Source organism: Mucilaginibacter sp. CAU 1740 (assembly GCF_039839285.1).
In the GTDB taxonomy this organism is placed as follows: domain Bacteria; phylum Bacteroidota; class Bacteroidia; order Sphingobacteriales; family Sphingobacteriaceae; genus Mucilaginibacter.
The window spans coordinates 918,380-972,697 of record NZ_JBDOQS010000001.1; the positions used below are offsets into that span (position 1 = coordinate 918,380).

Here is a 54,318-nt window from a genome sequence, read left to right on the forward strand (position 1 = left end):
AGTTAGGTGACTTGGCTGTACCTTTTAAGTGGATGAGTTTAAATGATGTATCGCGCAGTAAGCTTAGCTCATCGTCTTTAGCGCTAACTGTATTGCTGAAACGCTGGGTTTGCAGCTGCATAGCGCTCAGTTGGTTATCTGTAGCCTGCAGGCGTTGATAAACATTGATCAATGCAACCGTTGCGCCTATCAGCAAAGCAAGGCAGGCTGCAAAAGCATACTTATAAAAGTTTGATGATTCTTTTTTAGGCGTGGTCATTGGTACAACGTTTTCATGTTGTACGTGGGTTGGCGACGGGAAGTTGTTATCGTCGCCAAAATTAGTTAACAGGCTACCTAAAATACGGCCACGCAGGTGTTCGGAAGGCTCAATAGCGTTTTCTTCGGCATATAACTCCATCGATTGCTCAATTTCATCCAGTTCGGCCTTAACAGCCGGATGCTTTGCAGCCATCTCCTCAACCTGTAACCGTTCGGCCGGGGTAACTTCCCCCAGTACGTACAGTTCAAGTATCCCTGTTTCTATATATGCTTTTACGTCTTCCACTGTTAATTAAAATGTTTTCTTAGGTCCTGTATGGCCATTCGCAACCTTGTTTTAATGGTTCCCAGCGGTATGCCTAATTCTTCGGCGGCTTCCACGTGGGTATAACCTTTAAAATAAACAAGGTCAATGATCAGCTGTTGCTCGGGTTTAAGGGTTTGTACTAACTCTTTAACACCCATCAACTCAGGTTTGTAAACTGTATTCCTTTGCTCGTCAATGAAAGTTACGTTATTTTCAATCTCCTGGTTTTTGTTTTGGTTCTTAAAATCTTTTGATCTGATCTTATCTATCGCCAGGTTACGGGCAATATTAACCATCCAGGTAAATAAACGGCCTTTTTCGGTACTATAGCTGGAAAAGGAATGCCATATTTTTACAAAAGTTTCCTGTAAAACATCTTCGGCAATAGCGGTATCATTTATTATGCGTGATATAACCCCGAACAACGAGGCCGAGTACATATCGTACAACGCTTCTACGGCAATTTTCTCCCGATGCTGTAATGACAGCACCAGTTCTTCTTCCGACAGCGATATTTTGCGTTTTTTACTCAACTTGGTGAAGATATAAAGGAATTATCACATTTCAAACAAGTGTTTTTCCGCGTGATATGAAGAACGTACCAACGGGCCGCTCTCAACATATTTAAATCCTTTATCCAGACCAAATTGTTTGTATCGCGCAAACTGGTCGGGGTGTATCCAGTCAATAACAGGGTGGTGGTTACGGGTTGGCTGCAGGTATTGGCCCAGTGTAAGTATGTGTACACCAGCTGCTAACAGGTCGTCCATCGCTTCCAGAACATCCTCTTCGGTTTCGCCTAAACCAAGCATAATGCCCGATTTGGTGCGTAAACCGGCTTCAGATATATGTTTTAAAGCTTCTAAACTACGGTCATATTTAGCCTGGATACGTACCTCTTTAGTAAGACGACGCACAGTTTCCAGGTTGTGAGATACTACTTCGGGGCGGGTTTCTAAAACACGGGCCAGGTTATCCCAGTTGCCTTTAAAATCGGGCAGGAGGGTTTCCAGAGTAGTATCGGGGCTTTCACGACGGATGGCGTTGATGGTTTCGGCCCAGATAATGGAGCCACCATCTTTCAAATCGTCACGATCTACCGAGGTGATAACACAGTGCTTTACCTGCATCAGTTTTACCGATGAGGCTACACGGTTTGGCTCATCAACATCAACAGCCAATGGCCTGCCGGTTGCAACGGCGCAAAACGAGCACGAACGAGTACAAATGTTACCAAGTATCATGAAAGTAGCTGTGCCGGCACCCCAGCACTCGCCCATATTAGGGCAGTTACCACTTTCGCATATAGTGTGCAGCTTATGGGTATCAACCAGGCTGCGTACGTGGGCATATTCTTTTCCTGTAGGAAGTTTAACCCTAAGCCAATCAGGCTTACGCACGGGCTGGCTAACAGCAGGAACTACCGGCAAATCAATCATAATGCAAATGTAGTTAAAAACTAAATACGGTTATTATTCCATAAACGGTTGTAAATGGAATTGAAAATGAAATGACTTAAATTTAAGCTTATAAAAGCAACCATGGCCGGATGGCCATGGGCTAAAATATCTAATTCAATACTTCCAGCGTTTCATCAACAGAAATACCGCTGTGTGATTGATCAAGAACACATTCGCCATTTTTAATAAGTAATAACTGAGGCGATTCGTGATGTACCTGGAACAATTGTGCTACCTGGTTTGATAGATCGCGAAATTTGATCAGGTCTAAAAAATAAAGGGGCATATTTTCGGGAAGATCATCCCAATCCAGCTCGAAGCGCCTTTTGGCCATCATGCTGATAGAGCAACGTGTGCTATGCTTAAATATCAGGCTATATCCTTCTTGTTGTTTGATCGCCATAAGCTGATCGGCCGTCTCCAACGATATCCAGTTCATAAATCTTATTATATAGTTAAAAGTGCTATAAATTGTAATTATAACACAAAAAACGCATAATGTGTTTAAGCGGTTTTAAAAATGACAATTGCCTGTTACCTACCTGTTTTAGGGTATGAACCGTACGCCGGGCACAGTTTATTTGAGCATGATGATACGGTTGCAACCGCTACGGCAATAAGTGCTATGTAAACTAATTTTTTCATGAAAATACTAAACTTAACTGTTTAACGGCTTTTAGCTATTTAAAGTTTCGGCAAGGGCGGCCATTTTAATGGCGGTAATAGCAGCTTCATCACCTTTATTACCATGTTTGCCACCAGCACGGTCAATAGCCTGTTGCTGGTTATCTGTTGTTAATACACCAAATATAACAGGTTTTGAGTATTTTATGGATACGTTGGCAACGCCATGTGCAACAGCATCGCAAATAAAATCAAAGTGACGTGTTTCGCCCTGGATCACGCAACCTAAACAAATTACCGCGTCAAGGCTTCCTTTTTTCAATAAAAGCTCGGCACCTGATGTAAGTTCGAAACTGCCTGGTACCTGGTATGAAAAAATATTTTCGGCCAGTGCGCCATTGTCAACAAGGCTTTTGTAAGCACCCTGGTAAAGGGCATTGGTTATTTCGGCATTCCACTCAGCCACTACAATGCCAAAACGGTATGGTGCTGCAGAAGGAATTTCGGTGTTGGAAAAATCAGAAAGGTTTTTTAAGTGAGTAGCCATGGTAGTGTTATTTCGGATTTCGAATGTTAGATTTCGGATTTAATTAATTTGATGTCCGATTTCGGATTTATTTGCAATTTATAGTTAAAAATGCTCATAAAATAAAAATGTTCGATTTCTGAATTATGTAAGCGATTATTCACTCCTCATAAGTCCGAAATCGAACATCCGAAATCCGATATTAAAAATTATAGTTTTGCTTCGGCGCGAGCTATGTACTCGTCGATATTTTGAGCTTCGGCGCTTTCAGGATATTCTGTTTTGATCCTTTTGTAAGAATCAACCGCATCTTTGTTGTTTTTTTGCGCTTCGTAGGTTAAGCCTAATTTTTTAAGGTAAAGCGGAGATAAGAATTTGTTTTTAGCCTTATCAACAGCTTTGCTGAAATAACTTACCGCTTTTTCGTAATCTTTCAGTTCAACATAGGCATCACCTGTGCTGCCAAATGCTTCGGCTGCTACCATGCTATCATCACCGCGGTAATTGGTAAGGTTATCAATAGCTTTGCGGTAATCGCCTTTGTTTAAATATGCAGTACCCAAGTAAAAGTAAGCAAGGTTTGCAGCTTTAGTATTGCTATAGTCAGTAATGATCTTTTCAAAACCAGGGAAGCCGGCATCGCCTTTAATGGCTTTATCCCAATTTTTTTGTTGCCAAAAATCCTGCGCTTTATACATTTGGTTAGCGGCAGTAACCTCCCGCGGACCTAAATACAATTTAACATAAATGAAATAGATCGCAATAAGGGCAACAATAGCCCCTAAAATAAATAATAAGCTTTTTTGGTTCTCGCGCACAAAATTGCCACTCTGACCAATGGTAGTTTCCGGTGCGTTAGCCTGGGTTTTTGACATTGTTGTTCTAAAATTAAGTTTGCAAAAATACGGTTTTGGAAATAACTGGCAATAGCTTTTGTATTAAATCTTTAAAGTTGGGTGAGTGGTTGATTGAGTTGATTGGGTGAGTAGTTGTTTTTGTCGATTAGCGAGTATTAAAAATAGGTTAAAAAGCTATGTTTTATTGGAGCATAACCATTCATTCAATTAACTATTCACCTAATAAACCTAATCAACCACTCACCTAAAAAACAACCACTCACCAAAAAACATTAACTTTGCCCTTCCATGTATCTCCAACAATTATCCGTTATCAACTTTAAAAATTACGATGAAGCCGAACTGGTTTTCAGCGAGGGGGTTAACGCGTTTACGGGGAATAACGGGGCGGGGAAAACCAATTTGCTGGATGCTATCCACTACCTATCATTATGTAAAAGTTATTTTAACCCGATAGATAGCCAGCAGATCAAGCAAGGAGCGGAGTTTTTTATCATCACGGGTACGTTTAATAAGAACGATCAGCCCGAAGCGGTGGCCTGCTCGGTTAAGCGGAATCAAAAAAAACAATTTAAGCGAAATAAAAAAGACTATCAGCGTCTGGCAGATCATATTGGTTTGTTACCATTGGTAATGATCTCACCATATGATATAAGTATCATTACTGAAGGGAGTGAGGAGCGCCGTAAGTTTATTGATAATGTGATATCGCAAACTGATAATCATTATTTGGACGAGTTGATCACCTATAATAAGATCCTCACCAACCGCAACGCGCTTTTAAAACAAATTGCCGATACCGGGAAGTATGATCCGGGACTGCTTGAGATAATCAACGACCAACTTACAGCATCGGGTAACCGGATCTTCGAACGTCGCCGTAATTTTATGGAAGGCTTTGTTGAGATATTTAACAAACACTACGATTTTATAAGCGATAATGCTGAACGTGTTGAACTGGTTTACGAATCGCAATTGCTAAACAATAGCTTTGAGGAGTTGCTGGAGAAAAGCATTAACCGTGATAGGGCGCTTGAACGTACAACTGCCGGTGTACATAAAGATGATCTGCAATTTAACATCCACGGCATGCCGATGAAAAAATTCGGATCGCAGGGGCAGCAAAAATCATTTTTAATTGCGCTTAAGTTGGCCCAGTACACTTTTTTATATCAGCAAAAAGGATTTAAACCGTTGTTGCTGCTGGATGATATTTTTGATAAGCTGGATGATAACCGGGTTACCAAGCTAATGCAGATGGTATCGAACAATGATTTTGGGCAGGTATTTATAACCGATACAGGTGTTGACCGCGTTGAGCAGGTTTTTAATAAGATTGGGGTTGCTGTAAAATTATTTAAAGTAAAGGAAGGGGCAATAGATGCGTAAAACTAACGACAAAACATTGAAGGAGGCCATTGAGCAAATGCTTAATGTTTATAAAATTAAACGCCGCTTTGATGAAACCGGTGTGGTTAACCTCTGGCCCGAACTTGTAGGCAAATCTGTAGCCAATCGCACAAAAGAGTTGTTTGTGCGGGATAAAAAGTTGTTTTTACGCATCGAATCGTCAGTAATAAAACACGAACTTACACTGATGCGTACGCAGATAATAGAAAAAATTAATGAAGAGGCGAAATCGGTATTGGTTGAAGAAATTATCTTCCTCTAAGCATCCTTAAGCCTTGTTGCTTAACCCTGATATCATCAGTAAGCTTAGAGTAGCAAAGAATGAATAAGCCAGGGATAGAAAACGCCAGCTGTGCTTCAGGATGATTTCTGTAAAGCATTATTGAGCCGATAACCAACAATACCAGTACAAGTACGTAGAATATATATTTTAATAGCGGCTTCATAATGGCTTTTTCTTGATCTTGTTATAATTAATGTAATACTGTTTAGGAGATTGTGAGGTAAAGTTACAAAAATTGAAACTATAATAACAAGATTTACGTAAACATTTTTCGGGTGTAACTTTTTTATTACAAATCACACCCGAAAAAGCGCGAATTAGAACCTTTCGAAAGCCGAAAAGAAGAAATTACCTTCAATATCAGCGTTCTCATCAGAGTCTGAACCGTGAACGGCGTTCTCGCCAATTGATTTAGCATATTTTTTACGGATAGTACCTTCAGCAGCATCTGCAGGGTTGGTAGCGCCTATAAGGGTACGGAACTCGGCAATAGCATTATCTTTTTCAAGAATAGCTGCTACAATAGGGCCCGACGACATAAAATCAACCAATCCCTGGTAAAAAGGACGCTCTTTGTGTACTTCGTAAAACTGACCAGCTTTTTCGGCTGATAACGCAGTGTATTTAAGCGCTACAATTTTGAAGCCGCCTTTAGTGATCATGTCTAAAATATCACCAATATGGCCGGCTGCAACAGCATCAGGCTTAATCATGGTGAATGTTCTGTTGGTTTTCATTTGAAATTGTTATTTTTTTTGATGGTTAACAGGCAAAACGTATTTGGTGTATTAGCTTAAAACTTCAAGCTATAAAAAACGCGCCCGAAATTTGGCGCAAAAGTAGGGTTTTACATCTGTAAGATAAAGCTTTTTGAATTAAATTAGATGGTTTGTATTTAATTAATTTATTTAGCTTTGCAACTCTTTTTTAAGAATTGATGTTAGATTTAGCCGCTCTTAGCGACCTTTTAAAGCAGCCTCAAAAAATAGTGATCACCACACATCATAAACCTGATGGTGATGCTATGGGCTCGTCATTAGGTTTATATAATTATCTTATTCAGCAAGGCCATCACGCCAAAGTGATAGCCCCTACAGACTATCCCGATTTTTTAAGCTGGCTGCCCGGTAACGAAAACGTTATTGTTTATACCGAAAGCAAGGAAGAAGCGGCTGTACTGATTGCCGAAGCCAAACTTATCTTTTGCCTCGATTTTAACGCACTTAGCCGTATTAATGATATGGGTGACCTCGTTGGCGCAAGTGATGCCTATAAGGTAATGATAGACCATCACCTGGAGCCGGCCGATTTTGATGATTACCGTCACTGGGATATCAACGCCTGTGCTACCGCGCAACTGGTGTATGACTTTATAGTTAATGAGCTCAAACACCCCGAACTTGTTAATAAAGATGTGGCTACCTGCCTTTACACAGGTATCATGACCGATTCGGCTTCGTTCCGTTTACCAAATACAACATCTGCAGTACACCGTATAGTTGCCAACCTGATTGATGCAGGTGCCGTAAACTGGCGCATTCATGAGTTGGTATATAATAATGCATCTGAAAGCAGGTTACGCTTTTTAGGTCACTGTTTGGCCAATTGCCTTGAAGTATTGCCCGAATACAATACCGCCATTATTGCCGTTAGTAAGCAAGATCTGGAAAGATTTGACGTTGAAACCGGGGATACCGAAGGTGTGGTTAACTACGCACTATCAATGGCAAGCATTAAGTTGGCCGCGTTTATTGTTGAACGTACAGATAGGGTAAAACTATCACTGCGCTCAAAAGGAGAGTTCCCTGCAAACGAGATCTGCAAAAAACATTTTAATGGCGGCGGTCACCGCAATGCTGCCGGTGGCCATTCAGACGCGCCTTTGGCCGATGTTATTGAACAATTTAAACAAATATTACCCGAGTATAAAAAACTATTAATACAGTAAAAATGAACAAAAAACTGATGTTTCTGGCACTTGCTACCATTGGATTTGCAGGTTGTAATGGTGGATTTAAGCAAGGCGATGGCGGCATGCTTTACAATATCCATACCTCAAAAGGTGGTGCTAAACTTAAAGAAGGCGATTTTGTAAGCCTTAACATGATCCTTAAAACTGATAAGGACTCAATTCTTAACAACTCGTACGATAGCGGCGCGCCTATTTACAGCCCAATGCCTAAAGTGCAAACCAAAGGCGATATTGTTTCTGGTTTATCATTATTAGGTGAAGGCGATAGCGCTACCATTAAAGTATCGGTAGATTCATTACGCAAAAACGGTCAGCAAGTTCCGCCTACATTTAAAGGCAAATACCTTGTTTATATCGTTAAAATTGAAAAAGTAATTGCTAAAGGCGCGCTTAATGAAAAAGTTTTCCAGGATCGTGTTATGCAATACATTAACGGCCAGAAAGATGCACTTAAAGCTAAAGAGCCTGCTAAAATAGATGCTTACTTTGCTGCTCATAAAGATCTGAAATTCACTAAAACAGCATCTGGCTTAAACTATGTGATCACTACCCCAGGTAGCGGCCCTAATGTAGCGCCACATGATACTGCTATCATTAACTATACCTTAAGACTTACTACAGGTAAAGTGATTGAAACCAGCGAAAAAGCTGTAGCTGTAAAAGAAAAAATGTCTATCAACCCAATGAACCCTTACCAGCCTATCCCGGTTGTTATTGGCGAAGGCAGGGTAGTTAAAGGTTGGGACGAAGGTTTCCAATTGTTTAACAAAGGCACCAAAGCAGTTATGGTTATCCCATCATCTTTAGGTTATGGCGATCAGGGCAGCCAGCAAATGCAGCCTTATACTCCGCTTGTATTTGAAGTTGAATTGGTAAACATCAAACACCCGGATCCAAACGCTCCAAAACCGGCTGCACCGCAAATGCCGATGCAAATGCCTACAACTGCACCGGCAACTAAATAATTGATTTTTAATACAAAGCCTTTCCTGCTTAAACCAGGAAAGGCTTTTTTATTTATACCTCATGAAAAAGCACTTTTCTTATTTATTAGTTTCGGCCTTAGCGGCATTTGCCTCAACGGCCAACGCACAAACCGAAGGCTTGCAAAAAACCGATAAAGGCTCATTTTATAAAATATTTACAGCTAACCCCGGCGATAAGCCGAAGCTTAATGATGTGATCACTTTTAACTTTATCCAAAAAACGGATAAAGATTCGGTATTGTTTAGCAGCTATGCCGCAGGTAAGCCAGCTCAGGCACAAATTCAGGAATGGCGTGCTTTGGGCGACATGATGGATGTATTTCCGTTACTTGCTGCCAAAGATAGCGCACTGGTAAAAGTTCCTACCGATTCGGTTTTTAAAGGCCATGAAGAGGCCCGTCCCCCGTTTTTTCCAAAAGGAAGCTATCTTACTTTCATCATCAAGATGGAAAAGATCCAATCATTAAATGATGCTATTGCCGAGCGTAATGCAGGTTTAGAGAAACTGAAACAAGCAGAAGCTGTAGATAGGGATAAATATATCGCTGCCAAAGGCCTTAAACCGCTTACTACTCCATCTGGCTTAAAATATATTATCACCACCCCTTCGGCAAAAAGAAAACCGCTTGCAGGTGATACCGTATTGGTAAACTACACCGGTAAAACGCTTGATGGTAAAATGTTTGATAGCAGTATTGAGGCTAACGCTAAGGCTGGTGGTTTAGAGCAACCAGGCCGTACATATGAGCCTATCAGCGTTGTTTTAGGCGAGCACCGCGTAATACAAGGCTGGGAAGAAGGCTTGCTTTTGCTGAACGAAGGTTCGAAAGCAACGTTCATCATCCCATCATCAATAGGTTACGGCGACCGTGGAAACGGGCCATCCATTCCGGGCTATAGCACCTTGTTGTTTGATCTGGAATTGGTAAAAGTGAAACCAGGCAAGCACGTAGCACCCAAGCCAGCTGTCGGCAAAACTCCGGTTAGAAAGGCCGGTGCGAAAAAGCCTGTAGCTAAAAAGAAAAGCTAAATAGAAAAACCTCCTGCAAAAACCAGGAGGTTTTTTGTTTAATATCACCTGGCTTTAATTAAGCCGGATGATACTTTACGGCAATAAATTCGTTATTACATAGTTCAAAGGTTTATTTTTGCAGCATGGTTTTAACCGACACGCACACCCATTTATACTACGAAACCATTCCTGAAAAGCGCAAAGCATTAATGCAGCGCTGTATTGATAATCAAATTACCCGTTTGTTTTTACCTAACGTTGATGCCGCTTCTACGGCGTTGATATACGGCCTGGTTGAAGAGTATCCGCAATATTGTTACCCCATGCTGGGCCTTCACCCATGCGATGTAAAGGAAAATTGGGAGGCCGAACTAACGGCCATTATGAATGCCCATCAGCAAAATAAGATCTACGCTATTGGCGAGATAGGTATCGACCTGTATTGGGATAAAACCCATTTAAAAGAGCAGGTTGATGCTTTTGTAAAGCAGATAAACTGGGCAAAAAGCCTCGATCTGCCTATAGTGATTCATTGCCGCGATGCTTTTAATGAAGTGTACGAAGTACTGCAACAGGAAGCCGACGATAAACTGCGCGGAATTTTCCACTGCTTTGGCGGTACAGTTGAACAGGCCCAAAAAGTGATCGACCTTAATTTTTACCTGGGGATAGGAGGCGTTGTTACCTACAAAAACTCAGGCCTTGATAAAGTTGTACAGGAAATTGACTTAAAACATATCGTTTTAGAAACAGATTCTCCGTACCTTACCCCCGTTCCGTTCAGGGGTAAACCTAATGAAAGTTCGTACCTGGTGTATATTGCCCAAAAGGTAGCCGAGCTTCACCAAACAAGCATTGAAAAAGTGGCCGAGGTCACTACCGAAAATTCCAGGCTTGTGTTCGGAATTTAAAATTGTTTAATATTTAAAACAGCATATAACTTAATTAATGAGCCAAATTTTAATCATCTATACCGGAGGGACAATAGGTATGATGAGTGATCCGGTTACAAAGGTGCTCAAGCCTATTAACTTTGAGCAAATAATGGATAATGTGCCCGAGCTTGAAAAGCTTAATTGCCGTATCAAAGTACACTCGTTTGATGAGATCATCGATTCATCAAACATGAACCCGCAGATCTGGAGCGAACTTGCCGGTTTGATCCAGGCTAATTATCATGACAATGATGGCTTTGTGATTCTGCACGGATCTGATACGATGGCGTACACTGCATCAGCATTAAGTTTTATGTTAGAGAACTTAGGCAAGCCCATCATTTTCACAGGTTCGCAATTACCTATCAGCGCTATCCGTACTGATGCGAAGGAGAACCTGATGACAGCTATTGAAATAGCTAAAGCCAAAAAGAACGACCGTGCCCGTGTGCCGGAAGTTTGTATCTATTTTGATTACAAACTTTTCCGTGGTAACAGGGCTTTTAAATATAACTCATCAAAGTTTGAGGCCTTCCGCTCGCCAAACTATCCAATCCTGGCCGAGTCGGGCGTGCACCTACGCTTCAGTGCCAATGATATCAGGCACCCGGAAGAAGAGAGCGCATTGATCATCCACAATAATTTAGTGGCCGACGTTGGTGTATTGAAATTATATCCGGGCATCAGCCCTAAAGTGGTTGAGAATATTTTAAGTGCCGATGTGCGCGGCATAGTGATGGAGACATTTGGTGCAGGTAATACCACAACCGATAGCTGGTTTATCGATCTGCTTAAAAATGCTATCAACAGCGGCAAAGTGATCCTGGATATTTCGCAATGTAAAGTTGGCACAGTTGAACTTGGCCGCTACGAAACCAGTAAAGACCTTAAAGAAATAGGCGTAGCCAACGGCTATGATATGACCTTCGAATCGGCTGTTACCAAAATGATGTACCTGCTTGGCCAAAGTGATGACCCATTGCAGGTGAAAGAATGGTTGGAGACTGATTTGAGGGGAGAGATTACGGTATCGTAGTTTAGAGAGATATAACCAAACGTCATTGCGAGGAACGAGGCAATCCCCGATTAGCAGGTCCGCCCTGTATAGCTCGCGATTGCTTCGTACCTCGCAATGACGTCTTTTTTATTCCTCCGGCCTGAACATCGCCACCAAATTTTTCAATCCATCCACAGAATGCAGTGAGTCCGTCTGTTCCAGTGTAACAGCAGCGGTTTCTGATGCCCTTTTGCGCATCTGCGTTTCGTAAGCTGCAATAGCATCATGTGTATTGGAAAAATTCTCGCTTAATAAGCATTCGGCTAATTCCAATGCATCCAGCATGGCCATATTCACACCTTCACCAGCATAGGGAGGCATCAGGTGGGCGGCATCGCCAAGCATGGTTAGGTTTGGCAGGGCCTGCCAGGTTTGATCTAAGGGCATACAGTATTGTGGTCGGGGAATAAACACCGGCTCAGTGTTTTCAAAAAGCTCATCCCAAATTTCACCCCATCCGGCAAACTCCTGTTTAAACCAGGCAAACACTTGCGCTTTATTTTTAAAATCGATACGGCTATCCTGCAGCCATGTTTCGGTGGTTTTTAGTCCCGCGTAAAATACCAGGCTGCCATCGCCTTTCGAGCTTACTATCAGTGTTTTTGCATCATCCAAGGCAAATATTTTACCGCCATTTAATAGCTGATGAACTTTGGGGCTATTCTTCTCTGAGTTATAAACCGCACCTTCAATCACGCTGACGTCTACGTAAAAAGGTTTGATATCAGTTATGTACGGGCGGATTTTAGAGTTAGCGCCATCTGCGGCTATCACTATATCGGCATAAGCTGTTGTGCCATTTTTAAACTCCAGTTTAGTTACGCCATCCTGCTCGCCGAGGGATACAAATTGGCTATCCCAAACTACTGTATCCGGCTGAAGAGATTCGAGGAGGATTTTTCTTAGCGGCCCGCGATCAATTTCGGGGCGATTGTATGGGCCACCTTCTGCACCATGTTCATCTAAAATAATTGCACCGCTTTTATCGGTCACCCTAAGCCTATCTGCTCCGGGACGATAGTTGGCATTGAAGGCATCCATTAGTCCGGCCGCTTCCAGGGCCTTCAAGCCCGATTCTTCATGCAGGTCGAGTGTGGCACCTTGTACCCTTACATCTTTATTAACGTCGCGTTCGTAAACTTTTACGTTGGCACCATTCATTTGCAAAAGGCGGGCAAGGGTTAAGCCACCGGGACCGCCGCCTACAATGGCTATATTTTTGTTTTTAATTGCTTTCATCTTGTTATTGTTTTAAAAGACCTTTTATTACGATGTCGCAACATTCGGCTACAACCTCGTTGGTAATGATCTGCTTTGGCCTGTCGGCATGATCAAAGTATTCGTTTACTAATTCAAGCAGTGGTGAAAACAACAATGCCCGCTGCACATCAAAAGGCAGGTCGCGAATCACACCCGCTTTTACATTTGCTTCCGTAAACCGGTGAATGGGTGCAAAAAACTGCCCTTGCTGAATATTTTCCCGTTGATAAGCTTTGTTAAGCAGGGGAGATGATTTGCCGTACAGCATCAGCGAGAAATGCGGTTTGTTGTTTTTTAGATATTCGAAGGCGTTGAACCATAGTTTTTTAACACCCTCGGTAAATTTCATCTGCTCATCAAAATCTTTAAGGATAGCAGCTTCATAAGCGCCTAAAACCTCGGTGATGAAAAGCTTGATCAGCAGATCTTCCTTGTCCTCATACTTAATGTAGATGGTACGCGGAGATACCCCGGCTGCCTTGGCCAACTTTTGCATGCTGAGGTTTTCAAGGCCTTCGGTAGCGATGATCTCCAATGCTATGGTGCGAATAGCTTGTTCTTTCTCTAAGTTTTTAGGGCGCATAAGCTGTTGAATTAAAATTCGATACAATTGTAAGTAAATGTTTATTTACTTACAATGTTTTTTGAAATTATGACAATTGGACGAGCGCACAAAGGAGAGAAGACCTTTTGGGGTTTAAATATGTATGTTGAAGATGTTAAGCACGCGAAGACGCAGAGACACTAAGGAGAGGCTAACTAAAACTATTAAACATTATACTGCACGTCATTGCGGGGTACGAAGCAATCCCCAACTGTATAGGGCGAATTTGCTTGGCCGATCTGCCTCTCGGGGATTGCTTCGTGCCTCGCAATGATGACTTTTGTATTTTTAGACGGGGCTTTAGGTTGCCTTATCTATCCGCTAAAATATCCTTTTATTAATTATCGCCATAAAACCCTCTTTAAATTTTTCGCTTACCGGGATATGTTTATCGGCAATATAAATATGATTGTCCTGAATTTTTATCAGTTGTTTGGTATTTACAATGTAGGAGTTATGTACCCGCACAAAGGGGGCAGAAAGTTGCTCTTCAATGTCTTTTAATCTGCGATAGATCAATAATTGCTCCTGCCGGGTAACCAGGCGCACATATTCTTTCTCACCCTCAAAATATAAGATCTCATCTAACAGGATCCGGCGCAGCACCTTGCCCGATTTTACGAAGAAATAACCCTCATCCACTGCATCCGCTTTTTGTGCAATAGGTTCCGGTTTGCCAAAGTAAGCTTCAATTTTTTGCTGTGCTGCCAAAAAACGTTTCAGGGTGATGGGTTTCAGCAGGTAATCGATAGTTTGATAGGTATAGCTTTCGGCGGCGTATTCCGAGTAAGCCGTAGTAAATACAATTTTGGTTTGGGGCGGCAATAGGCCCGCCAGTTCCATGCCGGTGAGTTGGGGCATGTTGATATCCAGAAAAATGAAATCAACCTTGTTGGTTTTTAAAAAAGCAAGCGCTTCGAGGGCATTATAGCATTTGGCTTTAAGCTGCCATTGGGTACTTTGCTGTACCAGCATTTCGAGCAGGTTAACCGCGTTGGGCTCATCATCAATTATAATGCAGCTTAAATTCATGATACCGGAATTTTTAGGTACGCTGCAAAAGTATTGTTGCTTTTATCAATTTTTAGCTCAAAGTTTTCCCCGTAAAGCATGCTCAGCCTTTTGGTTAAATTAACAATGCCAAACCCTGTAGACCGGTTGCCTGTTGTTTCGGCATGGATGGCGTTATTGGTTTTAAAAAACAGGTAGCCATCCTGTTGCACCAGCGATATACCGATGAGGTTTTGCTCGCTCGTTTTATCGATGCCATGCTTAAAAATATTTTCAACAAAAGTCATGAGCAGCATGGGCGGGATGCGGAGGTCTGAATTGAAGCTCTTCTCAAAAAATACCACCACCTCATGCCTGATCCTTATTTTTTCTAAAGCTATATAATTTTCAATAAACTGTACTTCAGTGCCAATGGCTACATCGTCTTTAGGGCTTTCGTCAACAAAATAGCGCATAATATCGCTTAGGCGCTCAATTAGTCCGGCCGTTCTGGGGGCCTCACGGTATGCTTCGTAATAAATATTGTTGAGGGTGTTGAACAAAAAGTGCGGTTGCACCTGCGATTTTAGCAAATTCAGCTCGGCCTGGCTTTTTTGTACCATGATCTCTTCGGTTTGCTGCTTTAGCTTAAAATAGGCTATCGCGATGCGGAATATCAGGCTCATTACAAAGATGAGTATCCCGCCCGAAGCATATTTGATTATCGCCTCTTCTGTAATGGATTCAGGCGTTTTAGCAAAACATGTGTTATAAATCCAAAGTGTTAAATACCCTCGAACTACCCCCGTTATCGCTATAAAAATAATAACCAGTAAAATATACCAAACGTACCTGCCTTTTTGATAAAATACCGGGAACAGGAACGAGATGTTACCGTAAATGATAATAGCATAAAAAGCCGTGTTCACAATAGTGTAAACTGCCGACTGCCCCGGCCCATCCATCGGTAAATATGAAAAAAACAGCAGCAATGCCACCGACAGCCATACCAAAAGCTGAAGTTGAATAAGCGTAAGCTTGCTTTTAAAAAGTTGCATGTTTAAAATTACAAAGCTTTTGGCGGGTTGATATGGGTTTTAAATAGATGCCGGTATTTATTCAATAATTAGCCTCTAATTTTAAATAAATGGGCCTACAGGCATGTTGTTGAATAATTATGGTTGATTACTAAAAAGAAAGCAATGTTGGTTTAAACGGCTTTACGGCATGTTTAATAAAAGGCAGTTTTGAGCTATTAACAGCGAAATATCCTTATCAAACACAACCATTATGAAAACTGAACAATTAGCCGAAAAAATAGCAGCCCTTGGTTTAACCCTTTTATTACTGCTCTCGCATGCTCCTAAAGTATTTGCCCAGACAGATACCATACGCGTAAAAGATAAACGCCTTATCACCGCAAACCTTAAACCCGGTTTAAACCAATACCTGGTGTACTTTCAAAACTCGAAAGATAGCCGAAGCCTTAAATTCTGGCTTTGGCTGCGCGATATCAGGCTGGAGAATAGGAACGGCGAAAAAGTTTTCACCGTTACCCAGCATTGGTACGGAAACGACAGTACTTCATATCGCTCTATCTATTCAATAAATAAAGCAGCCGATTTTACTCCGGTTTATCATTCAGAAACCATCGGGAAAAAAACAAAAGCCTTTAACTGGTTTTCAGATAAGATACTGAGCGCCGATACCGTAACCAACAACGAGGCCAAGGATTTTAAGTACGATTTTCCCTTCGCCAATTTTAACTGGAACCTGGATATCGAAACTTTCGAGATGTTGCCCCTTGCACAAGGTAAAAGCTTCGCCATTCCGTTTTTTGAAGCAGGTATGCCTGCACCGCTTTATGTATTGTACAAAGTAACCGGCAGTGAGGTAATTACCACATTGGATGGTAACAAAGTTGATTGCTGGAAACTGTATAACGAAAGCGATTATAATGGTCGCCACTTTACCGAAACCTATTGGATCAGCAAAAAGAACCATGAATTTTTAAAAGAGGAAGATGCTTTTGGTGGAGGGTATAGATATAAAGTTAAAATGATGGGGGCGGCGGTTAATTTATTGCCGAGGTTTGTGAAGTAAAATATATCCCATAAAAAACAGCCGGGGCTATGATAGTCAAATCATAGTCCCGGCCTCATTATAGATCAGTTAATAGTTTGCTATTGATTTAGCCCGAAAGCTTCCCAGCCCGATGCTGTTGCGCGGGTACAGGTCATGGCTTGGGTTCCGTTCTCGCTCGAGATAAATTTGCCGTTGTTGCCGCGTAGGGTGATCTTACCGTCGGCAGCTACTATCCAGTCAAATTTTTCCCAGTCGCCTGGTGTGGTGCGGTTACAAGTGATAGCTTGGGTTCCGTTTTCTGATGATACGTATTTGCCCATGCTGCGCAGGTAAATTTTACCTGCCCCGGCATCAAGTACAGTGAAGTGCTCCCAATCGCCTGCTGTGGTACGGGTGCAGGTCATGGCTTGCGTGCCGTTTTCGCCGCTTACATATTTATTATTGAAACCCTTAAGTGAGATCACCGTGCCGATAGGCGGGTTACTGCTTGTTGGCGGGGTTGAAGTACCGTTAATAACCGAACTAATTGCCGATAACAGCGAGTTAGCGCCCGAAACATCCTGCGATAGTTCCCACATCATGATACCGCCGCCTTGGTTAATGGCCAGCGTGGTTTTGCTTTTAATGGTTGGGATACCGTTGTAGCCAATACCATTCCATGTATCAGAATTAGGGCTACCGCCACCTGCCAAAATATCGGCATATGAGGTATATGGCTCCCTGCCATAAAATGGAACACCTAAAATAGCCTTTGCTTTAGGCAAGCCCCTGCCTATCCAATAGTTTAATGAAGTTTGGGCTAAAGCATAAGTAGAGTGGTTTGGTCCGTCGCCATCGTAAGCCATGAGGTTAAGGAAATCAACAACGCCGAAAACGCTGTTCAATACGCTTGAGCCATCGTTTGATATCACTGCTGCGGTAAGCAATTTGCCCTGGTTATGCAGCGCTGTGCTTAGTGACGACATCAGCGTAGCATAGTTATTGGCCGATGCACCGTCATCAGGATATTCCCAGTCTATATCGATACCGTCCAGATTGTATTGGTTGGCAAAGTTTACCAGGTTGGTTACAAAGTTATTGCGCGATGTTGAGTTGGCAGCCAACGTTTCGAAGGCGCTATCGTTACCATCATTCCAGCCGCCAAATGATACCAATACTTTCACGCCGTTGGCATGGGCAGTTGAAACAAGGCTTTGCAGTTTGGATACGTTATCTACCGGACCTATACCGCCCGAGGCCGTAGGCGCAACAAAGGCATAATTTACGTGGGTTAATTTCGAGATCTGGGTGGCGCTAACGGCCCCTGCCCAGCTTGGCAGGTAGCCCACTACTTTAAAGCCGGGAACAGCATCAACATTAACAGCCTTTTGAGGCGCGTTGTCAAGCGGGCTATTTGGCTGATTTGGTGAAAAACTGTCTTTACGACAAGATGAGAATGCAAAGAACACTACTGCTATGTACCATAGCAGGCGGGAGTTTAAAGTTTTTTTCATAATAGGTTGTTTTATTGGTGGATGGATGTGGTATGCAGGGTGTTAAAAGAGCGGTGGAATTGTGCGATTCCCTCCCTTGGGAGGGGGGCGATAGGGTGTGCGGTGGCAGGGAGGGGTTTATACGCCAGGCTTCTTCGATATTCATGGCGATGAAACCCCTCCCTACACCCTCCCAGGGGAGGGAATCGCACATTCCCGTGCTTTTGAGGAAAAACTATAATGTTACTGGTTTCAACCCAAAAGCTTCCCAGCCCGATGCTGTTGCACGGGTACAGGTCATGGCTTGGGTGCCGTTCTCGCTCGAGATGAATTTGCCGTTGTTGCCGCGTAGGGTGATCTTGCCATCGGCGGTAACTATCCAGTCAAATTTTTCCCAATCGCTTGGTGTGGTGCGATTGCAGGTGATGGCTTGCGTGCCGTTTTCTGATGATACATATTTGCTCATGCTGCGCAGGTAAACTTTACCGGCACCGGCGTCAAGTACGGTGAATTTTTCCCAATCGCCGGCCGTAGTACGGGTGCAGGTCATGGCCTGGGTGCCGTTTTCGCCACTTACATACTTACCGTTGAAACCTTTAAGGGTAATTACGGTGCCAATAGGCGGGTTGGTGCCCGTAGGCGGAGTGGTTGTACCACCGGTAATTACCGAGTTGATGGCCGAAAGCAGAGAGTTAGCCCCCGAGGCATCGCCACCCAGATCCCAGATCATCATACCGCCGGCCTGGTTAAGTGCCAGCGTGGTTTTACTTTTAATGGTTGGGATGCCGTTGTAACCGTAGTTTTGAAAAGTATCAGAGTTGGGACTACCGCCTATAGCCAAAACATCTACGTAGTTTTTGGTCATATAATCATAACGGTTATCCCTTGCATAAAACGGAACGCCCAGTATGGTTTTGGCAGCAGGTAAACCACGACCAGCCCAGTAATTCAAACAATCAACAGCCGATTGATAGGTAGAGTGCTGGAAGTTGTTATCATCATAATCCATAATGTTTATCCAATCCAATATGGTAAACATGTTATTGGTTACGTACGATGCGCCAACCGAAATAGAGGCGATGGTACAAACCCTGCCGCCATTGTGCATAGCGGTTGAAAGCTGTTGCAGCAAGGTGTAAAAGTTGGTGGTTTCGGTACCTGCAGATGGAAATTCCCAGTCGATATCCACGCCGTCAATACCGTACTGATTACAGAAGTTAACCATGTTGTTAACAAATGTGGTACGATAGCCTGAGTTAGCTACAATAGAGTGGAAGGCATCGCCACCACCACCGCCGCCAACAGATATGATCACTTTTACATTGTTGTTGTGCGCGTTAGTAACCAGGCTGGTAAACTTAGATAGGTTATCCAGTGGATTTAGCCCACCGGAGTTGGTTGGCGTAAGGAAAGCGTAATTAATGTGGGTTAGTTTGCTGTACTGAACCGTATTAACATCGCCCTGCCAGCTTGGTAAATAACCTATCACTTTAAACGAGGCAATAGGTACGGCATTGTTTGGCGATACGGCTTTACTGTCGCCACTTGGGGTAGGGGCATCGCCGGTTTTAAACTGGTTCATGTTATCCTTTTTACAGGATGAGAATGCCGCCAGCACAGCCAGCGTGAGGCCGAGGAGATAAGAGTTAATTTTTGATCTCATAAGTTAATTGTTAAGTGGTGTTTGATGTATTTATGTATAGGTTTATAATTGGCCTGGTAATAAAAACATCGCCTGTTAACTCATTTTTATAATACTTATGAATATCTGATACTAATATCCATTATAGGGCGTTAATAGGCTTTATAGATGTTTTGGTATGAGTAAAATTATATAAACATCTTATTATAAATACCTTATAATAGGCCCAATACGGCTCAATCACAAGCGTAGTAGTGCTTTTGTAGTGTGAAACCGGCCCGTAAACGCAGCTTTTGCCATTAATTTTTTTTAGGCCGATACGCTTAACTCACAGTTTATTTATTGTTTTTGATTGAAATATGGCATTTTGATATAGGTTTAACCATGCTGTTAAAACCATATAAGCGGATGGCGGATAGGTAAATTGCGGATAACTTCCTCAACCTTAGGGTTATGGTCGAGGTTTTTCCAGGTGTTGAACCAGTTGTTTTCGTGATAGGTATCGGCACCAAACAGTAAAAAGGGTTGTGCTACAGGCCAGTTATCCCAATACATTACATCGGGTTTTAATGCCCATTTGCTTTTATCGGCTACAAAAGGATATAAATAGCTGATGCCTTTTTTAATGGATTTACCATCGGTGGTTTCAAAGTTCCAGAGGTTATCTTTTGGGGTGGATAAGATCTGGCAAAGCATGGTCATGGCATCTAAATTAAATATGGAATAGCCATAAGGTTTGGTGCGCTCAATCTCTAAGGGAAAACTACCATCGGTACCCATTTGCCTTGGCAGCAGGATGGTTTTGTATCTCGCTCTTAATGAATCAAGCACAGCCTCGTTATTGCAAAGTTTGGCAAATGAGGCTACCTGCATGGCCCAACAGGTGGCGTGGTTGTTTTTAACTTCTTTTTCCTGAATGCCAGGCTTGCTGGTTGTGAGCCATTCGGTGTACATGGCAAACCATTGTTTAATGTATTTAACGGTTTTAGCATCTATAGCTTTCTCCATCACTATAACACCCTGGGCAACTTCCATCAGGTGGATGGTATCTATAATGCCGTAATTCCTGCCGGTAAATTGCCCTTTAACAGCTTGTGCAAACCACAGACTTGGGTTCATCAAGGTTTGCTCATCAATAAACCAGGCTTTAAGGTGTACTACCGCCTGATTAACATATTTAACATCGCCGGTTATTTTATAGGCTGATGCCAGCGCGCCGATAATTTTGCTAAAGCGGATCATGGCTTTGCGATGTTCTACAAAATTATCGGGGTTGGTCATGCCGTCGCGGTTAATGTAGGGGCCATCCGGGTTTTGCGGGTTGGGCCAAAAATAATCGGCTTCCGAAAAGAAATCGTGCTTGCCGCCTGCGCTTCGGGGAGACGATGAGGCGGTTATGGTAATTGGTTGTTGCTGCATGGCCCAGGCAGCTTCGGCTAAAACTTGTTTTTTAAGCAGAGCTTCAGCAGCTTTTTCTATGGGAGATTGATCGGGTTGCGATGGTTTATTGGTAAACGCGCAGCTTACTGCAATTAAAATAACAGCTAATAGGTTTTTCATGGCGATGGTTATATATGGTGCGCCAAGATAAGGATACGCTAAGAAACCGGGTTGATGTTTTTGGCTTGTAGGGGATTTGAAGGGGCGAGAAGTATTTTTCGCTAAGGTTTTTAAGTTGAATAGTTCGAGAATTTAAGCACGCAAAGGCGCGAAGACGCTAAGTTTTTTAAGGTGAATAGTTTGAGAATTTTAAGTACGCAAAGCTAAGTCGCAAAGTTTGGCTATAAAAACCTTAGCGTCTTCGCGGCTTTGCGTGCTTTAAATAACCCGAAGCTAAGCTTCATAACCCTCATTGGCATAACTATTGATTAAATAATCCACACCGTAACGTAAAAAGCGTTGTTCAGCTATAAAAATATGGTTGTGCACTATAAACAATATGCCAACGTTTTTTATGTTTACACAAATACTTAGAAAATGAAAACTCTAAAAACATCCTTATTTGCCCTTTCCGTAGCAGTTTTAGCTATTACTACACAGGCCTGTAAAACCAAAAAAGCTGTTGTGCAAACACCGCCGCCAGCTGCTCCTGTTCAGCAAACTCCGCCGCCACCGCAACCAACTCCGCCACCGCCGCCAGCACCAACTCCGCCACCGGCCCCGGCTAAACCCGACTATAATTTTACCAATATCCAGTTTGAATTTAACTCGGCAGTGTTAAAAACCGCCTCGTACCAAACTTTGGATCATATTGCAGCCGAACTGAAAAAAGATCAATCGGTTAAGTTTATCCTTAACGGTAACGCATCTGCCGAAGGTACTGCCGAGCACAACTTGTCGTTATCTACAGATAGGGCAAACTCGGTAAAACTTTACCTGATAAACAGTGGTGTTAAAGCCGATAACCTTACAGTTAAAGGTTGGGGCGAAAGCAAACCAATTGCCGATAACAGCACCGAAGAAGGCCGCGTATTAAACCGCCGCGTTGAAGTTAAGGTAGCTGAATAATAATTAAGCTCCTTTTTAATAATACAAAGGCAGCCTGCAAAACAGGCTGCCTTTTTTTGTTGGGGGCTATTTGTAGATTGGAATATGGCGAACAGGGTAACGGTGCGGATACCAAAGTGGACAGTTAATATGTACGGATAAATTGTTTAAGATGACAATATTAGATAGATTTACATTGATTATAAACCATGTAAAGTTGCTGTCTGCCTGAAAGATAAGTGACGTTTTAAACCTATTTACCGAACACATCCGCTATGCAAAGCTTATTGAAAAACGCTATATTTTGTTTGTGTCTGCTGCCGTTTTGTGTAGTAGCCAAACCTTTGCTACAGAATGATACCCAAAAACATACTGATACGGTAGAGCAAGCAGCAAACATTGTACAAAAACTTAAAACTTATAACGAAACCCATACCATCGAAAAAGCATACCTGCACTTTGATAAGCCATATTATGCAGCCGGCGATACGATATACTTTAAAGCCTACCTAACCGAAGGCCAGGAGCACGAGCTATCAACCATTAGTGGGGTTTTGCATGTAAACCTGATTAATGCCGCTGGTAATATAAAGCAGGAGATAGCACTTCAGTTAAACAATGGTATTGCCTGGGGCGATTTTGCATTGCACGATACCTTGCCAAAAGGTAATTATCGGGTTCGCGCTTACACGCAATGGATGCGCAACAGCAATAACTTTTTTGAACGGGAAATAAGGGTGGGTGCCTTAGGAGTTGATAAAGTACCCGAAAGCGCTAAAAAACAACCATCCCTGGCAGATAACAAAACCGACCTGCAATTTTTTGCCGAAGGGGGCACCCTGATTACCGCACTTAGCAATAAAATAGCTTTTAAGGCTGTTGCTGCTGATGGAAAAGGAATCGATATTAAAGGCGTTGTTTTTGATAGCGATAACAGGCAGATTACCTCATTCGTATCAACCCATTTGGGGATGGGCTATTTTATGTTGAGCCCCGAACCTGGTAAGACTTACCGGGCGATATTTACTGATACCACGGGCATTGAACAAAACGTCAAACTGCCCAAACCTGTTAATGAAGGCATCGCGTTAGCGGTTGATAATGATGACGTAGCGAAGGCATCGATTAAAATAAATGCCAGCGATATTTTTTATCATGAAAATAAAGATAAAACTTTGACGCTGATTATCTATTCGGGTGGCACGGCAGTTACTGTATCATGTAAACTGGATAGTCAAAGTATCGCGCTTGATATTTTAAAACGCCGCCTAAAAACCGGGATAACCAGGATCGCCCTATTTAACGATAACAATGAGCCGCTTTGCGAACGCTTGATATTTGTACAGAATTACGATCAGTTGAGTTTAACAGTAAGCAGCGATAAAACAGGGTACAGAAGGCGGGAACTAATTAATCTAAACCTGGACGTTAAAAACCGGGCAGACAGCCCGGCCGCTGGCCATTTTTCGATATCAGTAATTGACGAAGGCAAAGTGCCCGTTAACGAGAACGACGAACACACCATATTAACCAACCTGTTACTAACCTCCGATTTAAAAGGTACCGTTGAGCAGCCTAATTACTATTTTGCCAATATTAACGACGAAACCCAGCACAACCTCGACCTGGTAATGCTCACCAATGGTTACCGCGGGTTTGAGTGGAGGCCGCTGGTAACCGATGCTTACCCTGCTATCGCTTTTCAACCTGAAAAAGGACTTAGCATTAGTGGTAACGCGAAAACTCTCGGTGGCAAAATGTTAAACAGCGGAACGGTATCATTAATAAGATCATTTCCTGAAACACAGCTGTTAACCCGGGCAATAAGCAGCGATGGCAGCTTTAAATTCAGCGATCTGCTTTTTACCGATTCGTGCAAGTTTATACTACAGGCTGTTAATGGAAAGGGTGCGAATACTACCATGCTTACTTATAAAAAAGATGCTACACCTTTGATCCCTACTTTAAACAGCAGTATGATACAGGATGTTAATTTATCTATGAGTGACTATCTTGAAAATAGCAGGCTTAAATATGATGATTACCTCAGGTACAATAAAGTTAAATTACTTAAACAGGTTAATATCAAGGCCGTTAAGCGGAATGATAATTATCGGTCGTCGGCATTAGGTGGGCCGGGAAGCGCTGACCAGGTGATACATATAGGTGAGCTTCCTGTTTCGGGGTCGCTAAGTCAGATGCTTGCGCCAAGGGTACACGGAGACAGGGCACGTAGTTTGCTGCAAAATGATCATGCTTTAATACTTATGGATGGTGTACAGATAAATGGCAGCCTGGGCTTTAATAGCCCGGTTGATATAATAAGTGCATCAGATGTTGAAACGGTTGAGCTTTTTTACGGACCGAGCGCGGCGCTATATGGAATGCGCGGAGGCCAGGGTGTAATTGTGATAAACACTAAAGCAGGGGGCGGTTTGCAGCCTAAAGATATTTCATCAACGGGTATCCTCCCCATAACAGTGCCCGGTTTTTATAAAGCACGGGTATTTTATTCGCCAAAATATGAAAGCCTGGAAGAAAACGGTAGCCGGCCCGATTTGCGCAGCACCATTTATTGGCAGCCTGAATTAATTACGGATAAGGACGGCCATGCCTCATTAAGTTATTTTAATGCTGATGGGCCTGGTCCATATCGAGTGGTTATTGAGGGGATAGATGAAAATGGTAATTTAGGTAGGCAAGTTTACCGATATAATGTGCATTAATGAGAAGTTAAAAGTATTATCCATCATGTGATATCAGGTAAGGAGCAATCGCGAACTATACAGGGCCGCCCTGCTTCCGTGCGATTGCTTCGTGCCTACCCATGACATGTTTAAAAATGGGTGTCATGCTGAGCTTGTCGAAGCATGGTGGGCAGGGCCTCTGCTCGCGACCCTTCGACAAGCTCAGGGTGACAGGCCGACCCATAATGTCATATAATCCTTCGGAGGCGACTGCTTTTACTTACTCGCAATGACGTGTCGTTATATTTAATCCTCCAAAAATCGTTGCGTTTTAGCGCCTTCGCGTGCAAAAAATCCCCTCTTAGCCCCTTTCCTCACAAAATTGATACGATTTTACCAACTATTGAACCGTTTTGTGTAAAAGGATTGTTTTAATTTGGGCCGAGAGAAACTGTTTACTGCGTAGCATGTTCGTGCATGCAAATATTGATTTTGTTTATCTTCGGTTTTTTGAAGGTAGATAATTTATAAACCTGCGCCGTACAGCACCTTAACACCTATGAGTAAACGTAAATTATTTACAGGCCTGTTTTTAATTGGCACTGCTGCTTTGGCTTCTGTAGCCTGGCAAGTGGTACCGAAAAGCAAACAACCGGCCCCTCCCAAAAAACGACCGAACATCATCGTGATCCTGGCCGATGACCTCGGCTTTTCGGATATTGGTTGTTATGGGGGAGAGGTTAAAACGCCTAATCTGGATTATCTTGCCCAAAACGGAATCCGCTATACGCAGTTTTATAACACTTCGCGTTGCTGCCCAACAAGGGCTTCGTTACTTACAGGTTTATATAACCAGCAAGCCGGCATAGGCAAAATGACCGATGCCGAGGATGAGCCGGGATATCTTGGCCATATTACCGATAATGCGGTAACTATTGCCGAGGTTTTGAGATCGGCAGGGTATCATACCGCCATGAGTGGCAAGTGGCATGTATCTAATACCAACGGGCAGCCCAATGCTAAAGACCAGTTGGATTGGCTGAACCACCATAAAGATTACCCCGAGTTTTCACCTATAAGCCAGTATCCAACCAGTCGCGGCTTTGAAAAGTTTTTTGGTACCATTTGGGGCGTGGTTGATTTTTATGATCCATTTAGTTTGGTGAGTGGTACTACGCCAATTAAAACTGTTCCGAAAAACTATTACCATACCGATGCCATTAACGATACGGCTGTGGCTTACATTAAGGGCTACGCAAAATCATCCAAGCCATTCTTTTTATATGTAGCGGAAAATGCCCCGCACTGGCCGCTTCAGGCTAAGCCAGAAGATATCGCCAAATACAAAGACACCTACAAAGCAGGCTGGCAAGCTATCCGCGAAGCGAGATACAAAAAAATGGTGCGTTTAGGTTTGATCGACCCAACAAAAACCAAACTATCCGACCGCTGGAAAGGCGACCTGGATTGGGATAAAAACCCAGCCAAAGAGTGGGACGCTATGGCCATGGCCGTACACGCCGCCATGATTGATAGGATGGATCAGGGCATTGGGCGCATCATTAACGCGCTTAAACAAACCGGTCAGCTGGATAATACGCTGATTGTTTTCCTGTCGGATAATGGTGCAAGCGCCGAAAATTGCGCCGCTTATGGCCCTGGCTTTGATCGCCCTAACGAAACCCGCGACGGGCGTAAAGTAATTTACGCTACCGAAAAGCAGGCTATGCCCGGCCCCGAAACTACTTATTCATCTATAGGGCAGCGTTGGGCTAATGTAGCCAATACGCCTTACGAATACTGGAAAGCCGAATCATACGAGGGTGGGGTACATACCCCCATGATAGCTTACTGGCCAAAAGGAATTTCGGCACCAAAAGGAGGTTTCAATAGCCACATGGGGCATGTGATGGATTTCATGAGCACCTTTGTTGAACTGTCAGGGGCTAAATATCCTACCACTTATAAAGGCCATACTATTCAACCAACCACAGGTATCAGTTTAGTGCCAACCTTTAGCGGCAAGCAAACCGGCGGTCATGAGGATTTATTTAACGAACACTTTGGTGCCCGCTACGCGCGTTTAGGTAACTGGAAACTGGTATCGTTAAGTAATGATACCACCTGGCATTTGTTTGATATGGCTAACGATAAAACCGAAACAACCGATTTAAAAACCAAATACCCGGCAAAAGTGCACCAGTTGGATAGCTTATGGCACATTTGGGCCGATACGCATAAAGTGTTCCCGAAGCCGGGCAAAAACAGTAAATAATAATTCCCCAACAATAAATTAAAACCAAAAAGTAAAACGTAGTTTATGAATCGCATTTTCAAAAAAACGTACCTGCTTGTTTCCGGATTGGCAGCATCGTTTATTGCACAAACAGCATCGGCTCAGGATAAGATGCCGTCGTACCCGCTCATTACGCACAATACCTATTTCTGCGTTTGGAGCAATACTGATAAACTGAACGAATCGACCACCAAACACTGGACAGGTAAAGATCAATCGCTATTAGGCCTGGTTAAAGTTGATGGCAATTACTACCGTTTTATGGGGGCATCGGCCGTTAACTATAAAACTATTTTAGCCGCAACCGACGAGAAATCATACACCAGTCAGTACGTAGCCGAAACCGCCCCTGCCGAAGATTGGGCAAAACCAGGCTTTAACGATCAAAGCTGGAAAACTGCTACCGCCCCTTATGGCGATGAACGCGCCATTAAAGGTACCGACTGGAGAGGAAAGGATATCTGGGTGCGTCGTAAATTCACCGTATCTGAATTGCCTAAAGGTCGTTTAATGGTGAAACTTTATCATGACGATGAAGCCGAAGTGTACCTGAATGGCGTGCAAATTGCTGCCGAAGGTGGTGCCAACGGCGATTTTGAAACTTTTGCTTTACCGGCAAGTGCTAAATCGAATTTAAAGGTAGGAGAGAACGTTTTGGCTATCCACTGTAAAAACACAGGCGGTGGCTCATTCATTGATGCAGGCCTTACCGAAGAGGTTTTAAGCAAAGACGACGAAGCAGTTAAACTTGCCGAGCAAACCAGCGTTAAAGTTACCGCTACCCAAACAGTATATAACTTTAAAGCAGGCGATGTTAACCTGAAAGTTACCTTCACCTCGCCATTGGTAATTAACGATTTGAAATTGCTGACCACTCCGGTATCGTACATCACTTACCAGCTAAAAGCAATTGATGGTAAAGCGCATGATGTGGAGATCTATCAAGGGGTATCAAGCAATTTGGCTGTAAACACACCTTCGCAAGAAGTTACCGCTTCAAGGTACACCGCCAATGGCTTGAAATTGTTAAAAGTAGGTACTGTTGAACAACCTGTTTTGCAGAAAAAAGGCGATAACGTACGTATTGACTGGGGCTACGCTTATGTATCTTCATCAACCGCGGGCGCTAAACAATATATCACTCCCGAAGGTGATGCTGTATCATCATTTGTAGGCGGCAAAAGCGGCGAAGCTTCAGCAACCGGCAAACAGTTAATGTTAAGCACTGTAATTCCGTTTGGTAAAGTAAGCGCTACGCCGGTATCTAAATTTATTTCGGTTGGTTATGATGATATCTATGCCATCCAATACTTTAAAACCAACTTAAGGCCATGGTGGAGAAATACCCCGGGCGCTACCATCGAAGGCGTATTGAGCGATGCTACTAAAGGTTATGCTAAAGTGTTAGGCGCGTGTGCCAAAACTGATGCTAAGATCTGGGCCGACGCTATTAAAGCAGGCGGTGAAAAATATGCTAAGCTTTGTGTAATGGCTTATCGCCAAAGCATTGCTGCGCACCACGTGGTAAAAAGCCCTCAGGGCGAGTTGTTGTTCTTATCGAAAGAGAACTTCAGCAATGGATCTATCAACACTGTAGATATTACCTATCCATCAGCACCAATGTACCTACTTTACAATCCCGAATTGTTAAAAGGTATGATGAGCGGTATCTTCTATTTCAGCGAAAGCGGTAAATGGAATAAACCATATTCATCGCACGATTTGGGTACATACCCATTAGCTAACGGTCAAACTTATGGCGAAGATATGCCGGTTGAAGAAAGCGGTAACATGATCATCCTGGCCGAAGCTTTGGCTAAAGTGGAAGGTAACGCCAACTACGCCAAAAAGCACTGGAAAACTTTAACCATCTGGACTGATTACCTTGCAAAAGCAGGTTTTGATCCGGGTAACCAGTTATGTACTGATGATTTTGCCGGTCACCTGGCACATAATGCCAACCTATCGGTAAAAGCTATTGTAGCTATTGATGCCTATGGCGAATTAGCAGGTATGTTAGGCGATGCCGCAGCTGCTAAAAAATACAAAGCTATGGCTAAGGATATGGCTAAAAAATGGCAGGATAAAGCGGATGCAGGCGACCACTATGGTTTAGTATTCGACAGTAAAGATACCTGGAGCCAGAAATACAACATGGTTTGGGATAAAGTGTTAGGCTTAAACCTGTTTCCGCAAAAAGTGTACGATAAGGAGTTTAAATTCTACTTAGCGCACCAAAACGAGTTCGGCTTACCGCTTGACAGTCGTAAAACCTACACAAAAAGCGACTGGATCCTTTGGACTGCCGCAATGGCCGATAACAAAGCCGATTTCAATGCCCTGGTAGCCCCTGTTTACAAATTCGCTACCGAGACATCATCGCGCGTACCACTAAGCGACTGGCACGAAACTACCAACGGTAAAATGGTAGGCTTCCAGGCACGTAGTGTTATTGGTGGTTATTATATGAAAACTTTGAGGGATAAATTGGCTGCTAAGAAATAAGTAGCGTAGTTTGATCTTGATATGAAAAGGGATGCCGCGAAGCGGTATCCCTTTTTTTTGTTTATGAAGAAGAGCTGATAGTACGATATAAAAAAGCGAGGGCCCGTGCGATTCCCTTCTCCTGGGAGGGTGTAGGGAGGGGTTTCGCCACCTTGCATATCAGCGAGCAGGGTGTAGAAACCCCTCCCTGCCACCACGCAACCCAACCGCACCCCTCCCAAGGGAGGGAATTAAAAACTCAACCGCTCTACACCTCCCAAAACTTCACAATAATTTGATACCCAAATAAAGGCATTTATCAGTATTTTCAACCTTTGTTAGCTATACTGATATCCTATGCCGGTCCCGATTAAAAAAATCATATTTAAAACGCTTAAAATAAGCGGTATTACCATAGTTAGCTTATTGCTGCTGATGTTTCTGTTGCCAATGCTTTTTCCGCAAACGGTAACAGAAAAAATAAAACAATGGGCTGCGGGGAGCGTAACCAGTAAGTTATCATTCACGGGTACGCACCTATCTTTCTTTAAAAAATTCCCTTCGCTTACTTTAACGCTGGATGATTTTGTGCTGAATGGCAGCCAGCCTTTTCAAAACGATACGCTGGTTTCGGCTAAGGAGATCTCGTTGGCGATTGATCTTTCGTCGGTATTTAAGAGTAAGATCAACGTAAACAAGATCTACCTGAACCAGGCTTTAATCAATATCCAGGTTGATAGCGCGGGTAAGGCTAACTACAACGTTTATAAATCTACCGCACAAAAGCAGGCTGATAAGGCCGACACCGCAAGTGCCTCATTAGGTATTGAGCAGATCCTGATCGAAAAAAGTAACCTTGCTTACAACGACCGGTCGATGCCGATGCAGATAGCCGCCCGCAATTTTAACTACAAAGGCAGTGGCGATTTGAGCAAAGATGTGTTCGACCTGTTTAGCCATATCGATGCTACATCGGTTGATTTTAGTTATGGTGGTAAACCTTATGTAGTACACAAAAAAGTTAATGCCGATCTGGTTACCAGCATCAACACCAAATCATTGGCATTCGCGTTCCAGAAAAACGACCTGCTTATCAATCAGCTTCCGGTTAATTTTAAAGGCAGGTTTGAGTTTTTGAAAGATGGGTATGATATGGATTTCAAGATCCGCAGTGATCAAAACGATCTGGGCGATATCTTCACCGCCATTCCGGATGAGTACGCCAAATATGTTGATGATATGGATATCAACGGAAACGGTGTTATTCAGTTAAACCTCACAGGCAAATACATCGCATCCAAAAACATTATGCCCGATCTGAGCATCAGCGCCAAACTGCGCGATGGTTATATCGCCAATAAAAACACTCCCGCCCCGGTAAAAAACCTTTACCTCAATATGGATGCGAAGCTGCCCGGCCTGAACCCTGATAGCCTGAATGTGAATATCGATTCGGTGTATTTTAATATTGGGAAGGATTACTTTGGTTCGGTGATTAAAGTGAGAGGAATCAAATCGCCGTACGTGTACGCTAAGGTAAATACCGAGATTGATCTGGAGCAATGGTACAAGGTGTTTGGTGTTAAACCGTTCCAGGTAAAAGGACGCTATACCTTACACATGGAAACGGACGGACGATACACCACAGGTATTAAACGTACTGGCTTAAGGGGTAAAATTGATACCGTAATAACCAGCGTGCCTAAATTTAATGTGCATTCAAGCTTCAGGAATGGGTATTTCAAATACACCAAACTGCCGCAAGCCATCACCAATATCAGCTTTGATCTGAATGCCGCCTGTCCCGATCACAACGTAGCCAACGCTACTATGGATCTGCGGAACCTTAACCTCAACGCCCTGAACAACTACATTAAAGGCTACCTTAAAATGAGTAATAAAGCAGGTGCTTTAATAGATGCCGGATTGAACGCGAAATTTAAACTGGATGACATCACGCAGTTTGTACCCGCAGATAGCATCACGCTAAAAGGCGATCTGGATGCCAACCTGCAAACCAAGGGCCGGTATATCCCCGCGAAAAGGATTTTCCCGGTTACCAATGCGCAAATCAACCTGACCAACGGCTATATCCAAACCAAGTACTATCCGCACCCTGTACAAAACATGCAGGTTAATGTGGATATATTCAACAACACCGGATCGATGAAAGGCTTGAAGGTCAACATCAAACCGGTATCGTTCAATTTTGAAGGGCAACCATTTTTGCTAAAAGCTAACCTGCGCAACTTTGACGATCTGGATTACAGCCTGGCATCGCATGGTAGTTTGGATATTGGCAAAATTTATAAAGTGTTTGCCATTAAGGGTTACGATGTAAAAGGCTTGGTAACTACCAACTTCTCCTTAAAAGGGAAGCAAAGCGATGCGGTTGCAGGCCATTATGATAAGCTGGCTAACTCGGGTAGCATGAAGGTTAAGAACATCAAACTGAGTTCAGAGCTGTTCCCGAAACCATTCTTTATCCGCACAGGCGTCTTCAGCTTTAACCAGGATAAAATGAATTTCGACCAGTTTTCGGCTAATTACGGTAAAAACAAGGTGGTGCTGAACGGTGCATTATCCAACGTTATCGGCTACGCCACGCAGAAAAATTCCCCGCTGAAAGGTGAGTTTAGTTTAACCAGCGATCAGATCATTGCTGATGATTTTATGGCCTTTGCAGGTTCAGCGCCATCTGCTAAACCTACCAAATCATCGGGCGTTATCCTGGTGCCGTCGAACCTCGACCTTAATTTTGCTGCCGATGTTAAAAAAGTAAAATACAATGGGCTGGATATAAACGATGCCAAAGGCGCCATGAGCATAACCAACGGGCAGATCATTTTAAAACAGGCAGGTTTCAGCATGATAGGCGCCCCGGTAGTGATGGATGCCACCTATGGCAGCGTTACCCCGCAGAAAGCGTTTTTTGATTATCACATCAGCGCTAAAGAATTTGATATTCAAAGAGCTTATAAAGAGATCAAACTGTTTCATGATATGGCCTCATCGGCCGAGCATGTGCAGGGCACGGTTTCTTTAGATTATAAACTGGCAGGTAAGCTTAATGGCGATATGAAACCTATTTACCCATCGTTAAAAGGTGGCGGTGTACTATCCGTTAAGCAGGTTAAAGTTTACGGTTTAAAATTGCTGAGTTCAGTTGGTAAACAAACCGGGCACGATAGTTTAGGTAAGGGAGATGTGAAAAAGGTAGATATCAAAACTACAGTTGCCAATAACATCATCACTATCGAGCGTACTAAAATGCGAATAGCCGGTTTCAGACCGAGGTTTGAAGGCCAGGTAGGCTTGGATGGTAAATTGAACCTGAAATTCAGGCTTGGTCTGCCGCCGTTTGGTATTTTTGGTATCCCGATGACTATTACAGGTACACAGGATAAGCCGATCATCCATCTGGGTAAAGGCAAAAAAGAAGACGAACTACAGGAAACGAAGGAGGAGGAATAAATTTGAGCAAGGGGTTTTTAGGAAAGATGAGTAGAATTAAAGCTGCGGTTGCGATAGCGTTTGTTGTTTTTGCTGGATGTAAACAAGCGAATAAAGAAAAGCATATAGCTGTTGCCGATACTTTAAAAAGCAAGGTTAATTGCGAAACCGGGGTACCATCACGCTTCCCCGGCTTGTCAAATAAAGGTATCAATGCGTTAACGCCCGGCAAATCCATCAGCCACGAAGGCATGGTTTTTATAAAAGGCGGCACCTTTATGATGGGCGGCGACAACCAACAAGCCGAAGCCGACGAGTATCCTAAACACCAGGTTACCGTTAACGGCTTTTGGATGGATGTGAACGAGGTTACCAATAAACAATTCGCTCAATTTGTAAAAGCCACCGGTTACATCACCACCGCCGAAAAGAAACCCGACTGGAACGAACTCAAAAAACAACTCCCTCCCGGCACGCCTTCACCGCCCGATAGCCTGATGGTTGCAGCCTCGCTGGTATTTAAACCTGCGAAAAGTAAAATATCCCTCAACGATTACAGCCAATGGTGGGAATGGAAAAAAGGTGCCGACTGGAAGCACCCGCACGGCCCCGGCAGTAACATCAACGGAAAAGAAAATTACCCTGTAGTACAAATATCATGGTACGATGCCCAGGCCTACTGTAAATGGGCCGGTAAACGCCTACCCTACGAAGCCGAATGGGAATGGGCCGCAAGGGGAGGGCTTGATAATGCTATCTATCCCTGGGGAAACCAACCCGTTACCGAAGGCAAAACCAAAACCAATATTTGGGAGGGCGATTTTCCATATAATAACACTACGCGCGATATGTATTACTACAGCGCCCCGGTACGCTCGTTTCAGCCAAACGGTTATGGCCTTTACGATATGGCCGGCAATGTTTGGGAATGGTGCGAAGATCTGTACTATAATCAATACTACGCCTATTTAAAAGATAACAACATCAGCAATAACCCACACGGCCCCAACAAAAGCTATGACCCAGATGAGCCTAATGCCGCCAAACGTGTGATCCGTGGTGGTTCGTTTTTATGTAATGATAGCTATTGCTCAGGCTTTAGAGTAGCCCGGAGGATGAAAAGTACGGAAGATAGTGGGTTGGAACATCTGGGGTTTAGGTGCGTGGCTGATAAATAACAACAAAGGCGGCACTTTCGTTGCCGCCTTCATCATTAAAAGTCTAAGAGAGGCTTACAAAGTAGCCATGTCAATTACAAACCTGTAACGCACATCGCCTTTTTCCATCCTTGCGTAGCTTGCAGTGATATCTTTAATATCGATCAGTTCGATATCTGATACGATGTTATGCTCTGCGCAAAAATCAAGCATTTCCTGAGTTTCGCGGATACCACCGATGCCCGAACCTGCCATGCTTTTACGGCCGCCTAATAATGAGAACGGACGGATTGAGTAAGGCTGCGATGGAACACCTACACCTATCAAAGTACCATTGGTACGTAATAACGAAAGGTACATATCCATATCATGCTCGGCAGAAACGGTATCGAGGATAAAATCGAACGATCCTTTTACCGCTTCAACCTGTGCCGGATCTGATGTTACCACAAAGTGGTGAGCGCCCAGATCTTTAGCTGCTTGCTCTTTCGAGGCAGAAGTACTCAACACAGTAACGTCGGCACCAAAAGCAACGCCAAATTTAACGCCCATGTGGCCTAAACCACCTAAGCCTAATACGGCAAGTTTGTGGCCTTTACCAACTTTCCAGTGGCGCAGTGGCGAGTAGGTAGTGATGCCTGCGCAAAGTAAAGGTGCTGTAGCCGCAAGTGGCAATTTGTCAGATACGTGCAGTACAAACTCTTCGCGAACAACAATAGCGCTTGAGTAACCGCCGTAAGTTGGTACGCCTTGTCTGTCAAGGTTGTTATAGGTTTGAGTGCTACCTTCAAGGCAGTATTGCTCCAAATCGTCTTTGCAGTTTTCGCAAACCTGGCATGAGTCAACCATACAGCCAACACCGGCAAGTTCACCTACTTTAAAGTTTTTAACGTGATCACCAACTTTAACAATTTTGCCAACAATTTCGTGGCCTGGTACCATTGGGAATACACCCGGGAACCAGTCGTTTTTAATTTGGTGAAGATCTGAGTGACAAACGCCGCAGTATTGGATCTCTATTTGAATATCATGAGGCCCAACCTCACGACGTTCAAAATCCCAGGGCGCAAGATCTGTTTCGGGGCTTTGGGCCGCGTACGCTTTTGCTTGTATCATAGTTAAGATTTTATGTTTTATGTACAACAAAGTTAACCCCGATTAAGCCAAATAGCAATAAAGGTTTCAAAGTAATAATTATACTTTTCAAAGCGTTTTTCGCATGGCTAATGGGGTATGCCCGGTATGCTTTTTGAAAAAGTTATTAAAGTACGACGCGTAATCAAAACCCAGGCTGCTGGCAATATCGGCTATGGTCCAATCGGTGTGGGTAAGCAGCGAACGAGCTTCGGCCAGTATCCTGTCGTTAATATGTGTGGTTGTAGATTTTCCGGTAACCTCGCGTACGGCGGCGTTCAAATGATTAACATGTATGGCCAGTTTATCAGCATAATCACCTGCTTTTTTCAGCTTCAGCGAAAACTGCCCTGAGTCAACAGGGAACTGTTTTTCCAACAGCGTTGAAAATAATTTAGCTATGCGCGATGCCGCGTTTTGCGGGTTGAAATACGCTATTGCAGGCTGCATTTTTATGGCCTCATGTATGATGAGGTTAAGCTGGTTACGCATCAGATCGTACTTGTAAATGTAGTCTGTTTCAGCCTCTTGCAGCATGCGGGTGAAAATGCTGTAGAGGTAGGCAGCCTGTTCATCGTTTAAAAAATAAACAGGGGTACCGCCGGGTTTAAACAGGTTGAGGTCATCAAGGCTTTCCATGCGGTTGGCGCCATGCAAAAATTGGTTGGTGAACACACAAAAATAGCGCTCACTTTCGTCATGCGTATCTTCCCAGGCATAGGGGATCTGTGGATTGGTAAATATCAGGGCGGGCTTATCAATAACTATACCCCGGTTGGCATAAAACAGCTTGGTGTAGCCTTTCATTGATAGGGTAATTTTATAAAATCCGCGCCTCATGTAGGCCGTCAAATCGCAGTTGGCTGTACAGGTGGTAGCTACCCTGAATTGTGCTTTATCGGTGTGAATATTGTCGAGATAACTATTGGTGATCGTTGAAACTTCAATTGCTTCCATTGCTCTAAGTTAAACAAATCAAAGGGGAATGATAGCAGTGAGCCAATGTAGTGCGGTAATAACAACTAATTGGATTGATTTATGACTTGTTTATGAACGATAGAGTAGATACTCATCTTTTAATCGGCCAGTGCGTAAGTTATTTTCCGAAGATCGGTTAAGTCATTCAACCTTTCATTGGGGGTAGTTCCTGGCTTTGCGGGCAATACCGCCTTCCCGATACAAACCCGCAATTCCAATCCTTTTTTATTGAAAAGCTGTGCCGGTAGCATAGCAGTTTGTAGACCGGGATGAATGTGCCGTAACAGGCCGAAGGCTAAACCATTATCGCCATGAAAATAGATGGGAATAACCGGTACAGCGGCTTTGGTTATTAGTTTACCTACAACGGGATGCCAATCCCTATCGGTTATTTTAAACCGGTTAAAATTGTAGGCCGAAACTTCGCCCGCCGGAAATATCGCCACGGGTACGCCTTCCTTAAGCTTGGCCATGGTTAGCTTAAGCCCCGTAATGCTCGAACTATCTTTTATTTTTTCGAAGGGGTTTACCGCTATGATATAGTCAGCAAGGTTGGGCACCTTTTTTAGCAGGAAGTTTCCCATAAAGAGGGTATCTGGTCGTTTACTTACCAATAGAATTAAAAGTGCCAGTGATTCTATCCCGCCATAGGGGTGGTTACATACAGCTATAAAAGGCCCGCTTTCGGGGATGTTTGCCAGCTGCTGCTCATCAACCTTGATATTTATCCCTAAAAAATCAAGCACAAACTTGCAGAACTCTACGCCCTCTAACTCTCCGGCCTGGTTCATCATCTGGTTAAAAGCGTCAATTTTCATGAGCTTCATTAACAGCAAAGCCAGTTTGGGGTAGGGCGATGTGCCGGTTGCCCGGGCAAAATCTTCAGGAGAGATCAATGACATCTTGTAAAGATATACCCCCAGTGTGAAGTGAAGCCCCTATCGCTGTTAAGCTTTCCGTGTAATAACGCAGTCTATAATTCCTAAAATTCATTTTGTTTACGCTTTTATTATGCAATGCTGCTACATCGGGCAAAGCATTGTCCGGGTCAGGGTTCAATTTGTCTGCTTCGGGTTGAAACAGCTTAGAGAATGATGGTTTTTGGGGCAATTTTGAGCCATCAAACAACTCAAACAAACAACTCAAAAACTAAAAGTCATGAAAACAAAAACAGTAAAAACAATCTATTGGATAGGCGCAGTACTTACAGCAGCATGGTTTACCGCAAGTGGTTTAGGCGAACTTACAAATAACCCCCTGGTTTGGGGAATAACTGTAAAATTGGGTTACCCGCCACACTTTATCTACATTTTGGGTGTGGCCAAACTATCTGGAGTAGCGGTGCTTTTAACCCCTAACAGATTACTCAGGTTAAAAGAATGGGTATTTGCGGGCATCTTTTTCGATATCATCTTTGCCTTTTTATCAAAAATTGCGGTGCTTAGTTTCCCGGCTACAATAGATGCCATTGTTGCTTTTATTATGGTAAGCGTAACTTACATTATGTTCCGCAAGCTTTACCCTGCGGTTTACGTTAACCAGGCTAACGCGTAAATAGACTGACCTTACTAAAATAATTAATCAAAACAGGTGATGCTATTAGGTTCGCATCTTTTAACCTTAATACAAAGAATCAGGCCGATTTTATCGGCCTGATTCTTTGTATTAAGGAGTTTTGGTGAATTGAAATTCGGCAACTGTACCAATTCCTGTTCCTGCGCTTGTAAGTGTACCATTTAAAGTTGTATTGCCCTGTTCTCCTATCAGGGTATAAGTTAACACCGGCGAGCCATTTGTTTGGCGCCATGTTGCCGTAATGGTAGTAAGGCCATTCTTATCAGTTTTGGTTATGTAGGTACCCTCAAGTTTTATCTTCGCGCTGGCTGTGTCCTTCCCCGCCATGCTTGTACCTAACGAATAATAATCATTGGCGTATTCTCTCATGGTTCCATTGCTCCTTAATAAAATTGCATTGCCAGGCCCTACAATTGTATTTGGCGATCCCATAATATTTCCGTGATAAAAAACGGAACCGGTATTATCGGTAGGTTTTACAGTATCGCTGCTTTTTTTTGAACAGGCCGACAATGCTATTGCGGCAATGAAAAATATAGTGATAAGGTTTAGTATCTGTTTCATCGTTTTACCTATTGTTGAAATTTTAAATGAACTTGTTTACTCACACGTTTTGACTTGGCATTAGGTTTTAAAGGTTAGGCTGGCTTTTTCACCACGAAAACCGAACTTGCTTGTCCGCCGCCTATCAGGTTTATTGTGCTTGTGTCGTTATCGCTGTTGCCTATGTTTGTAGCTACCCCATTTTTCCATAAAGTAGCTACCCGCTTACCGCTGGCATTGGTTGCCATGCCGGCCACGTACACATCCGTTCCGCTTACAAATACCGAGTAAACTGCCGCTATATCGTTAGGCTTGCTTAGGTTGGTATTCACTCCGTTTTTCCAAATGGTAGCCATTCCCGCTTGCTGCCCCCCGGCTATGTACACATCGCCACCACTCACAAAAACAGATTTTGCATAAGTGAGCGCCTGGTAGTCTTCGCTCAATACAGGGTTATCAGCTATACCGTTTTTCCATATTACGCCAATGTGATATGGAAAGCCGTAAACGTAACTGCCATTAACAAAAAGATCACTTTTAAGATAATTTTTAGTAACAGAATCAAGTTTCATAAACCACTTATGATCTAACGTATTGGTGGGATAACCCTCACCTGCTACATATACGTCTTTATTATACACAAAAATCGATGTCGGCGGATAGTCTTGTGCCCCGCTGCCTGTTAGCGTAGTGGCAACGCCGTTTTTCCAGATCATGGCATTGGCAATCTCACTGCTGCCGGTAACATATACATCACTTGCAGATACATATACCGAGGTAGCATAGGCTCCGCTGCTAAGAGTGGTAGCTACATTGTTTACCCAAAGCTTAGCTACCGGAAGGTACGAGCCAGCGCCAGCCAGCACTTTTGATGATTCGTAACCTGCCACATACACCTTACCATTGCTTACAAATACAGAAAAAGCTTTGGCGTCGTATTTGCCATCAGTAAGGTTGGTGGCAACCCCGTTAACCCAAAGTTTGGCTATTCCTATACCGCTTTTGGTACTTTCAAAGCCAGCCACATACACATTTGTGCCGTCGGCATATACTGAACTTGCGCCTGCATTAAAAGTACCATCACTTAGCTTATAGGCTTTACCATCTTTCCATAAGGTAGCTACGCGGGGCAGGCTGTTTGAATTTGCTTTCGCGGCATCGTAGCCTGATACATAAACACCTGGCCCACCGGTTACAATTCCAGTAGTAGTGCCGGGGCCGGTGGTATCCGTTGTTTTCGGCGTATTTGGCTTTACATTGCTTTTACTACACGAATTAAAAATAACAGCAAGTAAAAGCAGTAGGGGTAATAGTTTTATTGCTTTCATAATATTTTAGTTGATTGGTATTTATTCAATACGTTACTTGCCGCTTACAGGTAATTTGTAAGTAATACCGGCACTTAACACACGCGATCTGATAGCCTGGTTATCCGCATCTACCGCTGTTTTGTTAAGGTTAGTAACCCCACGCATATACCTTAAGCTAAGGCCCCAGCCCTGTAATGATTTTTTAAAGTCATAACCTATACCTCCGCCAACGCTCATGTCTGTGCCTTTGTAATAGTCTTTAGTATTTTGACTGGCTTGGTCGTTGTACTTTGCACTTGCCGCTATTAAAAAGCCCAATTGGGGACCGGCTTCAATGTAGCCGCCAAAGCCAAACTTATACTGTACCAACAGCGGGATTGTAATGAATGAATGCCTTACGTGATATACGTCGTTATTGCTTAGGTCTTTATAATTGGCACCTTCGCCCGAGTAGTTAACGCCGAGTTGCACGCCTACGGAACTACCCAAATTATACTGACCGAAAACGCCGACATAAGGCCGGGCTAAAAACACGTGATAAAAGCCGTTAACAGGTTCGGTAGCAAAATTTGCCCCTGCCCGTATCCCCGGAGAGAATTGCGCCTTCACGGATAGTGTTGAACATACAGCAATGCAAACGATTGATGTGATAATGATGTGTTTGAATGATTTTTTCATGTTTGGGTTGTGGATTGAATGAGTTTTTTGTGGTTGATTTACAAATATTTACAAAGCAAAGATGTGAGGGGATCGGATGCTGTACAATACGCAATTCATCGTATAGTGTACCAAATTCGGCAACAGACCGAGTACTGTTATATCATATCTTTTACGTAGATTGATTGACCTGAACAGCACTTAATTTTGCAGGATGTTGAACAAAAAAACTATTTGCATAGTAGAGGATAAACACGAGTTGCGTGATGCCATGACTACTATGGTACAACTGACCAACGGGTTAATTGCGGCGGGTAGTTACGCGAGCGCCGAAGAAGCTACTCCTGCTATAATGAAGTTGAAGCCCGATGCTGTGATGATGGATATTAACCTGCCGGGTATAAGCGGAATTGCCTGTGTTGCAGCATTAAAAAATCAGTTTCCGAAAATGCTTTTTTTGATGTGTACAGCTTATGAAGACAGCGATAAAATATTCAATTCACTTAAAGCAGGAGCAAGTGGATATATATTGAAAAGCGAAGGCCCTGCTAAAATGATAGAAGCTTTGGCGGATATGCTTGCCGGTGGCAGCCCCATGAGCAGCAGCATAGCACGCAAGGTAGTTAGCAGTTTTAAGCAGCACGAAGTCCAAAACGAATTGATACTGGCACTTACAGAGCGCGAAAAAGCCGTACTCGACCTATTGGCAACTGGTTTAATGAATAAAGAAGTAGCTGATAAGCTTTATATCAGCCCGGCTACGGTACGCACGCACATACAAAATATCTACGAAAAACTACAGGTAAACACAAGGGTTGAAGCGGTGAATTTATACCTGAAAAGATAAATTGTTTGGCGAAGCAGGTTAAGTGGGGAATGGCGATGCGAACTTGCTTTAGGTTTTTATGATATGCAAAATAGGCAACATGTTTGTTTTTAAGTGATAAGATCAATGGTAAAAAAAACAGTTTTAGTTATTTACGTAATTGCATTAATGCATATAGCCTGTTTGGCACAAACCACCAGGCTGGATAGCCTGAAAAACAAGATCGGCACTATGCAAACGCCGCAATTGAAACTGCAGGCTTTGTTTAAATTTTGCGATGAATGGGAATCGATGACGCCAGATACCTTATCCAAATTTACTAAAATAGCCGATAAAATTGCCATTGAAACCAAAAATAACAATGCCCGGTTGCAGTGCGATTATTATACCGTTGTTTGTTTATTTCAAAAAAATAAGTTAGACTCAGCATCTGCTGCCATCGATAACGTGATCAGGCGACTTACAGCCAGCTCTCCTTATGATAGCCGTTACCCGGTATATTATGGATTAAGAGTAAACATACTGATGCGAGGGCTGCATTATGATGAGGTGCTTAAACAAAATTTCAGGCTTATTCCAATTGCCGAAAAATATAAAGATACTGTTGGGCTTATTAGATTTAATTCGGGTATTGGGAATGCTTACGCACGGCTAAAAAAATTAAAAGATGCCTTGAAATGGCACTACACCGCGCTTAAGTTGATGCCTACCGAAAAACTTAAAGCCAAATGCAGTTTTGTTTTTACAAACCTTGCTATAGTTTATTACCACATTGCTACATTGAATGATACCAAGGCTAATGAAGACTCGATAGAAACGTATTTGCAAAAATCCATTTATTACGCCCGTAAAAACAATAACCTTACTAACCTTGCCAACGGCTTAACCATGTACGGCCAAACGCTGGCCGAATATGGTAAGATGAACCCCGCTAAAGCGGCCCTTGATGAAGCTGTTGAAGTGAGAAAAAAGATAGGTGATGTGCACTATCTTATTGCCGACCTTACCACGCTGGCCACGTTTTATAAAAATAATAATAACAGTGCCAAAGCTATTGAGTTAAACCAGCAGGCGCTGCAACTTGTAAACCAAAACGGGGGGGACATTTTATCAAAAGCATCGGTTTATGATGCCATGAGCGAAGCCTTTTTAGCGGCCCATGATTATAAGCGGCTAAGCGAGGTTCAAAGCGAAAAATTGAAACTACGCGATTCGATCTACAAGGAAAATACCGCCGAAGCAGTAGTTGAGCTGCAAACCAAATATGATGTACAGAAAAACGAAAATACCATCATCCGCCAAAAATATGATCTGAACAGGAAGCAATATCTTATTTATGGAATAACCGGTTTGTTGGTATTATTATCTGCTTTGGGTGTGGTAATACTAAGACAACGGAAACAAAAACAAAAGCAAAAGATTAAGGAAATTTTGGCCGAAAATGAACGGGAACTGCAACAAGCAATATCCGATGCTAAAGAGGATGAGCGTAAACGTATTATTGCCGACCTGCACGACGACGTAGGTGGCGGCTTAAGCACCATAAGGATGGTAAGCGACCTCATAGCCGAACAAAACGAACAGGCTGAGCAACTAAATCAATACGCTCAGAAAATATCAGGAATAACCAAAGAGGTAACACAACGAATGAACGTTATTGTGTGGGCATTGAATGCAGAAAACGATACACTGCAAAGCCTTATCGAATACATCCGGGCATACGGGTTTACATTTTTTGAAAACAGCCCAATTAAATTCAATAGTAATTTACCTGCCGAGGCTGTTCACGTGCAACTAAGCGGGCTGCAGCGTAAAAATGTTTTTTTATGTGTAAAGGAAGCGCTTAACAATATTTATAAGCATTCGGGTGCCAAAAATGCCTGGATTGAAATCAGCATGGTAGATAGCACCCTAACTGTGACGGTTAAGGATGACGGCGGCGGTTTATCAAAAGGTAATTCGTTTGGAAATGGTTTGAAAAATATCAGCAAGCGGATGGTGGAAATAAATGGCGAAGCTACCTTCGAAAACAATGAAGGTACAACTGTGTACTTACGGGTTACTATTACTGGCAATCGCACTGAGTAAAATTGTGCTGTAGATAAAACTGTAAAAGCTTTGGGGGTAAAGATACCAGATCGCGTGTAACCCTGCCGTAATTCTGTGTCTTTCATGTATCTTTGCGCCAAATTCAATATTCCATACAGTGATCAATGTTAATAATATTTCCGTTTCATTTGGCGGAACCACCTTATTCAGCGACGTAACCTTCTCTATAAACGAGAACGATAAAATAGCCCTGATGGGTAAAAACGGTGCGGGCAAATCAACCATCCTTAAAATTATTGCAGGCGCGGCTAAACCAACTACCGGTAACGTAACAGGTCCTAAGGATGCGGTAATAGCTTATTTGCCACAGCATTTGCTTACCCAGGATAACGTTACCGTTTTTGAGGAAACGATGAAAGCGTTTGATGAGGCCAACCAAATGCAAAAGGAGCTTGATGAAGTGAACGAGCAGCTTACTATCCGCACTGATTACGATAGCGATGATTACATGAAGCTGATTGAGCGCGTGTCTGAACTGAGTGAAAAAGTTTATTCGCAAGAGGAAGTGAATTATGATGCCGAGGTTGAAAAGGTGTTAAAAGGTCTGGGTTTTGAGCGTAAAGATTTCACCCGCCAAACCTCCGAGTTTTCGGGCGGCTGGCGCATGCGGATCGAACTGGCCAAGATCTTGTTAAAGAAACCCGACTTGATATTACTGGATGAGCCTACCAACCACATGGATATTGAAAGTATCCAATGGCTGGAAGATTTCCTGGTAAACTCGGCAAAGGCAGTAATGGTGATCTCGCACGATCGTACTTTTGTTGATAACATCACCAACCGAACCATTGAGGTTACCATGGGCCGGATTTATGATTATAAGGCCAAATATACCCATTACCTGCAATTGCGTGCCGACCGCAGGGTACACCAATTGAAAGCTTACGAAGAGCAGCAACGCTTTATTGCCGATAACCAGGAATTTATTGACAGGTTTAGGGGTACCTACTCTAAAACTTTGCAGGTACAATCGCGTGTAAAAATGCTCGAAAAGTTGGAGGTTATTGAGATAGATGAGGTAGATACTTCGGCCTTGCGATTAAAATTCCCACCGTCGCCACGTTCGGGCCAGTATCCGGTAATGGTTGAAGACCTGACCAAAAAATATGGTGACCATGTTGTGTTTCAGAATGCCGCCATGGTAATTGAGCGGGGCGAAAAAATAGCCTTTGTTGGTAAAAACGGCGAAGGTAAATCAACCATGATCAAAGCCATTATGGGGGAGATAGATTTTGAAGGAAGCTTAAAAGTAGGCCACAATGCCAAGATCGGTTACTTTGCCCAAAACCAGGCAGCATTACTGGATGAGAACTTAACGGTATTTGAAACTATCGATCAGATCCCGTTAAGTGATGGTTCGGTAAAGATCAAAGACCTGTTAGGCGCATTTATGTTTAGCGGCGATGATACCACCAAGAAAGTAAAAGTACTTTCGGGTGGTGAAAAAACACGTTTGGCCATGATCAAGCTGTTGCTGGAGCCGGTAAACGTACTGATACTGGATGAGCCAACCAACCACCTGGATATGAAAACCAAGGATATCATTAAAGATGCCCTTCGTGATTTTGACGGTACGCTCATCCTTGTATCGCACGATAGGGACTTCCTGGATGGCCTGGTGAAAAAAGTATTTGAGTTTGGTAATAAGCGTGTACGCGAGCACTTTGAAGATATTAAAGGGTTTTTGGCGTATAAAAAGATGGATAGCTTGAAGGAGATTGAGCAGAGTTAAGGGAGACGATACTCGTAAAATAAAAAGCCGGATAGATTAATCATCTCCCCGGCTTTTTATTTTAATGCGTTATAATAACAGATACTTAATGCTATCGCGATTTATTGGTGAGATATTTACGATATCATTGCGCTTTCAAAACCAAGTATATTTATTCATAAACTATATAAAATGCCAGGTAAACTAATTCGCCTTACACTAATGCTGTGTCTTTTTACAACGGTAGCCTCAGCGCAAAAAAAAGCGCCGGCAGTGCCGGATCAACTTTACAAAGATGTGGCCAGGGCCGACAGCTTGTTATTTAGTGCCTTCAATAACTGCGATAGCGTAACCTATAGGAAATTTCTTAAAGATGACTTTGAGTTTTATCATGATCTTGGTGGTTTGAACGTTGGTGTTGATTACGAAATGCGCGCTTTTAGGGAGATGTGCCAGAGAGGAAACCATATCCGCAGGGAGTTGATCAAGAGTACTTTAGAGGTTTACCCGATAAAAGATTATGGTGCTGTTGAGATCGGTGTTCATACTTTTTATCATACCAATAAAGGGCAGACACAGGAGAAGGTGAGTGGTACCTATAAGTTTGTGCAGGTATGGCAGTTTAAGGATGGGCTTTGGAAACTGGCACGTGTGATCAGTTATGGGCACAATGAAATGCACAATGATTAAGAAACGGATAAAATAATTTTTGAGGCGAGCAGAAGTTAGAAAAAAGGTTATATACGGTTTGTTTTTAATAAATAACCTGTAACGTTTTCAATAGAAAATCGTCTACCTGTAGCGTTTAATCGATTTCGCCGCTAATTTTTTTGACCTAACACCTTATAATGACACTATTCCTTCCGAAAATATATTTATGAGAACAATCAGGACTTTTATATTCGCTCTTACAGGTTTAATGAGCGTAACAGCCGCGTATGCGCAAACTAAATGCAATTGCGCTGCCAATTTTAAATGGGTTAAAGAGACCTTCGAAAAAAACGATGCCGGCTTTGCCTATGCCATACAGCAAAAAGGACAGGCGGCCTATGACAAGCAGGTAGCAACTCTTCAAAAGAAAATAACTCAATCGACCAGTCAATCAGCATGTGTCGATATTTTAACCGAGTATTTAAGTTTTTTCAGGAAAGCGCATTATTCCATGTCAGCCAATAATCCCGAAGTTACAGGCGCTGACCATACCGGAGCCTGGCCTGAGATAAAGCTAACAGAAGAAGAGGTGCGGAAAAGCGCAGAGCAAGGAAACCCTTCGGACTATACCGGTATCTGGGGGACTGGAGCTTACCGGATCGCTATCGTAAAAAACGCAGAAGGTTATAAAGGTGTTATTTTAAGCGCAGGAACCGGAAAATGGAAACCGGGCCAGGTAAAGCTGGAGATCTCAGCCAACGGTTCGGGCAAGTTTTATATGGGAAATTATTCCACCGTCAAATTTGACCAGCCCCTATTGATCGGCAAGAATACCGTTAAACTGGGATATGTTTACCTGTCCAGGATCTATCCCGTAATACCGGAGAGTGAATCAGTTGCACTGTATGCACGGGAGATTTCCACGGACACACCTTTTTTGCAGGAACTTTCAAAAGAGACAGTTCTTCTGCGTGTCCCTTCCTTCGACGAAGGTCAGCGCCCTTTGATCGATAGCCTGATCGCATCTAACTATACTTTACTGACCACCAAAAAGAACCTGATCATTGATATTCGCAATAACGGGGGCGGCTCGGATATCAGCTATAGCAAGATCACCCCTCTGCTTTATACCAACCCCATCCGTAGTACTAATGTTGAGCTGTTTTCCACACCACTTAATAACCAGCGCATGGCAGATTATTTAAAATTAGACCTCTCCGAAAGAAGCCGGAACCAGGTTAACGCGGCCTTGGAGCAGCTTAATAGCCATTTGGGGCAGTTTGTTAATCTTAACGGCACTGTTGTTTCTATTCAAAAAATGGATGCCGTACTTCCTAACCCTAAAAACGTAGCGGTGATCATCAATGAAGCAAACGGCAGCACTGCAGAAGAATTTCTGCTGATGGCCAAACAAAGCAAAAAGGTTAAACTTTTCGGCAAAACTACCATGGGCGTGCTTGATATTTCCAATATGTATTTTGTGGATTCACCGGATAAGCAATTTCATCTTGGTTATTGCCTTTCCAAAAGCTTAAGGATACCGGATATGAAGATTGATAACATAGGTATCCAACCGGATTTTTATATCGATCGTAGTATCCCGGATGCAGAGTGGTTAAACTTTGTCAAAGCTAATTTGGAACAATAAATATGTTGTAATACATATGGTTAATCTGTTAATTGTAGCGCCCTTTTGCGATTTAAAAAGACGCCACGAATGACATACCTTTGCGTTTTTATGCGATTTTTGGTAGGTCGGAAAATAGAAAAATCCCTTTAATTCACAATTAAAGGGATTTTTGATATTTTGTTAATGATAAAAGCGGAGAGGGAGGGATTCGAACCCTCGATACCCTTTTGGAGTATACACACTTTCCAGGCGTGCTCTTTCGACCACTCAGACACCTCTCCGTTTAAATGTGGATTGCAAAGGTAAAATAATTGCCCTTACTAACAATAAAAAAGCGAAGCCTCGTTTTGGGGCCCCGCTCTCACAAAAACTTAACTCTACTTATAAAAAATTGCACTCACATTAGTATGACGGATATTAGGGGCTTAGGTTTAATTTAGGTAAAAAATAGTTGGCTTTAATGCAGATAGATATTTTTAGCTTATGTTTGCCCCGTATCGCCAAATGGCGGTTAGTTAACGTAAAATCCTGTTTTGCTTGTAATGCTGAGCATCAACGATATTAAGAAACCTATTGCGGCCGATATAGATGTATTTGAGGAGAAGTTTAAGGCCTCAATGAAAAGTTCTGTTCCGTTGCTTGACCGCATTACCCATTACATAGTTAAGCGTAAAGGCAAACAGATCCGCCCTATGTTCGTGTTTTTTTCGGCCAGCATTTGTGGCGGGATTAACGAATCTACACATCGTGGTGCCGCACTGGTAGAACTCTTGCATACAGCATCGTTAGTACATGATGATGTGGTTGATAACTCGTATCAACGTCGCGGTTTTTTCTCTATTAACGCCCTTTGGAAAAATAAAATAGCTGTTTTGGTAGGTGATTACCTGCTATCAAAAGGGTTGTTGCTTTCTATTGATAATAATGATTTTCAGCTGCTTCGGATAGTATCAGACGCCGTAAAGCAAATGAGCGAAGGTGAACTGATGCAGATGGAAAAGGCCCGGCGCATGGATATTGGCGAGCCTGTTTATTATGATGTGATCAGGCAAAAAACGGCTTCGCTTATAGCATCGTGCTGTGCCTGCGGCGCTGCATCGGCAGGGGCAAGTGATGAGGTCGTGGAGAAAATGCGGTTGTTTGGCGAGAAAATAGGTATCGCTTTCCAAATTAAGGATGATATGTTTGATTTTGGCACCGATGATGTTGGCAAACCTCTCGGCATCGATATCAAGGAGAAAAAAGTTACCCTGCCACTTATTTACGCGCTGGCCAACTGTTCATCATCTGATAAAAAAAGGGTTATCAACCTGGTGAAAAACCATAATGAAGACCCTAAAAAGATTGCCGAGATCATCCGTTTTGTAAAAGAAACCGGTGGCCTTCAATATGCCGAAACACAGATGAAGCGTTTTCAGGATGAAGCTTTCGAAATTTTAAATACTTTCCCGGATAGCGAATCGCACCGCGGTTTGGAGCAATTGGTGCGGTTTACCACCGAGCGCAATAAATAGCTTACCTCTACACTAACTTAGGAAGTAAAGCAGCTGATTGAATATTGGCGTTTGGTAATTAGAAAGCCCGATGCATTTATGTTCGGGTAAACTTTACTAACTTCGTAAATGCAGTCTTTACAATCCCTCTTTCCCAAAATAGGTTTCTTTTCTATTCTTGATGTATTGCTGGTAGCGTTGATCATTTACCAGTTATATAACCTTATCAGGGGCACTATAGCAGCAAATATATTTATCGGTTTCGCGGTGATCTTCGCCCTTAATTTTGTGGTAAAGGCACTGGACATGAAATTGCTTACCATTATATTGGGCAAGTTTGTTGACGTGGGGATCATTGCTATAATTGTTGTATTTCAGCAGGAGGTGAGGCGGTTTCTGCTGTTGGTTGGTAAAAACGCATCGTTGCAGCGCAACAAAGCCTGGTGGAAATATTTTTTCGGCCGTGCCGAAGTTGAGAAAAATAATTACGCCCGCATCAAGCCTATTATTGATGCCTGCAAAAGTTTAAAGCAAACCAAAACCGGGGCACTTATAGTGTTTGCCAAATATTACGATGAGCAATTTTATCAAAACAGTTGCGAAGTTGTAGAAGCTAAAATTTCGAAACGTTTGCTTGAAAGTATTTTTCAGAAAACAAGTCCCCTGCATGATGGGGCGGTAGTGATATCTGAAAATAAAATTAAATCGGCCAGTTGTATTTTGCCGCTTACCGAAAAAACTGACCTGCCGGCGCAGTTCGGTTTGCGTCACCGCGCAGGTATTGGCGTAACAGAAGCAAATGAGGCTACAGCCATTATCGTATCTGAAGAAACCGGCGAGATCTCGTACGCTAAGCAGGGCAGGGTTAAGATGAATATCAGCTTTGCCGAGCTGGAAAAAGTTTTGAATAAGGATTTTTAAGTACGATTTAACTAACAAGGGATTAAATGTAATGCTATTACAGATCTCCATCGATAAACTCATAGAAACCACCAGGGTTTTACTCTCGATAGCAGGTCGCTACTTGCTGTTTGCGGGTGCGTTCTATTTGTTTTTTTACGTTTGGAGAAAACGGGCTTACTGGCAGGCCAAGATCCAACAGCGCTATCCCGAAAATAAACATATCCTGAGGGAGATAGCATATTCATTCATTACCATATTGATATTTGGCGCCGTGATCATGCTGGTGATCTACTCGGGTAAACATGGCTGGACAAGGATCTACTCTAATATTAGCGAGTATGGCTACGCATATTACGTTTTTAGCATTGTGCTGATGATTTTTATGCACGATACCTATTTTTATTGGACACACCGCGCTATGCATTGGAAGCCGTTGTTTAAGCTGATGCATAAAGCACACCATTTATCAACAAATCCCACACCCTTTGCCGCTTATGCCTTTCATCCCCTGGAAGCAGTGGTAGAGATTGGCATTGTGCCGCTCATAGCTTTTACTATCCCGTATCACGGAACCGCACTAACTATTTTTTCGCTTTACTCGCTACTCCTTAATGTTACCGGGCATTTGGGGTATGAACTTTTTCCGAAAGGGTTTGCAAGCCATAAATTATTTAAGTGGCATAATACTTCAACCCACCACAATATGCATCACCGTTTGGTAAAATGTAATTATGGTTTGTATTTTAACATTTGGGACAGGCTTATGGGTACCAACCATCCCGATTACGAAAAAAGCTTTGAGCAGGTAATGGATAAAAGGATTGCAAATAGCAAGGTGTACAACAGGGAGTTACCCCGAGAGCTGTATTCAACCAACGATATATGATATTTTTGTGGCGTTATTGTTTTCGCGTATGGATTACAGCTGTGTTGGTTGGCCCGATTGTGTTATTGCTAATGCAATGTTTTTTAAATACTCAACTTAGTTTTTCAACCAACGTTTTTTGGGCGGCGTTACAACTTTCGTCGTACATTTTATATATGGCATTTTTTGGATCTTTGCTGTCTGCCCCCGGTCTGTTGATCTTTTATCTCACCTTGAAATTTTCCAGCAAACTAATCTCTAACCAAAGGTTATTGAAGTCGCTTGTATGCGGCGTTGGTGTTTTACTTACGTTTCTTCCTTTTCTGATTCTGTTTAGGTCAATCTCGTTTTTTAGCGAAAAAGGTTTTATAGGTTACCTTTCTTATCCTTTAGTTGTTGTAGCTGCAATATGGTACTACGATCTGGGTTTCAAAACTGCGGGCGCTACGGAGTAACAATGTTTTTCTTTATGCCCGAAGTATCCGGATTTTCATTGCCCAATTTTTTAACCAGCATATGATATCTCATCCCCGGCTCATCTGTTTTAACAATCGGCATCCTATCGTTTGAGTAAGTTTTAACGATTGGCATGGTGTAAACAGTTGTATTACTTATTATCTCCCTGGTATTTAAAGTAGCCCCGTTAAAATTATTTGATTGCCCTTTTTGCGGTAGTATCGGGATAAACCTTGATAAACTTGTATCGGCTGGTTTTAGTTTTAAAAACTGATCTAAAGGAGTAGATGGTGTTTTTTTGACGTTTTGCGCATTAAGCTGCGCGGTTGCCGCTACCAATATGATAAACAATAAGGCTTTTTTCATGGTTTTGATGCTTTATATACGAAGATAGCTAACCTGCAATAATATATAAATGTTAAATAATGTTATTTATTGTTAAAGGGTTTTTAATTGTTGAGGATTACCCCGGCTGTAAAACCACAGATTTTATTACTTTTGTTGAAAATTAGAAAACCGATGAGCGAACTCATTAAAAAACAAGTGAACGATGCAAAGGCCAACATGGAAAGGGCCATTGAGCATGCGGACAACGAATTAAATAAAATACGTGCTGGCAAAGCAAGCCCATCTTTATTGGATGATGTTAAGGTTGATTACTACGGTACACCTACACCGCTTAGCCAGATTGGTAGTGTAAATACTCCTGATGCCCGTACTATTGTTGTTCAGCCATGGGAAAAATCATTACTGGGCGCAATTGAAAAAGCTATCAAAGAAGCTAATTTAGGCCTTAACCCACAAAATGACGGTATCATTATCCGCATCAATGTACCGCCACTTACCGAAGAGCGTCGTCGCGACTTGGTTAAAAAAGCCAAAGGCGAGGCCGAAAACGGTAAAATTGCTATTCGTAACATCCGTAAAGATGCTAACGAAAAGATCAAAAAATTAAAACCGGAAGGGGTTTCTGAAGATGAAATAAAAGTAGGCGAAGCTGAAGTACAAAAACTTACCGATGCTTACATCGCTAAAGTAGATGTACTTTCAGAAGCTAAAGAAAAAGATATCATGACGGTTTAATATTAACCTTGTGTCAAATTAAAAGGGAATGAGCTACTTAGCCATTCCCTTTTTTTATGTTTGCTGCCGAAACATGAATGTACTAATTTCTTACTTAAAAAAACACCGCTGGATAGTTGTATTCGCGCTATTCCTTGCGGCCATGAATATAGGTTTTTCGCTGTTGGACCCGTGGATAACCGGTCGTATTGTTGACCGGGTTATTGAAAAACGCAGCAGCCTTAATTACGACGCTTATCTTAACCAGGTATTGGTACTGGTTGGGGCGGCCATTGGCGTTGCCATGGTATCGCGTATAGCCAAAAACTTCCAGGATTATTTTACCAATATTATTACCCAAAAGGTAGGTGCCGAAATGTATGCCGATGGTTTGAAACACTCCCTTGAGCTGCCTTACCAGGTTTTTGAGGATCAGCGCAGCGGCGAAACCCTGGGAATACTGCAAAAGGTACGTTTGGATTGTGAAAAGTTTATCACCTCGTTTATCAGTATCCTTTTTGTATCGCTTATCGGGATGGTATTTGTTATTGTTTACTCGGTTAGCGTAAGCTATAAGGTTACCCTGGTGTATTTCGCTGCTATTCCTGTAATCACCTTTGTGAGCATGGCCATGAGCCGCAGGATAAAAAAGATCCAGAAAACCATTGTTGCCGAAACTACAGCGCTGGCCGGTTCAACTACCGAATCGTTAAGGAATATCGAACTGGTAAAAAGCCTTGGCCTGGCCCAGCAGGAAATTAAGCGCTTAAACAATACCACCTACAAGATCCTCGATCTGGAACTGAAAAAAGTGAAGTATGTGCGTAGCATGAGCTTTGTACAGGGCACTACAGTAAACTTTGTGCGCAGCGTAATGGTGGTGGTTTTATTGATGCTGATTTTTAAAGGCACTATCTCTCCTGGTCAATATTTCAGCTTTTTATTTTACTCGTTCTTTTTATTTAACCCGTTACAGGAACTTGGTAACGTGATATTATCATGGCGCGAGGCTGAGGTTTCGTTAGGTAACTTCAACAGGATTTTGAGTATCCCGATTGATAAAAAGCCAGAAAAGCCTGTATTGCTTGAAAAAGTTGATACTTTAACCTTTAGCGATGTAAGCTTTAAACACTTAACAGCTACACGTAACGCTTTAAATCATATCAACTTCGAAACAAAATCTGGTCAGACCATCGCTTTTGTTGGCCCTTCAGGTTCGGGTAAAACTACTCTGGTTAAATTGCTGGTAGGCTTGTATCAACCACTTGGCGGGGATGTTTTATATAACGGCACGTTAAGCAAGGAAATCGACCTTGATCAGCTGCGCGAGAAAATAGGTTTTGTAACCCAGGATACACAACTGTTTTCGGGTACCATCCGCGAAAACCTGCAATTTGTTCGTCCCGATGCTACTGACGAGGAATGTATGGATGTACTGCAACGCGCCGCCTGCCAAACCTTACTGGCCCGTGCCGATAAAGGTTTAAGCACCGTTATTGGTGAAGGTGGTGTGAAAGTATCGGGTGGTGAAAAGCAACGTTTATCTATAGCCCGCGCCTTACTGCGTCGCCCGGATATATTGGTGTTTGATGAGGCTACCTCAGCTTTGGATTCGATCACCGAAGAGGAGATCACCGAAACCATCCGTAATGTATCCGAAACAGAAAATCATATTACCATACTGATAGCTCACCGCTTATCAACCATTATGCATGCCGATAGCATTTACGTGCTTGAAAAAGGCCGTATTATTGAATCGGGCAAGCATGCCGATCTGATCGCTCAAAAAGGTTTGTATTACGCCATGTGGAGGCAGCAGATAGGAGAGAAGGATACAGCGGATGCGCTGGATTAATCATTAAAACCATAAAGGCGATGTGAAAACATCGCCTTTATGGTTTTAACTTCTCCATCACGTCATTGCGAGGTACGAAGCAATCCCCAAGAGGCAGAGAAACCAAGCAAGTTCGCCCTGCATAGTCGGGGATTGCTTCGTACCTCGCAATTGTAAAGGTTAGATAATTCGGTAACAGAATTAGGGATTATTTTTGTTGTTTAGGGTAGCCATATCAATGGGCTTTTTACCATTAATCCCCTGATGTGGCCTT

The 54,318-nt window shown here is 42.8% G+C and carries 47 protein-coding genes and 1 tRNA gene (1 of these 48 running past the window's edge); 25 read left to right on the top strand and 23 right to left on the bottom strand.

The features are described 5' to 3' along the window. From AAFN85_RS04180 to AAFN85_RS04205, 6 genes are all read right to left on the bottom strand, one after another. Window positions 1-547, bottom strand: the 5' portion of a protein-coding gene (locus AAFN85_RS04180) for an anti-sigma factor (RefSeq protein WP_347525701.1). The gene continues 281 nt to the left of window position 1, outside the view; only the first 547 of its 828 coding nucleotides appear in the window; the start codon lies at window positions 545-547; its stop codon lies off the left edge, out of view. Window positions 548-549: 2 nt separating this feature from the next. After that, the gene (locus AAFN85_RS04185) at window positions 550-1,101 is read right to left on the bottom strand and encodes a sigma-70 family RNA polymerase sigma factor (RefSeq protein WP_347525702.1); all 552 of its coding nucleotides are present in this window, start codon (window positions 1,099-1,101) and stop codon (window positions 550-552) included. A 24-nt stretch (window positions 1,102-1,125) separates the two neighbouring features. Beyond that, a complete protein-coding gene (gene lipA, locus AAFN85_RS04190; RefSeq protein ID WP_347525703.1) occupies window positions 1,126-2,007 on the bottom strand; it encodes a lipoyl synthase in 882 nt (293 codons plus the stop codon). Window positions 2,008-2,137: 130 nt separating this feature from the next. Continuing rightward, complete coding sequence (gene ytxJ, locus AAFN85_RS04195; RefSeq protein ID WP_347525704.1) at window positions 2,138-2,467, bottom strand: bacillithiol system redox-active protein YtxJ; 330 nt, start codon at window positions 2,465-2,467, stop codon at window positions 2,138-2,140. 237 nt (window positions 2,468-2,704) lie between these two features. Then, complete coding sequence (gene ribH / locus AAFN85_RS04200) at window positions 2,705-3,199, bottom strand: 6,7-dimethyl-8-ribityllumazine synthase (RefSeq protein WP_347525705.1); 495 nt, start codon at window positions 3,197-3,199, stop codon at window positions 2,705-2,707. 188 nt (window positions 3,200-3,387) lie between these two features. Then, window positions 3,388-4,053: a tetratricopeptide repeat protein gene (locus AAFN85_RS04205; RefSeq protein ID WP_347525706.1), complete on the bottom strand. Its 666-nt coding sequence runs from the start codon at window positions 4,051-4,053 to the stop codon at window positions 3,388-3,390. Window positions 4,054-4,323: 270 nt separating this feature from the next. Between AAFN85_RS04205 and AAFN85_RS04210 the strand changes: the two genes are divergently transcribed. Continuing rightward, window positions 4,324-5,424: a DNA replication/repair protein RecF gene (locus AAFN85_RS04210; protein ID WP_347525707.1), complete on the top strand. Its 1,101-nt coding sequence runs from the start codon at window positions 4,324-4,326 to the stop codon at window positions 5,422-5,424. Continuing rightward, the gene (locus tag AAFN85_RS04215) at window positions 5,417-5,707 is read left to right on the top strand and encodes a DUF721 domain-containing protein (protein ID WP_347525708.1); all 291 of its coding nucleotides are present in this window, start codon (window positions 5,417-5,419) and stop codon (window positions 5,705-5,707) included. The genes AAFN85_RS04210 and AAFN85_RS04215 overlap by 8 nt, the downstream gene beginning before the upstream one ends. Here the strand turns inward: AAFN85_RS04215 and AAFN85_RS04220 are convergent. After that, window positions 5,694-5,891 carry a hypothetical protein gene (locus tag AAFN85_RS04220; RefSeq protein WP_347525709.1) on the bottom strand — a complete coding sequence of 66 codons (198 nt, stop codon included), beginning with the start codon at window positions 5,889-5,891 and terminating at the stop codon, window positions 5,694-5,696. The genes AAFN85_RS04215 and AAFN85_RS04220 overlap by 14 nt on opposite strands. Window positions 5,892-6,045: 154 nt before the next feature. Continuing rightward, on the bottom strand, window positions 6,046-6,465 hold the full coding sequence (locus AAFN85_RS04225; protein ID WP_347525710.1) for a nucleoside-diphosphate kinase: 420 nt from the start codon (window positions 6,463-6,465) through the stop codon (window positions 6,046-6,048). A 200-nt stretch (window positions 6,466-6,665) separates the two neighbouring features. Between AAFN85_RS04225 and AAFN85_RS04230 the strand changes: the two genes are divergently transcribed. From AAFN85_RS04230 to AAFN85_RS04250, 5 genes are all read left to right on the top strand, one after another. Next, window positions 6,666-7,676 (top strand): DHH family phosphoesterase, encoded by a 1,011-nt coding sequence (locus AAFN85_RS04230; protein ID WP_347525711.1) that lies wholly within the window; start codon window positions 6,666-6,668, stop codon window positions 7,674-7,676. A gap of 2 nt (window positions 7,677-7,678) precedes the next feature. Beyond that, window positions 7,679-8,665, top strand: a complete 987-nt coding sequence (locus AAFN85_RS04235) for an FKBP-type peptidyl-prolyl cis-trans isomerase (protein ID WP_347525712.1) — start codon at window positions 7,679-7,681, stop codon at window positions 8,663-8,665. Window positions 8,666-8,726: 61 nt separating this feature from the next. Continuing rightward, the gene (locus AAFN85_RS04240; protein WP_347525713.1) at window positions 8,727-9,716 is read left to right on the top strand and encodes an FKBP-type peptidyl-prolyl cis-trans isomerase; all 990 of its coding nucleotides are present in this window, start codon (window positions 8,727-8,729) and stop codon (window positions 9,714-9,716) included. 125 nt (window positions 9,717-9,841) lie between these two features. Continuing rightward, a complete protein-coding gene (locus tag AAFN85_RS04245; RefSeq protein WP_347525714.1) occupies window positions 9,842-10,609 on the top strand; it encodes a TatD family hydrolase in 768 nt (255 codons plus the stop codon). A gap of 37 nt (window positions 10,610-10,646) precedes the next feature. Next, window positions 10,647-11,669, top strand: a complete 1,023-nt coding sequence (locus tag AAFN85_RS04250; protein ID WP_347525715.1) for an asparaginase — start codon at window positions 10,647-10,649, stop codon at window positions 11,667-11,669. Window positions 11,670-11,777: 108 nt separating this feature from the next. Here AAFN85_RS04250 and AAFN85_RS04255 read toward each other — a convergent pair whose 3' ends face one another. The 4 genes from AAFN85_RS04255 to AAFN85_RS04270 form a co-directional block, all read right to left on the bottom strand. Beyond that, window positions 11,778-12,929 (bottom strand): NAD(P)/FAD-dependent oxidoreductase, encoded by a 1,152-nt coding sequence (locus AAFN85_RS04255; RefSeq protein WP_347525716.1) that lies wholly within the window; start codon window positions 12,927-12,929, stop codon window positions 11,778-11,780. Between the two features lie 4 nt (window positions 12,930-12,933). After that, entirely contained in the window at window positions 12,934-13,533 is a 600-nt protein-coding gene (locus AAFN85_RS04260) for a TetR/AcrR family transcriptional regulator (protein ID WP_347525717.1), read from the bottom strand. Window positions 13,534-13,875: 342 nt separating this feature from the next. Next, window positions 13,876-14,586, bottom strand: coding sequence for a LytTR family DNA-binding domain-containing protein (locus AAFN85_RS04265; protein ID WP_347525718.1), 711 nt, complete (start codon window positions 14,584-14,586; stop codon window positions 13,876-13,878). After that, window positions 14,583-15,602 carry a sensor histidine kinase gene (locus tag AAFN85_RS04270; protein ID WP_347525719.1) on the bottom strand — a complete coding sequence of 340 codons (1,020 nt, stop codon included), beginning with the start codon at window positions 15,600-15,602 and terminating at the stop codon, window positions 14,583-14,585. The genes AAFN85_RS04265 and AAFN85_RS04270 overlap by 4 nt, the downstream gene beginning before the upstream one ends. Before the next feature lie 232 nt (window positions 15,603-15,834). Here AAFN85_RS04270 and AAFN85_RS04275 point away from each other — a divergent pair, with 232 nt between their 5' ends. Continuing rightward, complete coding sequence (locus AAFN85_RS04275; protein WP_347525720.1) at window positions 15,835-16,647, top strand: hypothetical protein; 813 nt, start codon at window positions 15,835-15,837, stop codon at window positions 16,645-16,647. An 80-nt stretch (window positions 16,648-16,727) separates the two neighbouring features. Here the strand turns inward: AAFN85_RS04275 and AAFN85_RS04280 are convergent, their stop codons facing one another. From AAFN85_RS04280 to AAFN85_RS04290, 3 genes are all read right to left on the bottom strand, one after another. Further along, window positions 16,728-18,122: a glycosyl hydrolase family 18 protein gene (locus AAFN85_RS04280; protein ID WP_347525721.1), complete on the bottom strand. Its 1,395-nt coding sequence runs from the start codon at window positions 18,120-18,122 to the stop codon at window positions 16,728-16,730. A 214-nt stretch (window positions 18,123-18,336) separates the two neighbouring features. Continuing rightward, on the bottom strand, window positions 18,337-19,764 hold the full coding sequence (locus tag AAFN85_RS04285; protein WP_347525722.1) for a glycosyl hydrolase family 18 protein: 1,428 nt from the start codon (window positions 19,762-19,764) through the stop codon (window positions 18,337-18,339). A 369-nt stretch (window positions 19,765-20,133) separates the two neighbouring features. Then, window positions 20,134-21,303, bottom strand: a complete 1,170-nt coding sequence (locus AAFN85_RS04290) for an alginate lyase family protein (RefSeq protein WP_347525723.1) — start codon at window positions 21,301-21,303, stop codon at window positions 20,134-20,136. 417 nt (window positions 21,304-21,720) lie between these two features. On the opposite strand from AAFN85_RS04290, the gene AAFN85_RS04295 reads away from it, so the two are divergent. The 6 genes from AAFN85_RS04295 to AAFN85_RS04320 all read left to right on the top strand — a co-directional run bounded on the left by AAFN85_RS04295 (window position 21,721) and on the right by AAFN85_RS04320 (window position 34,328). Further along, a complete protein-coding gene (locus AAFN85_RS04295; protein WP_347525724.1) occupies window positions 21,721-22,251 on the top strand; it encodes an OmpA family protein in 531 nt (176 codons plus the stop codon). Between the two features lie 254 nt (window positions 22,252-22,505). Next, complete coding sequence (locus AAFN85_RS04300; protein WP_347525725.1) at window positions 22,506-24,956, top strand: TonB-dependent receptor plug domain-containing protein; 2,451 nt, start codon at window positions 22,506-22,508, stop codon at window positions 24,954-24,956. Window positions 24,957-25,476: 520 nt separating this feature from the next. Further along, window positions 25,477-27,192, top strand: coding sequence for an arylsulfatase (locus AAFN85_RS04305; protein WP_347525726.1), 1,716 nt, complete (start codon window positions 25,477-25,479; stop codon window positions 27,190-27,192). A gap of 45 nt (window positions 27,193-27,237) precedes the next feature. Further along, entirely contained in the window at window positions 27,238-29,718 is a 2,481-nt protein-coding gene (locus AAFN85_RS04310; protein WP_347525727.1) for a DUF4965 domain-containing protein, read from the top strand. A 336-nt stretch (window positions 29,719-30,054) separates the two neighbouring features. After that, window positions 30,055-33,171, top strand: a complete 3,117-nt coding sequence (locus AAFN85_RS04315) for an AsmA family protein (protein ID WP_347525728.1) — start codon at window positions 30,055-30,057, stop codon at window positions 33,169-33,171. Between the two features lie 26 nt (window positions 33,172-33,197). Next, window positions 33,198-34,328, top strand: coding sequence for a formylglycine-generating enzyme family protein (locus tag AAFN85_RS04320; protein WP_347525729.1), 1,131 nt, complete (start codon window positions 33,198-33,200; stop codon window positions 34,326-34,328). A gap of 54 nt (window positions 34,329-34,382) precedes the next feature. Here the strand turns inward: AAFN85_RS04320 and AAFN85_RS04325 are convergent, their stop codons facing one another. The 3 genes from AAFN85_RS04325 to AAFN85_RS04335 all read right to left on the bottom strand — a co-directional run bounded on the left by AAFN85_RS04325 (window position 34,383) and on the right by AAFN85_RS04335 (window position 37,321). Continuing rightward, complete coding sequence (locus AAFN85_RS04325) at window positions 34,383-35,423, bottom strand: NAD(P)-dependent alcohol dehydrogenase (RefSeq protein WP_347525730.1); 1,041 nt, start codon at window positions 35,421-35,423, stop codon at window positions 34,383-34,385. Window positions 35,424-35,510: 87 nt separating this feature from the next. After that, window positions 35,511-36,398, bottom strand: a complete 888-nt coding sequence (locus tag AAFN85_RS04330) for a helix-turn-helix domain-containing protein (RefSeq protein WP_347525731.1) — start codon at window positions 36,396-36,398, stop codon at window positions 35,511-35,513. Between the two features lie 119 nt (window positions 36,399-36,517). Further along, complete coding sequence (locus AAFN85_RS04335; RefSeq protein WP_347525732.1) at window positions 36,518-37,321, bottom strand: lysophospholipid acyltransferase family protein; 804 nt, start codon at window positions 37,319-37,321, stop codon at window positions 36,518-36,520. Window positions 37,322-37,577: 256 nt separating this feature from the next. Here AAFN85_RS04335 and AAFN85_RS04340 point away from each other — a divergent pair, with 256 nt between their 5' ends. After that, window positions 37,578-37,973, top strand: coding sequence for a DoxX family protein (locus tag AAFN85_RS04340; protein ID WP_347525733.1), 396 nt, complete (start codon window positions 37,578-37,580; stop codon window positions 37,971-37,973). A 111-nt stretch (window positions 37,974-38,084) separates the two neighbouring features. Here AAFN85_RS04340 and AAFN85_RS04345 read toward each other — a convergent pair whose 3' ends face one another. From AAFN85_RS04345 to AAFN85_RS04355, 3 genes are all read right to left on the bottom strand, one after another. Next, window positions 38,085-38,558: a hypothetical protein gene (locus tag AAFN85_RS04345; RefSeq protein WP_347525734.1), complete on the bottom strand. Its 474-nt coding sequence runs from the start codon at window positions 38,556-38,558 to the stop codon at window positions 38,085-38,087. 74 nt (window positions 38,559-38,632) lie between these two features. Beyond that, window positions 38,633-39,865, bottom strand: a complete 1,233-nt coding sequence (locus tag AAFN85_RS04350) for a hypothetical protein (RefSeq protein ID WP_347525735.1) — start codon at window positions 39,863-39,865, stop codon at window positions 38,633-38,635. Between the two features lie 33 nt (window positions 39,866-39,898). Further along, window positions 39,899-40,525, bottom strand: a complete 627-nt coding sequence (locus AAFN85_RS04355) for a porin family protein (RefSeq protein ID WP_347525736.1) — start codon at window positions 40,523-40,525, stop codon at window positions 39,899-39,901. A gap of 193 nt (window positions 40,526-40,718) precedes the next feature. Between AAFN85_RS04355 and AAFN85_RS04360 the strand changes: the two genes are divergently transcribed. The 5 genes from AAFN85_RS04360 to AAFN85_RS04380 all read left to right on the top strand — a co-directional run bounded on the left by AAFN85_RS04360 (window position 40,719) and on the right by AAFN85_RS04380 (window position 47,449). Then, window positions 40,719-41,351 carry a response regulator transcription factor gene (locus AAFN85_RS04360; protein ID WP_347525737.1) on the top strand — a complete coding sequence of 211 codons (633 nt, stop codon included), beginning with the start codon at window positions 40,719-40,721 and terminating at the stop codon, window positions 41,349-41,351. Window positions 41,352-41,456: 105 nt separating this feature from the next. Then, a complete protein-coding gene (locus AAFN85_RS04365) occupies window positions 41,457-43,418 on the top strand; it encodes a histidine kinase (RefSeq protein ID WP_347525738.1) in 1,962 nt (653 codons plus the stop codon). A 118-nt stretch (window positions 43,419-43,536) separates the two neighbouring features. Beyond that, window positions 43,537-45,171, top strand: a complete 1,635-nt coding sequence (locus AAFN85_RS04370; protein WP_347525739.1) for an ABC-F family ATP-binding cassette domain-containing protein — start codon at window positions 43,537-43,539, stop codon at window positions 45,169-45,171. 171 nt (window positions 45,172-45,342) lie between these two features. Continuing rightward, a complete protein-coding gene (locus AAFN85_RS04375; RefSeq protein WP_347525740.1) occupies window positions 45,343-45,840 on the top strand; it encodes a nuclear transport factor 2 family protein in 498 nt (165 codons plus the stop codon). Between the two features lie 187 nt (window positions 45,841-46,027). Further along, entirely contained in the window at window positions 46,028-47,449 is a 1,422-nt protein-coding gene (locus tag AAFN85_RS04380; RefSeq protein ID WP_347525741.1) for a S41 family peptidase, read from the top strand. A 175-nt stretch (window positions 47,450-47,624) separates the two neighbouring features. Here the strand turns inward: AAFN85_RS04380 and AAFN85_RS04385 are convergent. Then, window positions 47,625-47,712 (bottom strand) — tRNA-Ser (locus AAFN85_RS04385). Window positions 47,713-47,973: 261 nt separating this feature from the next. Between AAFN85_RS04385 and AAFN85_RS04390 the strand changes: the two genes are divergently transcribed. From AAFN85_RS04390 to AAFN85_RS04400, 3 genes are all read left to right on the top strand, one after another. After that, window positions 47,974-48,945 carry a polyprenyl synthetase family protein gene (locus AAFN85_RS04390; RefSeq protein WP_347525742.1) on the top strand — a complete coding sequence of 324 codons (972 nt, stop codon included), beginning with the start codon at window positions 47,974-47,976 and terminating at the stop codon, window positions 48,943-48,945. A gap of 108 nt (window positions 48,946-49,053) precedes the next feature. Next, a complete protein-coding gene (gene cdaA / locus AAFN85_RS04395) occupies window positions 49,054-49,845 on the top strand; it encodes a diadenylate cyclase CdaA (protein ID WP_347525743.1) in 792 nt (263 codons plus the stop codon). 31 nt (window positions 49,846-49,876) lie between these two features. Further along, window positions 49,877-50,713, top strand: coding sequence for a sterol desaturase family protein (locus tag AAFN85_RS04400; protein WP_347525744.1), 837 nt, complete (start codon window positions 49,877-49,879; stop codon window positions 50,711-50,713). 423 nt (window positions 50,714-51,136) lie between these two features. Here the strand turns inward: AAFN85_RS04400 and AAFN85_RS04405 are convergent, their stop codons facing one another. Continuing rightward, window positions 51,137-51,514 (bottom strand): hypothetical protein, encoded by a 378-nt coding sequence (locus AAFN85_RS04405; protein ID WP_347525745.1) that lies wholly within the window; start codon window positions 51,512-51,514, stop codon window positions 51,137-51,139. Window positions 51,515-51,667: 153 nt separating this feature from the next. On the opposite strand from AAFN85_RS04405, the gene frr reads away from it, so the two are divergent. Continuing rightward, window positions 51,668-52,231: a ribosome recycling factor gene (gene frr, locus AAFN85_RS04410; RefSeq protein WP_347525746.1), complete on the top strand. Its 564-nt coding sequence runs from the start codon at window positions 51,668-51,670 to the stop codon at window positions 52,229-52,231. A 73-nt stretch (window positions 52,232-52,304) separates the two neighbouring features. Beyond that, a complete protein-coding gene (locus tag AAFN85_RS04415; RefSeq protein WP_347525747.1) occupies window positions 52,305-54,065 on the top strand; it encodes an ABC transporter ATP-binding protein in 1,761 nt (586 codons plus the stop codon). Window positions 54,066-54,318 lie beyond the last annotated feature (253 nt).

What these genes read in the sequence shown, in the direction of transcription:
- lipA (WP_347525703.1), bottom strand. Translation starts at nt 2,007, where the DNA reads ATGATTGATTTGCCGGTAGTTCCTGCTGTTAGCCAGCCCGTGCGTAAG.
- ytxJ (WP_347525704.1), bottom strand. Translation starts at nt 2,467, where the DNA reads ATGAACTGGATATCGTTGGAGACGGCCGATCAGCTTATGGCGATCAAA.
- ribH (WP_347525705.1), bottom strand. Translation starts at nt 3,199, where the DNA reads ATGGCTACTCACTTAAAAAACCTTTCTGATTTTTCCAACACCGAAATT.
- AAFN85_RS04205 (WP_347525706.1), bottom strand. Translation starts at nt 4,053, where the DNA reads ATGTCAAAAACCCAGGCTAACGCACCGGAAACTACCATTGGTCAGAGT.
- AAFN85_RS04210 (WP_347525707.1), top strand. Translation starts at nt 4,324, where the DNA reads ATGTATCTCCAACAATTATCCGTTATCAACTTTAAAAATTACGATGAA.
- AAFN85_RS04215 (WP_347525708.1), top strand. Translation starts at nt 5,417, where the DNA reads ATGCGTAAAACTAACGACAAAACATTGAAGGAGGCCATTGAGCAAATG.
- AAFN85_RS04220 (WP_347525709.1), bottom strand. Translation starts at nt 5,891, where the DNA reads ATGAAGCCGCTATTAAAATATATATTCTACGTACTTGTACTGGTATTG.
- AAFN85_RS04225 (WP_347525710.1), bottom strand. Translation starts at nt 6,465, where the DNA reads ATGAAAACCAACAGAACATTCACCATGATTAAGCCTGATGCTGTTGCA.
- AAFN85_RS04230 (WP_347525711.1), top strand. Translation starts at nt 6,666, where the DNA reads ATGTTAGATTTAGCCGCTCTTAGCGACCTTTTAAAGCAGCCTCAAAAA.
- AAFN85_RS04235 (WP_347525712.1), top strand. Translation starts at nt 7,679, where the DNA reads ATGAACAAAAAACTGATGTTTCTGGCACTTGCTACCATTGGATTTGCA.
- AAFN85_RS04240 (WP_347525713.1), top strand. Translation starts at nt 8,727, where the DNA reads ATGAAAAAGCACTTTTCTTATTTATTAGTTTCGGCCTTAGCGGCATTT.
- AAFN85_RS04245 (WP_347525714.1), top strand. Translation starts at nt 9,842, where the DNA reads ATGGTTTTAACCGACACGCACACCCATTTATACTACGAAACCATTCCT.
- AAFN85_RS04250 (WP_347525715.1), top strand. Translation starts at nt 10,647, where the DNA reads ATGAGCCAAATTTTAATCATCTATACCGGAGGGACAATAGGTATGATG.
- AAFN85_RS04255 (WP_347525716.1), bottom strand. Translation starts at nt 12,929, where the DNA reads ATGAAAGCAATTAAAAACAAAAATATAGCCATTGTAGGCGGCGGTCCC.
- AAFN85_RS04260 (WP_347525717.1), bottom strand. Translation starts at nt 13,533, where the DNA reads ATGCGCCCTAAAAACTTAGAGAAAGAACAAGCTATTCGCACCATAGCA.
- AAFN85_RS04265 (WP_347525718.1), bottom strand. Translation starts at nt 14,586, where the DNA reads ATGAATTTAAGCTGCATTATAATTGATGATGAGCCCAACGCGGTTAAC.
- AAFN85_RS04270 (WP_347525719.1), bottom strand. Translation starts at nt 15,602, where the DNA reads ATGCAACTTTTTAAAAGCAAGCTTACGCTTATTCAACTTCAGCTTTTG.
- AAFN85_RS04275 (WP_347525720.1), top strand. Translation starts at nt 15,835, where the DNA reads ATGAAAACTGAACAATTAGCCGAAAAAATAGCAGCCCTTGGTTTAACC.
- AAFN85_RS04280 (WP_347525721.1), bottom strand. Translation starts at nt 18,122, where the DNA reads ATGAAAAAAACTTTAAACTCCCGCCTGCTATGGTACATAGCAGTAGTG.
- AAFN85_RS04285 (WP_347525722.1), bottom strand. Translation starts at nt 19,764, where the DNA reads ATGAGATCAAAAATTAACTCTTATCTCCTCGGCCTCACGCTGGCTGTG.
- AAFN85_RS04290 (WP_347525723.1), bottom strand. Translation starts at nt 21,303, where the DNA reads ATGAAAAACCTATTAGCTGTTATTTTAATTGCAGTAAGCTGCGCGTTT.
- AAFN85_RS04295 (WP_347525724.1), top strand. Translation starts at nt 21,721, where the DNA reads ATGAAAACTCTAAAAACATCCTTATTTGCCCTTTCCGTAGCAGTTTTA.
- AAFN85_RS04300 (WP_347525725.1), top strand. Translation starts at nt 22,506, where the DNA reads ATGCAAAGCTTATTGAAAAACGCTATATTTTGTTTGTGTCTGCTGCCG.
- AAFN85_RS04305 (WP_347525726.1), top strand. Translation starts at nt 25,477, where the DNA reads ATGAGTAAACGTAAATTATTTACAGGCCTGTTTTTAATTGGCACTGCT.
- AAFN85_RS04310 (WP_347525727.1), top strand. Translation starts at nt 27,238, where the DNA reads ATGAATCGCATTTTCAAAAAAACGTACCTGCTTGTTTCCGGATTGGCA.
- AAFN85_RS04315 (WP_347525728.1), top strand. Translation starts at nt 30,055, where the DNA reads ATGCCGGTCCCGATTAAAAAAATCATATTTAAAACGCTTAAAATAAGC.
- AAFN85_RS04320 (WP_347525729.1), top strand. Translation starts at nt 33,198, where the DNA reads ATGAGTAGAATTAAAGCTGCGGTTGCGATAGCGTTTGTTGTTTTTGCT.
- AAFN85_RS04325 (WP_347525730.1), bottom strand. Translation starts at nt 35,423, where the DNA reads ATGATACAAGCAAAAGCGTACGCGGCCCAAAGCCCCGAAACAGATCTT.
- AAFN85_RS04330 (WP_347525731.1), bottom strand. Translation starts at nt 36,398, where the DNA reads ATGGAAGCAATTGAAGTTTCAACGATCACCAATAGTTATCTCGACAAT.
- AAFN85_RS04335 (WP_347525732.1), bottom strand. Translation starts at nt 37,321, where the DNA reads ATGTCATTGATCTCTCCTGAAGATTTTGCCCGGGCAACCGGCACATCG.
- AAFN85_RS04340 (WP_347525733.1), top strand. Translation starts at nt 37,578, where the DNA reads ATGAAAACAAAAACAGTAAAAACAATCTATTGGATAGGCGCAGTACTT.
- AAFN85_RS04345 (WP_347525734.1), bottom strand. Translation starts at nt 38,558, where the DNA reads ATGAAACAGATACTAAACCTTATCACTATATTTTTCATTGCCGCAATA.
- AAFN85_RS04350 (WP_347525735.1), bottom strand. Translation starts at nt 39,865, where the DNA reads ATGAAAGCAATAAAACTATTACCCCTACTGCTTTTACTTGCTGTTATT.
- AAFN85_RS04355 (WP_347525736.1), bottom strand. Translation starts at nt 40,525, where the DNA reads ATGAAAAAATCATTCAAACACATCATTATCACATCAATCGTTTGCATT.
- AAFN85_RS04360 (WP_347525737.1), top strand. Translation starts at nt 40,719, where the DNA reads ATGTTGAACAAAAAAACTATTTGCATAGTAGAGGATAAACACGAGTTG.
- AAFN85_RS04365 (WP_347525738.1), top strand. Translation starts at nt 41,457, where the DNA reads ATGGTAAAAAAAACAGTTTTAGTTATTTACGTAATTGCATTAATGCAT.
- AAFN85_RS04375 (WP_347525740.1), top strand. Translation starts at nt 45,343, where the DNA reads ATGCCAGGTAAACTAATTCGCCTTACACTAATGCTGTGTCTTTTTACA.
- AAFN85_RS04380 (WP_347525741.1), top strand. Translation starts at nt 46,028, where the DNA reads ATGAGAACAATCAGGACTTTTATATTCGCTCTTACAGGTTTAATGAGC.
- AAFN85_RS04390 (WP_347525742.1), top strand. Translation starts at nt 47,974, where the DNA reads ATGCTGAGCATCAACGATATTAAGAAACCTATTGCGGCCGATATAGAT.
- cdaA (WP_347525743.1), top strand. Translation starts at nt 49,054, where the DNA reads ATGCAGTCTTTACAATCCCTCTTTCCCAAAATAGGTTTCTTTTCTATT.
- AAFN85_RS04400 (WP_347525744.1), top strand. Translation starts at nt 49,877, where the DNA reads ATGCTATTACAGATCTCCATCGATAAACTCATAGAAACCACCAGGGTT.
- AAFN85_RS04405 (WP_347525745.1), bottom strand. Translation starts at nt 51,514, where the DNA reads ATGAAAAAAGCCTTATTGTTTATCATATTGGTAGCGGCAACCGCGCAG.
- frr (WP_347525746.1), top strand. Translation starts at nt 51,668, where the DNA reads ATGAGCGAACTCATTAAAAAACAAGTGAACGATGCAAAGGCCAACATG.
- AAFN85_RS04415 (WP_347525747.1), top strand. Translation starts at nt 52,305, where the DNA reads ATGAATGTACTAATTTCTTACTTAAAAAAACACCGCTGGATAGTTGTA.